General features: G+C 70.4%; 56 protein-coding genes. 22 read left to right on the forward strand and 34 right to left on the reverse strand.

All coding sequences use genetic code 11. The features are described 5' to 3' along the window. Positions 1-405 precede the first annotated feature (405 nt). A complete protein-coding gene (locus tag ACFOYY_RS28020; RefSeq protein ID WP_386193496.1) occupies positions 406-1,320 on the forward strand; it encodes a TIGR03620 family F420-dependent LLM class oxidoreductase in 915 nt (304 codons plus the stop codon). Between the two features lie 108 nt (positions 1,321-1,428). Here ACFOYY_RS28020 and ACFOYY_RS28025 read toward each other — a convergent pair whose 3' ends face one another. The 6 genes from ACFOYY_RS28025 to ACFOYY_RS28050 form a co-directional block, all read right to left on the reverse strand. Then, on the reverse strand, positions 1,429-2,310 hold the full coding sequence (locus tag ACFOYY_RS28025) for a glycosyltransferase family 2 protein (RefSeq protein ID WP_352009944.1): 882 nt from the start codon (positions 2,308-2,310) through the stop codon (positions 1,429-1,431). A 196-nt stretch (positions 2,311-2,506) separates the two neighbouring features. Next, positions 2,507-3,274, reverse strand: a complete 768-nt coding sequence (locus ACFOYY_RS28030; protein WP_352009945.1) for a CDP-alcohol phosphatidyltransferase family protein — start codon at positions 3,272-3,274, stop codon at positions 2,507-2,509. Next, entirely contained in the window at positions 3,252-4,292 is a 1,041-nt protein-coding gene (locus tag ACFOYY_RS28035; RefSeq protein ID WP_352010172.1) for an iron-containing alcohol dehydrogenase family protein, read from the reverse strand. Before ACFOYY_RS28035 ends, ACFOYY_RS28030 begins: the two co-directional genes overlap by 23 nt. 5 nt (positions 4,293-4,297) lie before the next feature. Then, on the reverse strand, positions 4,298-5,032 hold the full coding sequence (locus tag ACFOYY_RS28040) for a phosphocholine cytidylyltransferase family protein (protein ID WP_352009946.1): 735 nt from the start codon (positions 5,030-5,032) through the stop codon (positions 4,298-4,300). A gap of 103 nt (positions 5,033-5,135) precedes the next feature. Further along, positions 5,136-5,759: a DUF5941 domain-containing protein gene (locus ACFOYY_RS28045; RefSeq protein ID WP_386193501.1), complete on the reverse strand. Its 624-nt coding sequence runs from the start codon at positions 5,757-5,759 to the stop codon at positions 5,136-5,138. Between the two features lie 10 nt (positions 5,760-5,769). Further along, positions 5,770-7,407, reverse strand: coding sequence for a CDP-alcohol phosphatidyltransferase family protein (locus tag ACFOYY_RS28050; RefSeq protein ID WP_386193504.1), 1,638 nt, complete (start codon positions 7,405-7,407; stop codon positions 5,770-5,772). Positions 7,408-7,562: 155 nt separating this feature from the next. Between ACFOYY_RS28050 and ACFOYY_RS28055 the strand changes: the two genes are divergently transcribed. Then, a complete protein-coding gene (locus ACFOYY_RS28055; protein ID WP_386193506.1) occupies positions 7,563-8,912 on the forward strand; it encodes an SDR family oxidoreductase in 1,350 nt (449 codons plus the stop codon). A gap of 35 nt (positions 8,913-8,947) precedes the next feature. Here the strand turns inward: ACFOYY_RS28055 and ACFOYY_RS28060 are convergent, their stop codons facing one another. Continuing rightward, positions 8,948-9,973, reverse strand: coding sequence for a glycosyltransferase family 2 protein (locus ACFOYY_RS28060; protein ID WP_352010173.1), 1,026 nt, complete (start codon positions 9,971-9,973; stop codon positions 8,948-8,950). A 64-nt stretch (positions 9,974-10,037) separates the two neighbouring features. On the opposite strand from ACFOYY_RS28060, the gene ACFOYY_RS28065 reads away from it, so the two are divergent. The 6 genes from ACFOYY_RS28065 to ACFOYY_RS28090 all read left to right on the forward strand — a co-directional run bounded on the left by ACFOYY_RS28065 (position 10,038) and on the right by ACFOYY_RS28090 (position 15,836). Further along, positions 10,038-11,579: an LCP family glycopolymer transferase gene (locus ACFOYY_RS28065; RefSeq protein ID WP_386193510.1), complete on the forward strand. Its 1,542-nt coding sequence runs from the start codon at positions 10,038-10,040 to the stop codon at positions 11,577-11,579. Positions 11,580-11,624: 45 nt separating this feature from the next. Continuing rightward, positions 11,625-11,969 carry an STAS domain-containing protein gene (locus tag ACFOYY_RS28070; protein WP_352009951.1) on the forward strand — a complete coding sequence of 115 codons (345 nt, stop codon included), beginning with the start codon at positions 11,625-11,627 and terminating at the stop codon, positions 11,967-11,969. Between the two features lie 109 nt (positions 11,970-12,078). Next, positions 12,079-13,224, forward strand: coding sequence for an ATP-binding protein (locus tag ACFOYY_RS28075; RefSeq protein WP_352009952.1), 1,146 nt, complete (start codon positions 12,079-12,081; stop codon positions 13,222-13,224). Next, the gene (locus ACFOYY_RS28080) at positions 13,221-14,066 is read left to right on the forward strand and encodes a response regulator (protein ID WP_386193514.1); all 846 of its coding nucleotides are present in this window, start codon (positions 13,221-13,223) and stop codon (positions 14,064-14,066) included. The genes ACFOYY_RS28075 and ACFOYY_RS28080 overlap by 4 nt, the downstream gene beginning before the upstream one ends. A gap of 111 nt (positions 14,067-14,177) precedes the next feature. Beyond that, positions 14,178-14,753 carry a hypothetical protein gene (locus tag ACFOYY_RS28085; protein WP_386193517.1) on the forward strand — a complete coding sequence of 192 codons (576 nt, stop codon included), beginning with the start codon at positions 14,178-14,180 and terminating at the stop codon, positions 14,751-14,753. A gap of 168 nt (positions 14,754-14,921) precedes the next feature. After that, positions 14,922-15,836: a glycerophosphodiester phosphodiesterase gene (locus tag ACFOYY_RS28090; protein WP_386193520.1), complete on the forward strand. Its 915-nt coding sequence runs from the start codon at positions 14,922-14,924 to the stop codon at positions 15,834-15,836. Here the strand turns inward: ACFOYY_RS28090 and ACFOYY_RS28095 are convergent. Beyond that, positions 15,781-16,992 carry a multidrug effflux MFS transporter gene (locus tag ACFOYY_RS28095; protein ID WP_352009956.1) on the reverse strand — a complete coding sequence of 404 codons (1,212 nt, stop codon included), beginning with the start codon at positions 16,990-16,992 and terminating at the stop codon, positions 15,781-15,783. The genes ACFOYY_RS28090 and ACFOYY_RS28095 overlap by 56 nt on opposite strands. Positions 16,993-17,169: 177 nt before the next feature. Between ACFOYY_RS28095 and ACFOYY_RS28100 the strand changes: the two genes are divergently transcribed. Further along, the gene (locus ACFOYY_RS28100; protein WP_386193523.1) at positions 17,170-17,634 is read left to right on the forward strand and encodes a GlcG/HbpS family heme-binding protein; all 465 of its coding nucleotides are present in this window, start codon (positions 17,170-17,172) and stop codon (positions 17,632-17,634) included. 76 nt (positions 17,635-17,710) lie between these two features. Beyond that, positions 17,711-17,953, forward strand: a complete 243-nt coding sequence (locus ACFOYY_RS28105; protein WP_386193526.1) for a putative quinol monooxygenase — start codon at positions 17,711-17,713, stop codon at positions 17,951-17,953. A 43-nt stretch (positions 17,954-17,996) separates the two neighbouring features. Here the strand turns inward: ACFOYY_RS28105 and ACFOYY_RS28110 are convergent, their stop codons facing one another. Further along, positions 17,997-18,824, reverse strand: coding sequence for a hypothetical protein (locus ACFOYY_RS28110; protein WP_386193528.1), 828 nt, complete (start codon positions 18,822-18,824; stop codon positions 17,997-17,999). A gap of 437 nt (positions 18,825-19,261) precedes the next feature. On the opposite strand from ACFOYY_RS28110, the gene ACFOYY_RS28115 reads away from it, so the two are divergent. Then, the gene (locus tag ACFOYY_RS28115; protein ID WP_352009960.1) at positions 19,262-19,606 is read left to right on the forward strand and encodes a hypothetical protein; all 345 of its coding nucleotides are present in this window, start codon (positions 19,262-19,264) and stop codon (positions 19,604-19,606) included. A 140-nt stretch (positions 19,607-19,746) separates the two neighbouring features. Next, on the forward strand, positions 19,747-21,819 hold the full coding sequence (locus tag ACFOYY_RS28120) for a hypothetical protein (protein WP_386193532.1): 2,073 nt from the start codon (positions 19,747-19,749) through the stop codon (positions 21,817-21,819). Between the two features lie 152 nt (positions 21,820-21,971). Here the strand turns inward: ACFOYY_RS28120 and ACFOYY_RS28125 are convergent, their stop codons facing one another. The 4 genes from ACFOYY_RS28125 to ACFOYY_RS28140 all read right to left on the reverse strand — a co-directional run bounded on the left by ACFOYY_RS28125 (position 21,972) and on the right by ACFOYY_RS28140 (position 24,755). After that, entirely contained in the window at positions 21,972-22,268 is a 297-nt protein-coding gene (locus ACFOYY_RS28125; RefSeq protein ID WP_386193535.1) for a hypothetical protein, read from the reverse strand. Continuing rightward, positions 22,265-22,789 (reverse strand): hypothetical protein, encoded by a 525-nt coding sequence (locus ACFOYY_RS28130; protein WP_386193537.1) that lies wholly within the window; start codon positions 22,787-22,789, stop codon positions 22,265-22,267. Before ACFOYY_RS28130 ends, ACFOYY_RS28125 begins: the two co-directional genes overlap by 4 nt. Before the next feature lie 133 nt (positions 22,790-22,922). Continuing rightward, complete coding sequence (locus ACFOYY_RS28135; protein WP_386193540.1) at positions 22,923-23,282, reverse strand: 5-carboxymethyl-2-hydroxymuconate Delta-isomerase; 360 nt, start codon at positions 23,280-23,282, stop codon at positions 22,923-22,925. A gap of 309 nt (positions 23,283-23,591) precedes the next feature. Beyond that, entirely contained in the window at positions 23,592-24,755 is a 1,164-nt protein-coding gene (locus ACFOYY_RS28140; RefSeq protein WP_362772661.1) for an acyl-CoA dehydrogenase family protein, read from the reverse strand. A 152-nt stretch (positions 24,756-24,907) separates the two neighbouring features. Here ACFOYY_RS28140 and ACFOYY_RS28145 point away from each other — a divergent pair, with 152 nt between their 5' ends. Further along, a complete protein-coding gene (locus tag ACFOYY_RS28145; protein ID WP_352009966.1) occupies positions 24,908-26,227 on the forward strand; it encodes a UDP-glucose dehydrogenase family protein in 1,320 nt (439 codons plus the stop codon). Positions 26,228-26,274: 47 nt separating this feature from the next. On the opposite strand, the gene ACFOYY_RS28150 is transcribed toward ACFOYY_RS28145, so the two are convergent. The 4 genes from ACFOYY_RS28150 to ACFOYY_RS28165 all read right to left on the reverse strand — a co-directional run bounded on the left by ACFOYY_RS28150 (position 26,275) and on the right by ACFOYY_RS28165 (position 29,253). Continuing rightward, a complete protein-coding gene (locus ACFOYY_RS28150; protein WP_352009967.1) occupies positions 26,275-26,478 on the reverse strand; it encodes a DUF397 domain-containing protein in 204 nt (67 codons plus the stop codon). Next, positions 26,463-27,290, reverse strand: a complete 828-nt coding sequence (locus ACFOYY_RS28155; protein WP_352009968.1) for a helix-turn-helix domain-containing protein — start codon at positions 27,288-27,290, stop codon at positions 26,463-26,465. Before ACFOYY_RS28155 ends, ACFOYY_RS28150 begins: the two co-directional genes overlap by 16 nt. A gap of 167 nt (positions 27,291-27,457) precedes the next feature. Further along, complete coding sequence (locus ACFOYY_RS28160; RefSeq protein ID WP_386193544.1) at positions 27,458-28,954, reverse strand: alpha/beta fold hydrolase; 1,497 nt, start codon at positions 28,952-28,954, stop codon at positions 27,458-27,460. Between the two features lie 62 nt (positions 28,955-29,016). Continuing rightward, positions 29,017-29,253, reverse strand: coding sequence for a DUF397 domain-containing protein (locus tag ACFOYY_RS28165; RefSeq protein WP_352009970.1), 237 nt, complete (start codon positions 29,251-29,253; stop codon positions 29,017-29,019). Positions 29,254-29,486: 233 nt separating this feature from the next. Here ACFOYY_RS28165 and ACFOYY_RS28170 point away from each other — a divergent pair, with 233 nt between their 5' ends. Next, positions 29,487-30,305 carry an alpha/beta fold hydrolase gene (locus tag ACFOYY_RS28170; protein ID WP_386193547.1) on the forward strand — a complete coding sequence of 273 codons (819 nt, stop codon included), beginning with the start codon at positions 29,487-29,489 and terminating at the stop codon, positions 30,303-30,305. Between the two features lie 190 nt (positions 30,306-30,495). Then, positions 30,496-31,713, forward strand: coding sequence for an MFS transporter (locus ACFOYY_RS28175; RefSeq protein ID WP_386193549.1), 1,218 nt, complete (start codon positions 30,496-30,498; stop codon positions 31,711-31,713). 61 nt (positions 31,714-31,774) lie between these two features. On the opposite strand, the gene ACFOYY_RS28180 is transcribed toward ACFOYY_RS28175, so the two are convergent. The 3 genes from ACFOYY_RS28180 to ACFOYY_RS28190 all read right to left on the reverse strand — a co-directional run bounded on the left by ACFOYY_RS28180 (position 31,775) and on the right by ACFOYY_RS28190 (position 33,731). Further along, a complete protein-coding gene (locus ACFOYY_RS28180; protein ID WP_386193552.1) occupies positions 31,775-32,017 on the reverse strand; it encodes a hypothetical protein in 243 nt (80 codons plus the stop codon). 81 nt (positions 32,018-32,098) lie between these two features. After that, entirely contained in the window at positions 32,099-32,602 is a 504-nt protein-coding gene (gene purE / locus ACFOYY_RS28185) for a 5-(carboxyamino)imidazole ribonucleotide mutase (protein WP_352009974.1), read from the reverse strand. A gap of 43 nt (positions 32,603-32,645) precedes the next feature. After that, positions 32,646-33,731 (reverse strand): 5-(carboxyamino)imidazole ribonucleotide synthase, encoded by a 1,086-nt coding sequence (locus ACFOYY_RS28190; RefSeq protein WP_386194082.1) that lies wholly within the window; start codon positions 33,729-33,731, stop codon positions 32,646-32,648. Between the two features lie 381 nt (positions 33,732-34,112). Here ACFOYY_RS28190 and ACFOYY_RS28195 point away from each other — a divergent pair, with 381 nt between their 5' ends. Continuing rightward, the gene (locus ACFOYY_RS28195) at positions 34,113-34,592 is read left to right on the forward strand and encodes a GtrA family protein (RefSeq protein WP_352009975.1); all 480 of its coding nucleotides are present in this window, start codon (positions 34,113-34,115) and stop codon (positions 34,590-34,592) included. A 3-nt stretch (positions 34,593-34,595) separates the two neighbouring features. Here the strand turns inward: ACFOYY_RS28195 and ACFOYY_RS28200 are convergent, their stop codons facing one another. The 10 genes from ACFOYY_RS28200 to ngcE form a co-directional block, all read right to left on the reverse strand. Next, complete coding sequence (locus ACFOYY_RS28200; protein WP_352009976.1) at positions 34,596-35,873, reverse strand: ATP-binding protein; 1,278 nt, start codon at positions 35,871-35,873, stop codon at positions 34,596-34,598. Positions 35,874-35,876: 3 nt separating this feature from the next. Continuing rightward, positions 35,877-36,545, reverse strand: coding sequence for a response regulator transcription factor (locus tag ACFOYY_RS28205; RefSeq protein WP_012888073.1), 669 nt, complete (start codon positions 36,543-36,545; stop codon positions 35,877-35,879). A 259-nt stretch (positions 36,546-36,804) separates the two neighbouring features. Beyond that, complete coding sequence (gene bfr, locus ACFOYY_RS28210) at positions 36,805-37,287, reverse strand: bacterioferritin (RefSeq protein ID WP_362772684.1); 483 nt, start codon at positions 37,285-37,287, stop codon at positions 36,805-36,807. Positions 37,288-37,302: 15 nt separating this feature from the next. Next, the gene (locus ACFOYY_RS28215; RefSeq protein WP_362910264.1) at positions 37,303-37,482 is read right to left on the reverse strand and encodes a (2Fe-2S)-binding protein; all 180 of its coding nucleotides are present in this window, start codon (positions 37,480-37,482) and stop codon (positions 37,303-37,305) included. Between the two features lie 140 nt (positions 37,483-37,622). After that, on the reverse strand, positions 37,623-38,240 hold the full coding sequence (locus ACFOYY_RS28220; RefSeq protein WP_352009979.1) for an MBL fold metallo-hydrolase: 618 nt from the start codon (positions 38,238-38,240) through the stop codon (positions 37,623-37,625). After that, the gene (locus ACFOYY_RS28225) at positions 38,237-39,322 is read right to left on the reverse strand and encodes an S-(hydroxymethyl)mycothiol dehydrogenase (RefSeq protein WP_386193558.1); all 1,086 of its coding nucleotides are present in this window, start codon (positions 39,320-39,322) and stop codon (positions 38,237-38,239) included. Before ACFOYY_RS28225 ends, ACFOYY_RS28220 begins: the two co-directional genes overlap by 4 nt. Before the next feature lie 91 nt (positions 39,323-39,413). Then, positions 39,414-40,391, reverse strand: coding sequence for an adenylate/guanylate cyclase domain-containing protein (locus ACFOYY_RS28230; protein WP_386193561.1), 978 nt, complete (start codon positions 40,389-40,391; stop codon positions 39,414-39,416). 91 nt (positions 40,392-40,482) lie between these two features. Continuing rightward, positions 40,483-41,334 carry a carbohydrate ABC transporter permease gene (locus tag ACFOYY_RS28235; RefSeq protein WP_352009982.1) on the reverse strand — a complete coding sequence of 284 codons (852 nt, stop codon included), beginning with the start codon at positions 41,332-41,334 and terminating at the stop codon, positions 40,483-40,485. Next, positions 41,334-42,245 carry a carbohydrate ABC transporter permease gene (locus ACFOYY_RS28240; protein WP_352009983.1) on the reverse strand — a complete coding sequence of 304 codons (912 nt, stop codon included), beginning with the start codon at positions 42,243-42,245 and terminating at the stop codon, positions 41,334-41,336. The genes ACFOYY_RS28235 and ACFOYY_RS28240 overlap by 1 nt, the downstream gene beginning before the upstream one ends. Before the next feature lie 12 nt (positions 42,246-42,257). After that, positions 42,258-43,652: an N-acetylglucosamine/diacetylchitobiose ABC transporter substrate-binding protein gene (ngcE, locus tag ACFOYY_RS28245; RefSeq protein WP_386193565.1), complete on the reverse strand. Its 1,395-nt coding sequence runs from the start codon at positions 43,650-43,652 to the stop codon at positions 42,258-42,260. A gap of 65 nt (positions 43,653-43,717) precedes the next feature. Here ngcE and ACFOYY_RS28250 point away from each other — a divergent pair, with 65 nt between their 5' ends. From ACFOYY_RS28250 to ACFOYY_RS28275, 6 genes are all read left to right on the forward strand, one after another. Beyond that, positions 43,718-44,752 (forward strand): hypothetical protein, encoded by a 1,035-nt coding sequence (locus tag ACFOYY_RS28250; RefSeq protein ID WP_352009985.1) that lies wholly within the window; start codon positions 43,718-43,720, stop codon positions 44,750-44,752. Continuing rightward, positions 44,749-45,699 carry a BadF/BadG/BcrA/BcrD ATPase family protein gene (locus ACFOYY_RS28255; RefSeq protein ID WP_352009986.1) on the forward strand — a complete coding sequence of 317 codons (951 nt, stop codon included), beginning with the start codon at positions 44,749-44,751 and terminating at the stop codon, positions 45,697-45,699. The genes ACFOYY_RS28250 and ACFOYY_RS28255 overlap by 4 nt, the downstream gene beginning before the upstream one ends. Continuing rightward, positions 45,696-47,162 carry a glycoside hydrolase family 3 protein gene (locus ACFOYY_RS28260; protein WP_362772699.1) on the forward strand — a complete coding sequence of 489 codons (1,467 nt, stop codon included), beginning with the start codon at positions 45,696-45,698 and terminating at the stop codon, positions 47,160-47,162. Before ACFOYY_RS28255 ends, ACFOYY_RS28260 begins: the two co-directional genes overlap by 4 nt. A gap of 6 nt (positions 47,163-47,168) precedes the next feature. Continuing rightward, positions 47,169-48,410 (forward strand): ROK family transcriptional regulator, encoded by a 1,242-nt coding sequence (locus ACFOYY_RS28265; protein WP_352009988.1) that lies wholly within the window; start codon positions 47,169-47,171, stop codon positions 48,408-48,410. A gap of 332 nt (positions 48,411-48,742) precedes the next feature. After that, positions 48,743-50,407 (forward strand): carboxylesterase/lipase family protein, encoded by a 1,665-nt coding sequence (locus ACFOYY_RS28270; RefSeq protein ID WP_362772702.1) that lies wholly within the window; start codon positions 48,743-48,745, stop codon positions 50,405-50,407. Positions 50,408-50,662: 255 nt separating this feature from the next. Continuing rightward, complete coding sequence (locus ACFOYY_RS28275) at positions 50,663-52,321, forward strand: outer membrane protein assembly factor BamB family protein (protein ID WP_352009990.1); 1,659 nt, start codon at positions 50,663-50,665, stop codon at positions 52,319-52,321. 81 nt (positions 52,322-52,402) lie between these two features. Here ACFOYY_RS28275 and ACFOYY_RS28280 read toward each other — a convergent pair whose 3' ends face one another. From ACFOYY_RS28280 to ACFOYY_RS28295, 4 genes are all read right to left on the reverse strand, one after another. Beyond that, positions 52,403-53,038 carry a phosphoribosyltransferase gene (locus ACFOYY_RS28280; RefSeq protein WP_386193570.1) on the reverse strand — a complete coding sequence of 212 codons (636 nt, stop codon included), beginning with the start codon at positions 53,036-53,038 and terminating at the stop codon, positions 52,403-52,405. A gap of 100 nt (positions 53,039-53,138) precedes the next feature. Further along, entirely contained in the window at positions 53,139-54,059 is a 921-nt protein-coding gene (locus tag ACFOYY_RS28285; protein ID WP_352009992.1) for a DNA-processing protein DprA, read from the reverse strand. Between the two features lie 82 nt (positions 54,060-54,141). Next, complete coding sequence (locus ACFOYY_RS28290) at positions 54,142-54,660, reverse strand: PH domain-containing protein (protein ID WP_352009993.1); 519 nt, start codon at positions 54,658-54,660, stop codon at positions 54,142-54,144. Positions 54,661-54,693: 33 nt separating this feature from the next. Beyond that, positions 54,694-55,539: a biotin--[acetyl-CoA-carboxylase] ligase gene (locus ACFOYY_RS28295; protein ID WP_386193575.1), complete on the reverse strand. Its 846-nt coding sequence runs from the start codon at positions 55,537-55,539 to the stop codon at positions 54,694-54,696. Positions 55,540-55,608: the final 69 nt, after the last annotated feature.

Raw genomic sequence — 55,608 nt, forward strand, 5'->3', positions numbered from 1 at the left:
GGGCGAGTACACCCTCCGCCCGGCGCCCCCACTCGACGCGCCCCACCCGGCGCCTTCCGCCCGGTGCCTTCCGCCCGGTGCGCCCAGGCCGACGGCTCCCTCCGTCCGCCCCACCGCGACCCCCTCCGGTCGCCCCGGGTCCCGTCCATGGCGCAAGGTGCCCCCACCCGGCCTCCTCAGGACAAGGCCCCGGCAACCCGCCCTCGGGAGAGGCCGGGCAACCCGGCCGCTTGGAACAGGGCTTCCCTCTCCTCACGACACAGCAGCCGCCTTGTGGCAGGCCGCTCGACGACGTGCGTCGATTGCCAAACGGAGGCAACCTCCGTATTGTGGTGTACACAAAACGGAGGGCATCTCCGAATAGTGGGGAGTCCTCCCATACCCCGGAGGCAGGCGATCGTGACCGTGGAAGAGACACGTCTGAGGCTGGGCCGGTTCGGTGTCTGGCTGGCCCCGCCCACTCTGCTGAGGACCCCCGTCGGCGTGCAACGTGAGCAGTTCGCCCGCGTCGAACGGCTCGGCTACGGCTCACTGTGGAGCGGCGAACCCCCGGCGACCTCCCTCGGCACCGGACGTGAGGTGTTCACCCAGCACGCCGTGATGCTGGCCGCGACCGACCGGATCGTCGTCGGAACGGGGGTGGCGAACATCCGGATGCGCGAGCCCCTCGCCGCACACGGCGGCGCCGCCACCCTCGCCGAGGCCTACCCCGGGCGGTTCGTCCTCGGTCTCGGCGGGCACGGCGGTGACCGCCCGCTGGGAGAGCTACAGGCCTATCTAGAGGCGATGGCGACCGCGGCGACGACGCTGCTCCCGGAGATCGGCTATCCCCTCGTGCTGGCCGCCCTGGGGCCCCGGGCGCACCGGCTCGCCGCCGACCACGCCGACGGAGCGCACCCGTTCATGCAGCCGGTCGAGCACACCGCGATCGCGCGCGAGCGGCTGGGGCCCGGCAAACTGCTGATCCCTCACCAGGCGGTCATCCTCGACACCGACCCGGTCTCCGCCAGGGCGCGGATGCGCGCCCTGACCCCCGCCCGGTTCCGTGACGTCGAGACCCCCTACACCGTCAACTTCAGGCGCCTGGGCTACGGGGACGACGACCTCGCGGGTGAACGCAGTGACCGGCTCATCGACGCCATCCTGGGCTGGGGGGACGAGAAGACCGTCGCCGGCAGGCTCGGCGCCCACCTGGAGGCGGGCGCCGACCACGTCCTCGTGCATCCCCTGGCGGACGACCTGGTCTCCGCCGTCGACCAACTCGAACGCCTCGCCCCTTTCCTGACAGCCCCGCAGGATCCGCACGCCCGAGGCATATGACCGACCGGTCGCGCCCGTGCGGCCACCGGTTCGAAACCGGTGGAACCGCTCCTCGGCAAGGAGAAGACGATCTCGGTCAGCCGCACGCCGCCGCGCCCGGCTGACGGCTCAGACGATCGGGGGACGGCCCAGGCGGAGCATGCGCCAGGCGGTCTTCCAGCCCATCGGACGGCGCTCGCCCGCGGGCTCGCGCATCCCCTCGGTGAAGCCGGTGAACCAGGCGCGCAGCGCCGGACGGGAACGTTCTCTGAGCAGGGTGAGAACGATCCAGTTGAGGAGGTAGAAAGCCGCCAGCGGCCAGGGGAGGTTGCGCCGGGCCAGCCAGACGCGGTTCCTGGCGTTGAGGCGGTAGAAGTCCGCATGACGGGTCGGCGGGACCTGCGGGTGGTACATGACCGTCTGGGCGTCGTACTCGATCCGGTAGCCCTCGCCGAGCAGCCGCCAGGCCAGGTCGGTCTCCTCGTGGGCGTAGAAGAAACGCTCGGGGAGGCCGCCGACCTGGAGGAAGGCCGACCGGCGGATGGCGCAGGCGCCACCGAGGAAGGTGGTGACCGGTGAGGACCGCTCGGGGTCGCCCGCGCGCAGGCGCGGGACGTGACGGCGCTGACCGACACCGCCCTCGGGATCCATCACGCGGAAGGAGACGACCGCCAGGTCGGGCTCGGTCGAGAAGCGCTCACGAAGGTGGGAGATGACGTTGCTCTCGCCGTACCAGCCGTCGTCGTCCAGGAAGAGGACGACGTCGCCGGAGCACTCCTCGACGCCGCGGTTGCGACCGGCCGGGATGCCGGTGTTGTGGCTGAGCCGGACGGTCCTGATCGAGGCCGCCGATCCCGCGGGCACGGTGACCGGCAGCTCGGGCACGTCCGCGCCGTTGCCGACGATGACGATCTCGACATCGCCGTCGACCTGGTTGACGGCCGACTCGACGGCCCGGGCCAGCTCAGGGACCCGGTTACCCATGGTGAGGATGACGCACGAGATCTTCAACGCGTCATCGCCTTGACGCGTCGAGAGCACGTGCGGGGCATACTTTCATGATCACCGAGTCTGCTGGGTGGGGCGATTCTGGCTTCAGTACAACTTCCTGATTTACCGGGAAATAAGCGTATCGGAACCTCCGGCGAACACCCACCAAACAGTGGGACGTCCGCACCTACGACGCACCGAAACGCCATCCGGTTCCTCACGAAAGCCGCCTGGAGGCCAGAATGCTCACCAGGTGCAGAGCGGTCTGCAGCACGGCGACCACCACGCAGGCGACCATGAGCACCCGCGTCGCGGCCAGACCGCCGCTGAGGGCGTCCCACAGGGCCACGAGCACCACGATGAGGGACAGCTCGACCGCCTGGACGAGCCGGTGGAACTTCAGCGCCGCCGCGGCCCTGCGGGCCATGCCCAGGCCCCGCGAACGGAACTGCTCCGCCGAGCTCTCCGTCGCCGCGATCAGCCCGGAGCGGGCACGCGCCACGTCGACCAGGTCGGTCTCGGCCTTGATCAGGATGGCGCCGAGCGCGGCGGCGAAGCCCAGCACGGTGTACCAGTCGGGCAGGACCTCCGAGGCCCTGAAGCCAAGACCGATGAGCAGGGCGGCCTCGGCGAAGTAGTGCCCGACCCGGTCCAGGTAGACACCGGTGATCGAGGTACGGCCCGTCCACCGGGCCAGTTCCCCGTCGGAGCAGTCGAGCAGCAGGTAGAGCTGGATGAGCAGGGCCGCGCCCACCGCGGCCCAGAACCCCGGCACCGTGAGCACCACGCCCGCCAGCAGTCCGGAAAGGATCATCAGCCAGGTGGTCTGGTTGGGGGTGATCGGCGTCTTGGCGAGGAACCAGGTGACGTAGATCGACAGCTTGCGCATGTACAGCGAGCCCGCCCAGTGCTCGCCGCTGTTGCGACCCATGGTCGACTGCGGCTGGGCGACCGCGCGGAACTCAGCGACCGACGGCCCGGACATAGTCCCCCACCCGCTCGCGAATCTCCGGCTCGGACAGGCGCAGGTGCTCCAGGATCGTGTAACGTCCCGGACGCGTCGAGGGCGCCAGCATGACGGCCTCGGTGAACTGCTCCTCGGTCAGTCCGGCGTCGCCGGGGGTGACCGGAAGCTCGTGCCCGCGCAGGCACTCGACGACCTGGGTCAGTCTCCGCGAGTCCTCGCGGAGGAAGAAGCAGAAGGCGGCACCGATTCCGGCGAGTTCGCCGTGGTTCGAGGTGCCGGGGAAAAGCTGATCCACGGCATGCAGGATCTCATGGTCTCCGCCGCTCGAAGGACGGGATGACCCGGCGATGACCATCGCCATCCCCGACATGATGAGCGCCTCGGCCAGCACGGTGAGGAAGGCGTCGGACTCGATGGAGTCGTTCCTGCCGATCACCGCCTCGGCCGAGGTGCGGGCCATCGCGCAGGCCAGACCGTCGATCGGCTCGCCCCGCTCGGTGTTGCCGAGCTGCCAGTCCTCGATCGCCGACAGGTTGCTCACCACGTCGCCGACCCCGGAACGGACCAGGGAGTCGGGCGCGTCGTGCACGAAGTCGAGATCGACCACGATGGCCAGCGGCATGGGCACACCGAAGGAGCCCTTGCCGCCGTCGTGGGTCAGCGACGCGACCGGCGAGCAGATGCCGTCGTGCGACAGGTTGGTCGCCACCGCGACCATGGGGATCCCGGCGAGCGACGCGGCGTACTTGGTCGCGTCGATCGTCTTGCCTCCGCCGATGCCGACCACCGCCTCGTAGGCGCCCTTGCGCAGGTCGGCGCCGAGCGAGACCGCGGCGTCGACGGAGCCGTTCGCCACCCGGAAGACCTGGGCCTCACCGAGTGAGGGGGCGATGACCGAGGCGATCCGGTCGCCCTGCCCCACTCCGACGGCCACCGCGACCCGCCCCGAGGTCGCCACCCTGCTGTCGGCCAGCAGCGTGCCGAGCTGGGCGACCGCGCCCCGCCGTACCTCCATGGTCAGCGGGGCGGGCAGCATCCTGGCTAGTATCGGCACGCGATCTCCCGGGCCCTCGCGAGGTCGTCGTGGTTGTCCACCTCGACCCACGGGACGTCCCCGATCGGGGCTACGGCGATCTTCTCGCCGCGGGTGACCATCTCCTGATAGCCGTCCTCGTAGTACAGCTGCGGGTCGCGCTCGAAGGTGGCCCTGAGGGCGTCGGCGAGCCGCTCCGCGGCACCGGGACGGATCAGCGTCGCGCCGATGTACTCACCGGCCGCGGCGGCCGGGTCCATCAGCTTGGTGATCAGCTTGAGGTGACCGTCGTCGTCGAGGGTGACCTTCATCTCCTCGTCGGCGAGCTTCTTGACGTTGTCGACCGCGAGCAGGATGTCGCCGGTCACCGGCGCGGAAAGCAGCGTCTCCTCGACGGAGGCCGGGTGCACGGTGTCGCCGTTGACCAGGAGCACACCCTGGTCGAAATGGTCACGGGCGCACCACAGGGAGTAGGCGTTGTTCCACTCCTCGGCCTTGTCGTTGTGCACGAGGGTGAGCTTCACGCCGTGCCGCCGCTCCAGCTCGGCCTTGCGCTCGTGTACGGCCTGCGCCTGGTATCCGACGACGACCACGACGTCACGGAGGTCGGCCGCGGCGAGGTTCCGCAGCGAGATGTCCATGATCGTGGTATCACCGTCGACCGGCACGAGCGCCTTGGGCAGCGTGTCGGTGTACGGCCGCAGGCGTCGTCCGGCCCCGGCGGCCAGCACCATTCCCAGCAACGTGCACTCCTCATCCAAGTGAGCCCCTCGACGGGCACTCCTGGTCCCAAAGGTTAGTTGCCTTCAGGCCTTGATCGTGTAATCGGAGGTTTGCCGGGTGTTCTCAGTCAAGCGTCTCCAGGCCGGCCGAGCCCGCCTTCGAGCGGGGTACGGCCAGCCAGCAGGTAACGCTCTCCCACCCGAACAGACCCCACAGATACAGCGCAAGCAGGGCGAACACCAGCGTGACCTGCCCGGTCAGCCCGCCGAGCGCGACCAGCAGCATCCGGCCGTCCCAGCCGAGCCCGAAGGTCGCCAGCCACTGCGGCGGATAGACGCGTTGCCGCAGACGATAGACAAGATCATAGTGGTGGAAGGCCATCGCGCCGAGCAGGGTGAAGATCAACCAGGGCGGCACGTCGTGGGCGAACCCGACCGAGGCCACGAAGCCGTACTCGGTCAGGCGCAGGATCGGCGGCACCAGCCAGTCGAGGCGGCCGTCGTGCGGGTGCGAGCTGCCGGGGCCCGCCAGCAGCAGCGCGACGGCGGGGGCCAGGACGGCCAGCCCGTCGGTGCCCGCGACCCCGACCAGCAGCAGCACCCCGGTCACGAACGTGCCGACCAGCACGGGCGGCAGCGGCGGCAACTGCCCGACGACCAGCGCGCCCATCCCCCGCGACAGCACCCCGTCGTCGCGGTAGGCGACCACGTTGCCGCGCGGCACCGGCGTCATGTGAACGGTGACCATGGCTCCCCTCTCACCTGCTCATCGACCTGGCGACCCGGCCGGAAAGCGTGTAGAGCATGGCGACGCAGCCCCACCCCAGCAGCGCGAGGAACGTCACCCGCGCGTCGAAGAGCGCCGCGGTCACCGCGATCAACGCCATCCGCTCCCCGATCGGCAGCACGATGATCTTCTTCAGCCAGCGGGTGAGGGAGTCCTGCTCCAGGCGGTGCGAGAGCCGTACGACCGCGTTGCCCCGCCGTGCGGGCGGCTCCTGAGGCACCTGAGACGCCGGGGGCGCTGGAGGCACCGGCGGCTCGGCGGGCGTCGCGACCGGTCCGTACGGATCGCGCCCCCGCCGCCGGGGCCCCTCGGCGGCCACGGCCACGTCGCTCCTGGCGGCCGGCGAACCCGCGGCCCCCGCCCAGGCGTGGCCCGCCCGCTCGGCGTCCGCCCTGGCGCCCACGTAGGAGAAGTCGACCGTGTGCCGCAGCGTCTGCAGGATCAGCGCCCCCACGGTCAGCGGCCAGATGCCCTCCCCCTGGTAGCCGAGGGCGAGTCCCAGATAGACGACGTACTCCTTGACCCGGTCGAAGGTGGCGTCGAGCCAGGCGCCGAGCGGGGAGAACAGCCGGGTGTAGCGGGCGAGCTGGCCGTCGACGCAGTCGAGCACGAACGACAGGTAGACCAGCACGGCCCCGGTCACCAGCGCGGGACGGGTGCCCGCGGAGAACCAGACGGCGGCCAGTACGGCCAGGCCGACCGAGACACCGGTGACCGCGTTCGGCCGCAGGCCCAGCAGCGCCGCGACCCTGACCACGTGTCCGGACCACGAGCTGACGAAGAAGGTGGCGAAGAAGCCGTCGTCGCTCTTGATCGCCGCGTCCAGCCGGGCCTCGGACTCGTCCACCTCGCTCAGCCGCCGCAGGGCCGCGTTCGCCTCCTCCTGCGTCGTCACCCGGTCGCAGCGCAGCCGTCCGAGCCCGACGGCCCGCACCGCGACACCGGAGCGCAGCAGGCCGGACAGCAGCAGTTCGCCCGCCTCCGCGCCGTCCGTCGTGCCGAGGCCACCGGCCTCCGCCAGGTCGGCCAGCGTCTCCGCGGTCGCCGCCAGGGTCCGCACGTCGTCGGCGCCCACCTGGAAGGCACCGTGGAAGGCGCCGTTCGGGCCCTCCACGTCGTGGAGGGAGGTCCCCGCCGCGGAGACCAGCCCCCTGTCGATCCTGACCGGCGGGGTTCCGTCCCCCCTGGTGACCAGGGCGCCGGTGTCGCGTCCCGGGCGTTCGAGCAGCAGCGCCAGCGCCTCGGTGTGGGCCACCAGGTTCCCGGCGAGCACCGCGACCGGTCCCGTGGCCGTACGGGCGACGCCCGCGACCCTGCGCAGGTCGTCCGCCAGGCCGCCGGACCCCTCCGAGCCGATCATGTAGGCGCCGCCGGGCGCGCGGATGACGTCGCCTGAGCGGGTGACCACGTGCACGTCCCCGGTGGGCAGCCCGGAGAGCTGGGCGGTCAGCCGGTCGAGCAGAGTGCCGCCCTGCCCGCGCAGTCCCGCGGCGTCCGTCGTGGCGAGCACGACGGTGGCCGTCCGGGCGGCGGGAACGGGTGTGGAGCCGTCGGATGGAATGTCTGGGGGGAGGCCCTCCGCGGGGAGGGAGGCATCGGGATCGGGCAAGAAGAGCTCCTTCGTATCCGACGGCTTCGCCGTACGAATCGGGGAGTGCGCACTCAGGGTAGCGAGATCTTGACCGCATAGCACGGGACCGCGGGCCGGGATCGGACGGTCAACCGTTACGCTCGCCGTATCCAGACCGTTGGAGGAGTCAGACCTTGACCGTTCTTGAACCACGCCCGCACACCGTCGGGGTTCTCCTGGCCGGCGGGGTCGGCAGGCGGGTCGGGCTCGACACCCCCAAACAGCTCGTCGAGATCGCGGGCAGGTCGATCATCGAGCACACGCTGACCGTGTTCCAGGACGCCCCGGAGATCGACGAGATCCTCGTGCTGATGACGCCCGGCTTCACCGAGGACGTGGAGCGCGTCGTCGCGGCGGGGGGGTTCACGAAGGTCAGCCGGGTCCTTGAGGGCGGCGCCAGCCGTACCGAGACCACCTGGCGGGCGCTGCGGGCCCTTGAAGAGCACGAAGAGCGCGAGTGCGACGTGCTGCTGCACGACGCCGTACGGCCGCTGCTCGAACCGCGCGTCATCACCGAGTGCGTCGAGGCGCTGCGGACCCACCGGGCCGTCGAGGTCGCGATCCCCACCTCCGACACGATCGTGGTCGTCGGGCGGGGACCGGACGGGGAGGTCGTCCGTGAGGTCCCGGACCGGGCGGCGCTGCGGCGCGTGCAGACCCCGCAGTGCTTCCGCCTGCCGGTGATCCGCGAGGCCTACGAGCGGGCGTTCGCCGATCCCGGCTTCGCCGACCGGCCGCCGACCGACGACTGCGGCGTCGTGCTGCGCTACCTGCCCGACGTGCCGATCCACGTCGTGCCCGGCAGTGAGCGCAACATGAAGGTCACCCACCCGGTCGACGTGTTCATCGCCGAGCGGCTGTTCCAGCTCGCCGCCGAGCGGGTGCCGGAGCAGCCGCCCGCCGCGTACGGCGCGGCGCTGAACGGCGGAACCGTGGTGGTCTTCGGCGAAGGCGAGAGCGAAGGCGAAGGGGACGGGGTGGGCGCGGCGGTGGCCGAGCTGGCCGGACGGCACGGCGCCGCGGTGTTCTCCTTCCCCTGGACGCTGGTGAGCGACCCGCGCTCCGTCGAGGAGGCCCTGGCACGCGTGGCCAAGGAGAGCGGCGGGATCGACCACGTCGTCGGCGTGGTCGAGGCGCCGGCCGCCGGTGACCTGGGCAGGACCGGCGCCGCCCAGCTCGGTCCCGTCGTCGTCGCCGACGCCGCCCTGCCCCACCTGCGTGAGCGACGGGGTCACCTGCTGTTCCACTCCGCCGTGCCGTACCCCGGGGCGGGGCACGCCCTGCGGTCGGCCGCGCGGGCCTCGGTGGTCGCCCTGACCCGGGCGCTGGCCGTGGAGTGGGCGGCCGAGGGCGTGCGCGTCAGCTGCCTGGCCCCAGAACCGGCGGGACCCCTGACGGCACCGGCGCCCGAGCCGTCGCGTGCGGACCTCGCCCGCACGGTGGTCGACGTCCTCGTCTCCGGGGTGAGCCGTACGGCCCGCTGAGACTCCGGGGCGAGCCGTACGGCCCGCCGGGAACCTCAGCCCTTGGCGGGCTTGACCAGGCTGCGCGGGCTCGTCAGGAAGCCCCACCCCCACGACATGTGCATGGTCATGTAGACCAGCGGCAGTCTGAGCAGGGCGGAGGTCGGCAGTCCGCTCCCGGTGAGCGCGGACCCGGCGAGGATCGCCGCGAGGTAGCCACCGGGCAGCAGCAGGCCGGGCCAGAAGAACGGCGAGACGACCAGCCCCAGGATGATGGCCAGCACCGCGGCGGGCGGCGCCAGGTAGCGCAGGTTGATCGTGCCCTCGTGGGTGCGGGCGACCACCCTGCGCCAGCGGCCGTAGTGGAAGTACTGCTTGGCCAGCGCCTTGACGTTCGGCCTCGGCCGGTAGGACACGCGCATCCTGGGCTGGAACCACACCAGGCCGCCCGTCTCGCGGATGCGGTGGTTCATCTCCCAGTCCTGCGCCCGCTGGAAGTGCTCGTCGTAGCCGCCGACGCGTTCGAGCGCCTCCCTGCGGAACACCCCGAGATAGACCGTGTCCGCGGGCCCGGCGGTTCCGCCGGTGTGGAACCTGGCCCCGCCGACGCCGATCTTGGAGGTCATGGCGCGGGCGACCGCCTGTTCGAAGGGCGTGACGCCCTCGGCCGCCATGACACCGCCGACGTTGTCGGCCCCGGTCTCCTCAAGGGTCTCGACCGCGACCTTGAGGTAGTCCTCGGGCAGCATGGCGTGGCCGTCGACCCGGGCGACGATGGCGTTGCGCGAGGCGGCGATGGCGGCGTTGAGGGCGTTGGGCGTGCGGCCCGTCGGGTTGGGGACCACGACCACCCGGGGGTCCTCCGCGGCGATCGCGTCCGCGACCTCCTGGGTGCGGTCCTTCGAGGGCCCGATCGCGAGCACGACCTCGATCGGGCCGTCGTAACGCTGCGACAGGACCTGGCGCACCGCCTCCCGCAGATGGCGCTCCTCGTTCAGCACCGGGATGACGATGGAGATGGGCGGCCAGACACGTGTCTCGGGAGACGACGCCGGCGCGGGCGAGTCGGGGAACTGCTTCATGGCGTCGCTCACGCTACTGTACGGACGGGTACCTCATCGACCCAGCAAGCCTAGGGGGCCACGCATGCGCGAGTCGGGAGAAGAGGACTCGGGGGTGCGGGTGGGCGGCGACGCCTACGGCAAGGTCCGAGTCGCCCCCCGGCGTGAGCGCAGGCCCGCCCGGGGTGCCCGGTCACGGCGGCGCGGCCTCATCCTGGCCGGCGCGCTCTCCTGCCTGGTCCTCGGCGGTTCCGGGACGACCTGGGCGTTCACCAACTACGTGGGCAGCCAGATCAAGTCGGTCGACGCGGGGGTGCCCGGCTCGCAGGCCACCGGCGCGATGAACATCCTGGTCGTCGGCGTGGACAAGCGCGACAACCTCACCCGCAAGCAGCAGAACGAGCTCAAGCTCGGCCGGGAGAGCGGGCAGCGCACCGACACCATGATGGTCCTGCACCTGTCGGAGGACCACACCCGCGTCACCGTGGTGAGCCTGCCCCGTGACACCTGGACGACGATCCCCGGCCAGGGCATGCGCAAGATCAACGCGGCCTACCAGCTCGGCGGGCCCAAGCTGGCCGTACGGACGGTGCAGAACGTCACCGGGCTGACCATCAACCACTACGTCGAGGTCAACGTGCTGGGCTTCATCCAGGTCGTCGACTCCCTGGGCGGCGTGGACGTCTGCACCCCCGTGGCCATCGACGACCCGAAGACCGGGCTGCAGCTCCAGGCGGGCAACTACTCCCTCGACGGCGCCAAGGCCCTGTCCTACGCCCGGACCCGGGCCACCGCCCGCTCCGACCTGGACCGCATCGACCGGCAGCAGCAGGTCATCTCGGCCCTGCTGCAGCGGGCGCTGAGCGGCGGCACGCTGGCCAATCCCGTCAGGCTCAGCGCGTTCGTCAACAGCACCCTCGGCACGCTCAGTGTCGACGACGCGCTCCGCAGGGACCTGCTCGGCCTGGCCGAACAGCTCAAGAACGTCTCGACCGACGACGTCTCCTTCGCGACGGTCCCGCTCGCCGACGTCGACTACAAGACGCCGACCGGTGAGTCGGCCGTGCTGTGGGACAAGGAGGCCGCGGCCGAGATGTTCCGCAGGATCGCCGCGGACGACCCGCTCACCAAGCCCGCCAAGCCCACGAACAGCCCCTCGGCGACCCCCTCCGTGAAACCTTCCGTAACCCCTTCTGCGAAGCCGTCCGCGAAGCCGTCGGCGACCCCGCTGACCGTGCCGCCGTCGCGGATCGCCGTCAAGGTGCTCAACGGAACCCTGATCAGGGGCCTGGGCGCGCGCACCAGGAACGACCTGATCAAGGCCGGGTTCCGGGTGCCGCAGCCCGCCGGGGACACCCGCGAGCGTGACCACGACAAGACCCTCATCCGGTACGGCCCCGGCCGCGAGGACTCCGCGCGCACCCTGGCCGCCGCGCTGCCGGGGGCCGAGGTGCGCGTGGTCGACGACCTCGGCGACCGGATCGAGGTGGTCGTCGGCCAGAAGTACCCGGGAGCCAGGAAGGTCACCGTCACGGCCCCCTCGGCGACCCCGGCTCCGACCCCGAGCCCCTCGGCGAGCACGCTTCCCGAGGCGAAGACCGCGACCGAGAACATCTGCAGGAAGTGAGTCCGGCTCCTCCCGGGGCAGGGACCCGGTGAGGAGGTGATGGCCATGACGGTTCTTGAGGTCCGCAGATGGCGCAGGGGTCCCTGTGTCGTGGTCCACGCCGCGGGGGAACTGGACATGTCGGTCGCGCCGCGTCTCGACACGGAGATCGGCCGTGCCCTCGGCATGGTCGAACATCCCTGCCTGGTGCTCGATCTGACCGAGATCTCGTTCTGCGACTCGGTCGGCCTCGGTGTCCTGGTCGGCGCGCTCACCCGTGCCAGGGACGCCCAGGGCCGCCTCATCCTGGTCGTACGGCCCGGCATGGTCGCCCGCCTGCTGACCATGACCAATCTCGACAGGTACATCGAGACCCGGGGCAGCCTGCGGGAGGCTCTGTCCGTCGCCTGACCCCCGCGCGCCCGCGCGGGGGTCACGTACAACAGGGCGCGCGCCCGCGCGGGGGTAACGATCAGGGCACGCGGTAACCCGGCCGAGGGCCCAGGCACGTCGCCTAGACGTGGATTTGCTACGGCACGACGTCCAGGCCGCCACCGAACGGCGCATGGCCAGGATGATCGTCTACGCCAGGGCGGGCACCACGGCGTTCCTGCTCGTCCCGCTGGTCTCGTGGGACCGGCTCGCCCTTCCCTGGGCGGCGGCCTGCGTGGCGCTCCTGGCCGCCGTCGAGGCCGTGTGGTTCACGGCCAGGGCCTGGCACGGCACCCTGCACGACCCGCCGCTCGTCTGGGCCGACGTCCTGGTGAGCCTGGTCGTGATGACGATCGGCTCACGCGCCGCTCTCCCCCACGAACGCAACGTCGTCCTGACGGCCCTGCTGCCCTTCTGCCTTGCCACCTCGGCGGTGCTGGGCTTCGGGTTCGGCTGGAGCCGCAGGGCCGTGGCGGCGGTGGCCGTACTGGCCGTGGCGTGGACCGCCTCCATCTATCCCAACCTCACCCAGAAGCTGCTGTCCGACCTGCTGGGCTTCACGCTGTGGTTCCTGATCGCGGTACTGATCGGCAGGGAGCTGCGTGACCTGGCGGGCCAGACGGTGCTGGCGCAGCGACTGGCCGAGGAACGCCAGGAGCTCATCGCCGAGTACAAACGCCGCCAGGAGACGGCGCGCCAGCGCGAGTCGGCGCACCGGGCCATCCACGACGACCTGCTGCCGATCGTCGAACGGGTCGCGGGCAGCCCGTCCCTCGATCCGCCGACCGCCCGTGCCGCCCGCAGGGCCGCCCAGCGGGCCAGGCGGTTCATCACCGACGAGCACGCGACGGCGTTCGCCGACCTGATGGCCGAGGTGGCCGAGAGCGCCGCCGACCTGGGACTTGAGCTCACCCACGTGCTGCGCGTCCACCACGACCCTCCCCCCGAGGTCGGCGCGGCGCTCGCCTCCGCCGCCCGTGAGGCGCTGAACAACGTGGCCAGGCACGCGGGCAACCCGGACGGCGTGCACCTGTACGCCGAGGCGCACGACGACGGTGTGACCGTCGTCGTGCGCGACCGGGGCCGCGGCCTGCCCGAGAGCCCCGTACGGCGGGGCGGCGGGATGTCGCGCAGCTTCGCCGCCGTCGAACGGCACGGCGGGAGCTGGACGATCGAGTGCCCCCCTGGCGGCGGCGCCAAGGTCGTCCTGCGCTGGCCCGGGGACCGGGGGTGAGCCGGGCACGGGTCGGGATCGTCGACGACCATCCGATCGTGTCCTACCCGCTGGCCGACGCCCTGCGCCGCGCCGGGCACACGGTGCTCGAACCGGTGACCGCCGTGGAGTCCCTGCCTGAGGGCGGCCCGGGGGACGTCGCCGTCTGTGACCACTCGCTTCCCGAGGGCCGTTCGGGCGCGGAGGCCGTCGCCCACCTGACCTCAAGGGGCTGGCGGGTGCTGGCCACCTCCGGGGTCGCGGGCCGTGCCCAGGTGCTCGACGTGGTCGCCGCCGGGGCCTGGGGATACGTGGAGAAGCGCTTCACCACCCACGCGGAGTACGTCCACGCCGTCGGCCTGGTCAGCGCGGGCCGTCACCACGTCTCCCCGCTGCTGGCCGCCCTCCTGCTCGACGACGCGGCGGCCCGCCCGCTGGGCGCGGGCGACCTGTCGGCCAGGCAGCGTACGGCGTTGCGCGCGCTGGCCGAGGGCGACGGCCACGAGGAGGTCCTCGCCGCCTTGGGAAACCTCTCGGGAAACGTCTCGGGGCCCGTCTCGGAGACCGTCTCGGGGACCGGTGAGGCAGAGCTTGAGGCCGCGCTCGCGGGGGCGTTCGCCCTGACGGCCCGCCGCCGCAGGATCAACCGCCTCTCCCCCCGTGAGCTGGACGTGGTCGCCGTCGTCGGCTGCCGGGGCCTGGGTCTGAAGGAGACCGCCAGGGAGCTGGGGATCAGGCCGGGTACCGTCGCCGACCACCTGGAGGCGGCCAAACGGAAGTACCTGGCCTCCCACCCCGGGGAGAAGGATCTCTCCCCCCGTGCCGCGGCGCTGCGCTGGGCGATGGAGCTGCGCCTGTGCTGATCCTCCCGTCCCCCCTCCCCCGGTGGCATCCCCATGTTTGGGGATGGCGGCCCAAGGAGCGGCCATCCCAAAATCCCCTTGGGGGTCCGCCCTTTCCGTCAGGAGCACACCATGCGCACACGCGTCATCACGTCCACCCTCGCCGGTGCCGCACTGATCGCCGCGACACTCCCCACGACCGCCCACGCGGGCACGGCCACCGGCCGGTCGAGCACGGCCGTCAGTTACAGCGTCGTCATCTCGGGCACCGTCAGCGGCAGGAGTTTCCGGCGTTCGGCCACGCTCGTCCTGCGCAGCACCGTCACCCGGGTCACCACGAACGGGACCAACCCGGTCGACGTCTGCCTGAAGTCGGGCTTCCCCGCCGGAGTCCCGCAGGTCGGCGCCATCTGGTACGGCAGCAACTCGGCCTGTTTCGGCGGCACCGCGGCCCTCGACATGGCCTATGTCAGGACCAGCGGGAACACCGCGACCGTCTCCCCCGACAGCCGGATCAGCGCCTCGGGCTCGAACAACTTCACCGCGACCGGCACCCTCACCAGCTGCGTCTACTTCCCGACGGAGGGCGGCGCCTCCTACACCTTCCGCAACGACGGCACCGTCTCCGGACGGATCTCGATACGTGGCTTCGGGGGCTACCCCTGTGGCTACTCCACCTACACCGCGAACCTGTCCGGCCGCCGCTGAGACCGGCGATCTTCCCCTCCCCGAGGGGAAGATCCGCCCGGGTCCGGGTAAACCGCCGTCGCGTCTGCTCACCTGCCCGGCATCGCCGGGTTACTTGTTCCTCAACTCGTTGTCACAGGCCTCAGTCAGCTTGGAATCGTAGGTCATCCCTCCGACCCGAGGAGACCCATGTTCCGACGACTCGGCCTCTTCGTCACGACCGCACTCGTGGCGGCGCTGACGGCCACCCCCGCCGCCCCCGCCGCTGCCGCCGTACGGCCGGTGAGCGTCGTCGCCCATCGCGGGGCGTCGGCGTACGCGCCGGAGAACACCGTCACGGCCTTCGAACTGGCGCGTGAGCAGCGCGCCGACCTGTTCGAGCTCGACGTCCAGGAGAGCAGGGACCACGAACTCGTCGTGGTGCACGACACCACCCTGAACCGCACCACCGACGTCGAGCGGATCTTCCCCGGCCGGTCGCCGTGGCGGGTCGGGGACTTCACGCTGGCGGAGATCCGCAGGCTGGACGCGGGCTCGTGGTTCGCCGCGAAGTACCGGGACGAGCGGGTGCCCACCCTGGGTGAGGCGCTGCGCGCGATGGACGGCAGCGGCCTCGGCCTGTTGCTTGAGATCAAGGCGCCCAGCCTGTATCCGGGCGTCGAGGAGCGCGTCGCCGACGAGCTCCGCCGCCATCCGGCCTGGCTGGCCCCGGGACGGCTCGTCGTGCAGTCGTTCGACTGGGACTCGATGCGGACGTTCCACCGGATCATGCCCCAGGTCCCGATCGGCCTGCTCGGCACGCCCCCGGCCTCCCGGCTCGACGATCTGTCCAGGTTCGCCCGTCAGATCAATCCGACGTACGGCGATCTCACCCCCGGCTACGTCAGGAACGTCCACGACCACCGCATGGAGGTGTTCACCTGGACCGTCGACGACCGGGAGGCCATGCGCCGGGTGATCTCCCAGGGGGTCGACGGCGTCATCACCAACCGGCCCGACGTGCTGCGCGAGGTGGTCTCCCGCGCCCAGCGCCGGGCCGTACCCCAGCTCAGGCGGCGTGGGGCCGCGCCCGGAGCGTCGCGAACAGCACGGCCAGCGTCGTGACGGAGGTCACGCAGATCGCCAGCGTCATGGACAGCGCGCTTGCGCCCGCCAGGGAGACCAGCGGCGGCACCACGGCGCCGAGCAGGAACTGCAGCACGCCCAGCATCGCCGAGGCCGTCCCGGCCCGTTCGCCGTGCGGCGTCATGGCCAGCGCGTTGGCGTTCGGCGTGGACATGCCGACACTCGCGACCGCCAGGAACAGGCCGGGCAGCAGGCCGTAGAGGCCCCAGCCCGCCAGCACCCCGGCGAGGGCGGCCACCGCCCCGACCAGACCGACGACGAGTCCCGAGCCCAGCATCCGGCGGGCGCCGTACCGGCCGACCAGGAGACCGTTGACGTTGCCGCCGAGGACGATGCCGACGGAGTTGACCGCGAAGATCGCCGAGAAGGTCTGCGCGGTCACCCCGTAGCCCTCCTGCAGCACGAACGGGCTGAGCGTGATGTAGAGGAAGAGCGAGCAGCCCGCCAGCGCCAGCAGCATCGCGTAGCCGACGAAGACCCGGTCGCGCACGAGCACCGTGAACTGCCGTCCCGTCTCGCGCAGCCCGCCGGTGTGCCGCGCCTGCTTCTCCAGCGTCTCCGGCAGGGTGAGCCCGGCCAGGAACAGCAGCACACCGATGACGGCGAGCGCGACGAACATGCCCCGCCAGTCGGTGAAGCGGGCGAGCTGGCCACCGGCGAGCGGGGCGACCACCGGCGCCAGGCCGCCGACCAGCATGAGCAGCGAGAACACCTTCGCCGCCTCGTCGCCGTCGAACAGGTCGCGGACCATCGCCCTGGCGATGACCAGCCCGGCCGCCCCGGCCAGTCCCTGGACCAGGCGGAAGCCGATCAGCGACCAGATCCCGGGGGCGAGCGCGCACAGCACCGACGCCACCGCGTACGTCGCGACCCCCAGCAGGAGCGGGCGGCGGCGTCCGATCCGGTCGCTGATGGGACCGGCCAGGAGCTGGCCGAGCGCCAGCCCGACCATGCACATCGACATGGTCATCTGGGCCAGGGCGTCGGTGGTCCGCAGTGCCCTGCCGAGCTCGGGCAGGACCGGCAGGTAGAGGTCCATCGACAGCGGGCCGAAGGCCGAGAGGGCGCCGAGCGTGACCAGCACCCGTACCCGCCGGAGCCCGGACAGCGCGGCGGGCCGTGCGGCGACCGTCATCGCGTCCGCCCGTCCTGGTGCCGTCCGTCCTGGCCGGGGGTGCCGACGTTCATGGATCTCCTTCTCGCGGGGTTCCGGTCCGTGCGGGAGCCGGCGGGGCGCTCGGGTCAGAACCAGTATCACGACGCCGATTTCCCTGATTCCCACCGGGTCCGGTCGTATACGACTTTTGCTGTGATGTCCTACATAGTGGGACCGTACGACTCGACGCGGGAGGGACATGTCGTGGCACGGGAACTGAGACTGGACGAGGCACGCGCGATGGCCGAGGCCGCGCTGGCCCGCGCCGCCCAGGAGGACCTGCGGGTCAGCGTCGCGGTGGTCGACGCCCTCGGCCGGGACGTCCTCGTCGTCCGCGGTGACGGCGCCACCTGGTTCACCCCCGAGGTCGCCCGTTGCAAGGCCCGTACGGCCGCCGCCTTCCGCCGCGACAGCGCCGACCTGGCCGGGCTCAGGGAGAACTACCCCGAGGTGTTCGACCTGGCGGGCGACCAGTTGCCCTTCCGCCCGACCACCCTGGCCGGTGGTCTCCTCCTCGAACACGACGGCGATCCCGTCGGCGCCATAGGCGTGAGCGGCGCCACCCCCGCCCAGGATGTCCTGTGCGCCGAGGCAGGTGTGATCGCCTTCCCCACCCGCTGACGCGGGAGAGACCCGTGTTCGGATCGATGGTGCGTTTCACGTGCGAGGACCAGGCGGGCGCCGACGGTTCGACCGGTTGACCGCCCGGACCGTGGCGAAGGTCCGGGAGAGCGAACCCGACACGCTGATCTACACCACGCACACGGTCGAGGGGCGGCCGCTCCGGCGGATCTTCCACGAGCCGTACCGTGACCGCGCCGCCTTCGAGGCGCACCGCGAGCTTGAGCACGTCAAGCGTTTCACGGCCCGCTGTGACGACCTGTCGGTCTCCTTCGAGGTCGACTTCCTCAACCTGCGGGAGAGCGGGACGACGGCCTGAGCCGTTTCCCGGCGCCGAGGAGATCCGCCCACACCTCCCGGGTTCACCGGTGAGGTGATGAGCCCTCCGCCGCGACCGGCAGGGGCGTGGAGTCGGCCGACGGCCGAGGGTCGGCCAGGTCATGGGCGGAACGGATCAGCCAGACCATGCCCAGTGCGTCGACGACCGTCAGGGCGTCGCGGACGGCCTCCCCTCCCACGAGCAGCCCGGCCAGCGGCCAGAGAACGGGCAGCAGCAGGGAGGCGATGCCGTACCGGACGGTGGCCGTCCGCCAGCGGCCGTCCATCCACTGCGCCCGCAGCACCAGCACCGTCCAGACCAGGGTCGCCAGGGCGCAGATCAGGTTCAGCTGACCGGGCGTGTCCCTGCCGAGGAGGGCGAGCACCTCGGAGACGGCGACGCCCCCGTACGCCAGGACGCCCACGGCCCCCGTGCGGTCGGCGCCCTTCACGCCGCGTGTCAGCACCGGCCGGAACAGCAGCACGACCACCACCATCAGCAGGGAGTCGAGCACCGTCACCCACCAGGGCCACGACGGCACGGCGAAGTAGAGCAACCAGGTCGCCGCGGACGCGTACAACGCCGCCCTCAGCCGCCGTTCGTCCCGGTCCAGGGTGGGCGACGGCCCCGCCAGCGGCCCGCGAAGACACTGCCACAGCGCCCAGGCCCACAGCGCTCCGGCCAGGACCAGGACGATCACGTTCGGCCACGTCACCGCCGCGCCCGCGCCCGCCTCGGTGAACACCGTCAGCCACCACAGCACACCGAGATCACCGGTGACCCACGCGGCCCCGGCGGCGACCACCACCGCGACGAGGTAGACGCCCATGACGAGCAGGGCGGGAACACCGAAACGATGACGACGTAACATGCGGCTCTTCCCGGGGTCAAGATCGAAGGGGGTCAAGATCGAAGGCCCCACCCTAGCGAGTCGCCACCCCGAGACCGACCACGCGCTCTCCCCGACGGCCCCGCCCGTGCCCGTCACCGTGAAACGCCTCGGCCGATCAGCCGACCGGCGACCAGGGCCGGTATTCCACGGAACGGGAAACACCCTCCGGCCGGGTCCGCCGCCTTCTTCCACATCCCCTTTTATATGGAAATAAGCAGACAAATACACGACGACACAACCACTGCGCCATTCTGACCGGCCAGGACACAATTCAATGCCCACCCGATTCACAACACACACCGCCTTGACGAAGCGCGGCAAAAACATACTGTTATTACAGCCGCTCTCTTTAATTGACCACTCTCCAAATCAAGTTCGAGTGGTTCCAAAACCAGAACGGCGCTACGGGAGGCATTATGGTGAAGATCAGATGGGTCGCGGGGGCGGTGCTCACAGCCGGACTCGTGATTCCGACCGCCAACGCGGTCGCGGTCAGCTCCTACGGCGGCGGCGCCCACGCCTGGGCGCCCGCGCAGGGCAACCCGGGGAAGATCGCGGTCAAGGACAACAGCGACGACGGTGACCCGGTCAAGGCCGAGTACTACCGGCAGAGCAGCCCGGGGACCAAGCGGACCCTCTGGAACCACAGCGGCTACAGAAGAACCGTCTACTCCGGGAGCGGCTCGAAGATCATCAAGCTTCGCGCCATCGACGAGAACAACCACGCCCCCGACGACGTCGGGCCCTGGGTCTCCCCCTGACCCGAAGTCCATCACCTGGCCGGGCCGGCACCGTCGACCCGGCCTTCGTCCTGACACCCGGAACCGACGGCGGGAGGCAAGTGCGTTCCCATGGCGTACCGCGGAGCCGTACGAGCCCCGGAGACCTGGGGTCCGGTCCCGTGACGGGCCGGTGGGCGCTTCTGGCCGCCTCGTGCGTGCTGGCCGTGGTCATGTCGGCCATGGTTCTCGCGGTCGCGACGTACGAGGGGCGCGCGGCCAGGGACCGGGCGCGCGGCCCGGTCATCGCCGAGACGGCACGGGACGCCGTCGCCTGGTGGGCGTCGAGATTCGACGCGGTGGGGGGCCTGCAGCACAGCGTGGTGTTCGTGGAACCGCTGGACGCCTCGGCGCCGCCGCCTCCCGGGCTGACCCGGTGGCCCGCGCCGGGAGAGGCGATGCTCTCCCCGGAACTGCTGAGACGCGGGGCCACGGAGGAGGTCCGGACCCGCTACGGGCGCTTCGGCGGGCTCATCGGGCCGGAGGGGCTCCTGTCACCCTCGGAGCGGCTCGCCTACGTTCGCCCGCCCACTTCCCCGAACGCGGTGGAACGCGAATCATGGTTGCCGATCACCGGGTTCGGACGGCCCTTCCCGCTGGTCGAGACGCTGGACCAGCGTGACCTGTCCGAGGTGCTGCTCGCGCTCGGGACGTTCACGCTGGTGCCCGCCCTGGCGCTCATGACGGTCGCCGCCCGACGCGCCCCGCGAACCGGGAACCGTACCGGACCACGGTGGCGCCCGCGGACCCGATCGCGTCGGAGCGAGCGGGCCGGACCACGGTGGCGCCGGGCGTTGACGGGGCTCGGCGAGGAGGTTCCGCCGCTCGTGATCGGCAGCGTGGCGGGAGGTCTCGTGCTCGTCCTGGCCGCGTGCGTCGACCTGCCCGTGCCGGCCACCGGCTACGTGCTGAACTCCGCCGACGTCCGCGCCGCCTGGCCTCTCGGCTGCGCGGCGATCCTCACGAGCCTCACCACCGGGCTCGTCCTCGTGGCCGCCCCGCGCCGGACGGAGCAAAAGACCTCCAAGGTGGAGGCGGACCACGAGACGGCACAGAAAGGAGACCGAGAGGCGGAAAGGGGTCCCGGCGCCCCGCCGTACTCCGTTCCGAAACGGCGCCTCGTGGCATGTGCTCTCGCGGCCGGGACCGTCGCCCTCAGCCAGTACTTCCCTCCGGCCGGGAAACTGATCGCCTTCGCCGTGGGCACGGCCGGCATGTGGGCCCTGCTGCCCTCGGCGGCCACCGCGCTCACCGTGTCCGGGGGCCGCGAACTCGCCAGGCGCGGCGCGGACTCGGGGCGCCCCGGACTCCTCACCGGCGGACTGCGGCTCGCGGCGCGGCCCGCCCCGTTCGTGCGCCTGTTCACGGCGTTGGTCGTCCTGCTGGGGGTCCTGACCCTCATCCAGATCTGGGAGGGACGGATCGGAGACACGGCGAGAGCGGCCCTGACGACGGAGCGGCGCATCGGCGACACCCTCCTGGTCGTGCGTACGGCGGGGCACCCGGACTTGGAGAGGTTCTCCTGGGCCCTTCCCCGCACGTCGGCGCTCGCGGTGCTGACGATCGGTGAGGACGGCAGGCTCGCGACGCTCGTCGGGCCGTGCCGGACGCTCCGGATGCTGAAACTGCCGTGCGCCGGCGCGCTGGTCCCCGGGAACCACGAGGACGACAGGCTGAAGGAGCTCCGGAGCTGGTACGGCATCCGGACGCTGACCGGCCAGGTCGGCCGGGGCCGTACCGAACGGACCAGGAACCTGGTCGTGGTCGTCAGCGACACCAGGGGGCAGTACCCACGGGTCGCCCGCGCGGCCTACGCGACGCTGCCCGTGCTGGAGACCACGGCCCCGGGCGGTGGCTGGATCGACGGGGCGGTCCGGCGGACCGGGCTGGAGACGTGGCTGACACTGCTCGGCCTCGTGGGAGTGTTCGCGCTGCTCCAGGCCGCCTGGATCGGCTTCGCCGAAGACCGCGACGCCTCCGGGCCGGCCGCCTGGTGGCACCTGACGGTCCCCCTGCTCGCCATGACCGCCCTGGTGATCGTCATCACCGCCTGGCACGGCCTGTTCCTCGTCTCCATCACAGCAGGAGGCACCCTCCCCTGGCCCGTGCTGACCACGACGGCCGCGGCCTGCGCCCTCCTCGCGATCGCCCTGGGGCTCTTCCACCAGCGGAGCCGCGGCCCTGAATTCAGATGAGGTCGTCAAAGGCCGCCCTTCATGCGGCGATGGCCGGTTCGAAAGCCGCCTGCTTCAGGAAAGCGATCAGGCACCTGCTCCGAACCGTGAAAACCCCTCGGTCACAGTCACCCGGAACATGATCGTTCGATGATTTCTCCGGAGACCGGCGGTCATTCCTTCTTGGAATCCGTGGCGGTGGAATCGCCGTAAGGAAGCCCCTCGAACAGCGGCCAAAGCGGGCTGTTCTCGTCAATCTCGACGAGCTGGTCCTTGTCGATGACCTTAGCGTTCGACGTGTCGTCCTTCCCTGCCGGTGTGACCACCGATTGTCTCGCCTTCCCCGGATCGTCGCGGTCGGTCATATGGTCTCCGGTTGTGAGCAGCAATGCGGCGCCCAGAACGAACATCTGCCGGTAGCGCCATGTCCGTTTCTTCTCCTCCGACGTGTCACGGGCCTGGCCGGTCACAACCCGGTGTCCTCCCAGTACGGGGTGTGCGTTTCGATGTCCTCCGGCACGTGAATCCGCCCGTTCGACAGGACAAGTGGCGCGATCTCAACGCTCTCGTGGAAGCGCAGGTAACCGACGAAGAATCCGGCGCCACCGGCATGTGCGTCAACCGAACACCGGCCAAGCCAGTCCAGCAATGTCCGGAGCCGGTAGAAGTCGTCGGGATGGAGTTCCTGGCGTACCGTCAGCGCCCAGCCGTCCGATCGCTCTCGCGCGACCAACTCGGCGACGAGCGCGCCCCCCACCCGCCGGGCAGCGCCCCGCTGCGCGAACACGGGCTCCGCCTCCCCGTTCTCCCATTCGCAATCGGGGTCATCGGGATCACCGAGCGGATAGGTTTCCACGTATCTGTCGGAGCCGATCGGCAGCCGCTCAGGCCGTGGCCCCTCCCCCACATGCCACCGCAGCTCGGCGAGCTCGTCGTCGGTCACGTCAGCGCGAATGTCCGCCGAAAGCACGAGTTCGTAGACGTCTCCCATCGGCACACCGTACCGCCACAACACCCAGAAAGATCGTTCTGTGAGGAGTTCACAGCTGTGGTCACCGATCTTCAACAGGGTTCGGAGACTTCCAAAAAAAGCCCTCCACGATATGACCGGATTCCATCAGCGGTTATCGTGTCAGGACCTGTTTGTGGTAGCTCTCAATGTCCCGGACCTCGACGGTGACCTGGGTGTTCAGTCCCGTCCCGGGCCTGAGGTGGTCGCACAGCGTCGCAAGGGTCAGATCTCCCAGACGAGCTTTGACCTCCGGATCGCGCCCGGGCAGGATCGCCAGATCTACGTGGACCATCGCCTCGGTGGCGGCGCCGCCACCGATGACCGCTTCGGCGATCGAACGAAAGCGTGTTTTGAAATCCGGCAGGGCACTGCCGATCAACTCGGCCGCGGCCGGATGAAGTACCGACGCGAATCCGCGCCGGTCGAACGCCTCAGCGAGGGATGCGGAGTACTCGACAACGATCTGTGGCATGCCACTCATTGTTGAAGCCGCCCGCACCATGACCAAGCCGGTTTCCCGGTCCGAAGACCGCATGTCGAAGAATGAAGGTTCGGTACCGGCCGGACAGAGTCTCGTGCACCCACACCCCGGAACATCTGGAGAGGCCGGATTCCTCGGACCCCCCGGGACGACCGTTCCGGTGACCTTGTCCATCGTGACGACCCCCGCTCCGTGAGACACGGGGCGCTCCCCGTTCCGTCCCCGCACCGCGTCTCACGGAACGGGGACGGAACAGAGCCTCATGGAGGCCACGAAGACCGGCGGACGGTTCTCAGCGACCTACTTCAGCAGTTGCCTGGCCATGACCAGGCGCTGGATCTGGTTGGTGCCCTCGTAGATCTGGGTGATCTTGGCGTCGCGCATCATGCGCTCCACCGGGTAGTCGCTGGTGTAGCCGTACCCGCCGAGGAGCTGGACCGCGTCGGTGGTGATCTCCATGGCCGCGTCGGAGGCGGCGCACTTGGCGGCGCTGGAGATGAAGGTGAGGTCCTTCTGCGGCTTGCCGTGCATGGCCAGTTCGGACTTGGCGGCGGCGGCGTAGGTGAGCTGCCTGGCCGCCTCCAGCTTCATCGCCATGTCAGCGATCATGAACTGGAGTCCCTGGAAGTCGGCGACGGGCCTGCCGAACTGCTTGCGCTCCTTGACGTAGCCGATCGCGTAGTCCAGCGCCCCCTGGGCGATGCCGAGCGCCTGGGCGGCGATCGTGACGCGGGTGTGGTCCAGGGTGGCCAGCGCGGTCTTGAAGCCGGTGCCCGGGGCGCCGATCATGCGGGAGGCCGGGATGCGGACGTCCTCAAGGATGACCTGACGGGTCGGGGAGGCCCGGATGCCGAGCTTGCGCTCCTTGGCCCCGAAGCTGACGCCCTCGTCCGACTTCTCCACGACGAAGGCGGAGATGCCCTTGGCGCCCACGCCCGGCTCGGTCACGGCCATCACCGTGTAGTACTCGGAGACCCCGGCGTTGGTGATCCACATCTTCGCGCCGTTGAGCACGTAGTGGTCGCCGTCGGCCACGGCTCGGGTCTTCATCGCCGCGGCGTCGCTGCCCGCCTCCGCCTCGGACAGGGCGTAGGAGAACATCGCCTCGCCCCGCGCGACCGGCGGCAGGTAACGCTGCTTGAGTTCCTCGGAGGCCGACAGCAGCAGCGGGACGGTGCCCAGCTTGTTGACCGCGGGGATCAGCGAGGACGAGGCGCACGCCCGCGCCACCTCCTCGATGACGACGACGGCCGCGAGCGCGTCCGCCCCGGCACCGCCGTACTCCTCCGGGACGTGTACGGCGTGCAGGTCGGCCGCGACGAGTGCCTTGTAGACGTCCCAGGGGAACTCTCCTGTCTCGTCGGCTTCGGCGGCCCGCGGAGCGATCTTCTCGTCGGCCAGGGCACGGACGGTCTCCCGGAGCATCTGGTGCTCTTCGGGCAGCTCGTAGAGAGGGAAGCTCATGGAGAAATACTAGGACGTCCAACAAAATATGGACCGCTCCAGGGTGGTAGATCAGTGCAGCTGGATGTTTGTGCAGGTGGCGTGAGAGTACAGACAAGTGGATGCCGCTACTCTGACGGCACAGAATCGGGCAGAAACCGAAAGGAACACCAGTGGCCTACCGCCTGACGATGGTGGGAACCGGATACCTGGGTGCGACGACGTCGGCATGCATGGCGGAGCTGGGCTTCGAAGTCCTCGGCGTCGACGTGGATGCGGAGAAGATCGCCCGCCTGCAGGCCGGGGACCTGCCTATCTACGAACCCGGCCTTCAGGAGATCCTCCGGCGCAATCTCGCCAACGGACGGCTGCGCTTCACCACCTCCTACGAGGAGGCCGCGGCCTTCGGGGATGTGCACTTCCTGTGCCTGGGCACCCCGCAGAAGCCCGGAGAGTATGGCGCGGACGTCTCCCATCTGGACGCCGCGGTCGAGTCGCTGGCACCGTTCCTGGAACGTGAGTGCCTGGTGGTCGGCAAGTCGACGGTCCCGGTCGGCACCGCGCAACGCCTGTCAGAGAAGCTCGCACGGCTCGCCCCCATCGGCTCCGGCGCCGAGCTGGCCTGGAACCCGGAGTTCCTGCGCGAGGGCTTCGCCGTGAAGGACACGCTGTATCCCGACCGGATCGTGCTCGGCGTCGCCTCGGAGAAGGCCGAGAAGGTCATGCGCGAGGTCTACGCCGCCATGCTCGAACGCCAGACCCCCCTGGTGATCACCGACTACCCCACCGCCGAGCTGGTCAAGGTCGCCGCCAACGCCTTCCTCGCGACCAAGATCTCCTTCGTCAACGCGATGGCCGAGGTCTGCGAGGCCGCCCACGCCGACGTCAAGCAGCTGTCGCTGGCACTGTCCTTCGACGACCGCATCGGCGGCAAGTTCCTCAACCCCGGCCTGGGCTTCGGCGGCGGCTGCCTGCCCAAGGACATCCGCGCCTTCATGGCCCGCGCCGGAGAGCTCGGCGCCGACCAGGCGCTGACCTTCCTGCGCGAGGTCGACGCGATCAACATGCGCCGCCGCGCCCGTATGGTCGACCTGGCCCGCGAGCTGACCGGCGGCTCCTTCCACGGGTGTACGGTGACCGTCCTCGGCGCCGCGTTCAAGCCGAACTCCGACGACATCCGCGACTCGCCCGCCCTCGACGTCGCCGTCACGATCAGCCGGCAGGGCGGCCAGGTCACCGTCTACGACCCGGCGGCCCAGGAGAACGCCCGCCGGGCACATCCCCAGCTCGCCTACGGCGAATCCGCCCTCGACGCCGCCCGCGACGCCCATGTCGTGCTGCTGCTGACCGAGTGGCAGGAGTTCATCGACCTCGACCCCGAGGCCCTGGGCTCCGTGGTCGCCAGGCGCAAGATCGTCGACGGCCGTAACGCCCTTGACGCCGAGGTCTGGCGCGAGGCCGGCTGGCACTACCGCGCCCTGGGGCGCCCCTGACACACGCGACGGCCCCCTGCGCGTGAGAGCGTCAGGGGGCCGGTTGATCAGACGTCGAACGAACCCTGCCTGACCTCACCGAGGAACGCCCGCCACGCCGTACGGGTGAGGATCAGCTTCGGCCCGTCGGGGTCCTTGGAGTCACGTAGCGCGAACAGCGGGCCGACCGCGGCCATCTCGACGCACTCTCCGCCGTTGTCGCTGCTCAACGACGCCTTACGCCACACGGCCCCGCTCAGGTCTGCTTCCATGTCTCCATCACCTTCGTCATGAGATCGATGCTCGCCCCCGGGGACATGGCCTCGGTGCGAAGCTCCTCGTAGCGTCTGCTGACCTCCGCCACGTCACGCGGATGATCCGTTACCCGCCCTTCGATCGCGCATTCCACATAGGCGGTGTCCGTGGTGCCCTCGATTCCGGCGATGACGAACGCCCCGCTCAGACCGGCCGTGACGCTGGCGTCCCCCGGCATCACCTGGATGGAGATGTGACGGTTCTCCATCGCCGCGATGACGGCCGCGATCTGACCGCGCATGATCTCGGGGCTGCCGACCCGCCGGTAGAGCATGCTCTCGTCCAGCACCGCCCACAACAGGGGTGGATTGGCGCCGTGCAGCAGGCTCTGCCGTTCGATCCTGGCGGCGACCAGCTCCTCGATCCGCTCCTCCGGCATCGTCCGCCTGCCTTTCAGCAGGGCGCGGGCGTAGTCGGGGGTCTGCAGCAGGCCGGGGAAGACCAGCGGCTGCCAGTTCTTGAGAACGTGCGCCCTGCGTTCGATCCCCACCCATGGACGAAACCAGACGGGATAGGCGGCCTGGCTGAGAATCGGCCAGATCCGCATGAGCGTCCCCTCGGTGTTGAGCATCCGGTCACAGCGCTCGATGAAGTCACGCGACGGATTGCGCTTGGCGGTCTCGACCATCCCGACCAGGGAGACGGAGGAGGAGATCGCCTCTGCGAGCTGCTCCTGGGTCCATCCGGCCTGGTCGCGCAGGCGGCGAAGCTCTGCTGCGAAGAACGCCAGCGGGCCTGACCCGCTGTCGAGCTCACGCGACGATGGCATCCGAACTCCTGTCTTACGTCTCACACCGGTATCGCAGCATGACCGGTCATCAGGGGACACGATCATGCCTTCAGTGACAACTGCATCACGCACGGTAATGTGACACCGTCTCGTTTGGAAGCGCATCCCCAAAACACGTCAAGATCAGCAAAGCGAGACCCCGGCGATCACCCAGAGACCTTGACCGGGGGGATGGCCGCCAGGCACGAGGTGTCCGGCGTCCGGCCGTCACGGAGAAACGCGGTCACAACGCCCGCGACACACCCGCTGGGTTCGAACTCCGACACATGGCCGACGTTGGGCACGGACACGAAGACCCCCCGGGGAAACTGCGCGGCGGCCTTGCGCCCGTTGGCCTCGGCGGTGATGCCGTCCAGGTCGCCGTTGAGCACCAGCACCGGCACGTCGGGGAGGCTCCCGGTCGAGACGTACGGCCTGCCGGTGCCCTTGGCGGGCCAGCGCAGGCAGTAGTCCCCGGCGTCGGCCTGCGCCCTGGCGAATCCCAGGGGGCTGAACGCGCCGAACTCGCCGGGCCTGGCCCGTCCGACCGCGCGTTCGAAGTGGCGGCGCCGTTCGGCGAGCGAGGCCCCGACCGGCCACGGGCGGGGGTAGTCGTTGCACGAGACGGTGGCCGCGATGCCCATGTCCATGCCCTCGTAGGCCGCCAGGTCTCCCGCCATGATCTCCCCCATCAGGGCGACCAGCTCACGGTCGTCCCCCCGGGCCGCGCCGCGCAACGCCCTGGGCAGCCTGCCGACGACCGGGACCTCCGAGGGCACCGCCCCGACGGCGACGCTGGCCGAGGAGTAGACCAGCTGCGCGAACCTGTCCTCGGTGAGCGCGACCCACCTGTTCCGTCCGCCGACGGTGAGAGGCACCCGCGCGGGTACGGCCCGCAGCCTGGCGGCCACCCTGCCCAGGTCCCGTACGGCCCACTCCCCGTCGCAGGCCCCGCTCCGTTCGCAGATCCGCCGCAGTGTCAGGGAGACGGCCTGGGCGCTCTCCCTGCCCAGCGGGTCGAGGCCGATGGGGTAGGCGGCGGAGAACACCGCCGACTGGACCCGCTCCGGATGCCGCTGGGCGTAGACGGGCAGCAGGTAGGTGCCGTAGGAGAGTCCGTACAGCATGACCTTGGGGATGCCCAGGGCGGCCCTGACGGCGTCGAGGTCGTCGGCGGTCGCGGCCGAGGTGTAGCCGGCGGCGCGCGGGCCGAGGTTGTCCGCGCAGCGGCCGACCAGCCGTAACAGGCCCTCCCGTGGTTCGGTCACCACGGCACCCGCGGGAACGCCGCAGGTCAGGGGGCCCGACCGGCCCACTCCCCGGGGATCGACGAGCAGCAGGTCGTGGTCGGTGAGCAGGCCCCCGAGCAGGGCGGTGAACGTCTCGTGCTGGGCGATCGCCTGTCCTCCCGGACCACCGGGATTGACGAGGATCGTCCCCTTGGCGGGGCCGGCCGTCTCCCGCCGGAGGATTCGTGCGTATCCGACGGTGACGGCGCCCAGGTCCGGCCTTCCCTGGACGAGGGGCCGGGGAAGCGTTCCGCACTCGACCCGGTGGCCGGGAACCTCAGGACACCAGGTGGTCTCCTGGGCGGGGGCGGACACACCGGACAGGGCGCCGGGCAGGGCGAGGGACAGGGCGAGAGCGATCGAAGTCAAGGTCACGATCGGGATTGTTGATCCTCACCCGGCCCGCCACCAGACCCAAACTTCGACCCCGGCGTCGATCAGTTGTCGAACTCGCCGAGTTTCACGCCGCCCACGAAGGCCTCCCACTCCGAGCGGGTGAAGAAGAGCTTCGGGCCTTCGGGGTTCTTCGAGTCGCGCAGCACGTACAGCGAGCCGAGGCCCGCCTTGTGGCCGGAGTCGACCGGGTCGATCACGGCCACCTCGACGCAGTCCTCGGTGGGGTCGTCACCCGTGACCGCCCTGCGCCAGACGGCCTTGCTCAGGTCAACGTCCATCTCTCATCACCTTCGCTGTCGGGTCGGCGCCGCGCCGGGCACCTTCATACGGAGATCCAGGATGACCGGTGACGTTCTCCCCCGTGCCGGATTCCCGCACACAGTATCCGCGGCGACGACCGGCGACGGACAGGACCGTACGCGATTACCTAACGGATGACTGATTAATCCCTTGATTGACTTCAATAACGTTCTGATCAGCGAAACAACCGAAAGATCCTGAGGAGATTGCCATGCCGTACTTCGAGACCGCCGACGGCACCCGTCTCGCCTACGAGGACTACGGCACCGGCAAGCCGATCGTGTTCGTGGCCAGCTGGGCGCTGGGCGCCGACATGTGGGAGTACCAGGTGCCGTTCTTCGTCGAGCAGGGCTACCGGTGCGTCCTCCTCGACAGGCGTGGGCACGGCCGCTCCGACCGTCCCTCGGGGGGATACGACATCGACACCAGGGCCGACGACCTCGCCACCCTGGTCGAGCACCTCGACCTGCGGGAGATCACCCTGGTCGGGCACTCCGCCGGTGGCGGCGAGGTGGCGCGTTACCTGGTCAGGCACGGTGAGGAGCGGGTCTCGCGGGTCGCGTTCGTCTCGGCGGTGCTGCCGTTCCTGAAGCGGACGGACGACAACCCGCAGGGCGCGCCCGAGATGCTCTGCGAGGCGGTGATCGCCCGGTTCAGGAAGAACCGGCCCAAGTGGTTCGCCCAGCGGGCGCAGGGGTTCTACGCCACCCACCTGGGCAACGACGCCTCGCCCGCGCTGGTCGACCTCACGCTGCGGCGGTGCCTGGACACCGCGCCGTGGGCGACGATCGAGGTGTGGCGTTCGACCTTCCACGCCGACCACCGCGAGGGCCTGCGCGCGATCACCGTCCCCACGCTGGTGGTGCACGGCACGGCCGACCAGTCCGCGATCGTGGAGATGACCGGCAGGCGCACCGCGCAGCTGGTGCCGGGCTGCGTCTACAAGGAGTACCCCACCGGCGGTCACGGCCTGTTCGCCACCCACAGCGAGCAGCTGAACAACGACATCCTTGACCTGGTCAAGGGCTGACGGGGCGTTCCGCCGGACGGCCGAGGGGAAAAACGGGAGGACGGACACGGGCAGAACGTCCGTATACTCCTGGCATGATCCGACGACATTGATGAACGACCAGAGGTCGAAACGAGAGCGGATGCCGTGGGCCACCTGGCGCCTCAGAGCACCTGGAGCCCCGTCCCATCTCGTCTCGTGGAAAGACCTCATGATCGCACTTTCTCCGCGTGCGTCGGGCGCCCGCGTGAAGCGGCTGACCCGTCCCCTCTACCTCTACGCGGCCCTTGAGGACTTCGTCCTCCTCTATCCGGTCTACGCTCTGCTGTTCGCCGACCACGGCCTGTCGGTGCCCGAGATCTCCTCCTTGTTCGTCATCGGCGCCGTCTGCGGCATGCTGCTGGAGGTCCCCTCGGGCGCGTGGGCCGACGCCGTCTCCCGTCGTCTGCTGCTGTCGGTGGGGCCGCTGCTGTCCGCGGTGGGTTACGCCCTGTGGTTCCTGGTTCCGGCCTACTGGTCGTTCGCGCTCGGGTTCGTGCTCTGGAGCGCGGGTTCCTCGCTCCGCTCCGGCTCGATGGAGGCGCTCGTCTACGAGGAGCTCGACCATCTGGGTGAGGCCGGGCGCTATGCCACGGTGATGGGCAGGGTCCGTGCCATCGGGCTCGTCGCCGTCGCGGCGGCCACCGCGGCGGCGACCCCGGTGCTGAGCGTCGGCGGGTATTTCGCCCTCGGTGTGGCCAGTGTGCTGACCTGCGTGTTGTGCGCCCTGACCGGTATGGCGCTGCCCGAGCACCGGGCGGCCTCGGCGCGGCACGAGGACGCGAGCGGGTATGTGGCCGTGCTGCGGGCGGGCCTGGGCGAGGTGCGGGACAACCGGCCGGTCCGGGTCGCCCTGCTGCTCGTCGCGGTGGTGACGGCGGTCTGGGGTGGTCTTGAGGAGTACGTCCCGCTGCTCGCGGCGGCGACCGGCGTCTCCGAGGCGACCGTGCCGTTGCTCGTGCTGATCGTCTGGGGTGGCGTCGCGGTCGGCGGCCTGCTGGCCGGGGTCGCGAACAGGATGCCGGTCAGGGCCTTCTCCGCGGTGCTCGCCCTGGCCTCGCTCGTCATGGCGGCCGGGGCGCTGACGGAGCGGCCCGCCGGGCTGGTCGCGGTCGGCGCGGGCTTCTGCGTCTTCCAGCTGGCGAGCGTGATCGCCGACGCCAGGCTCCAGCGGCGGATCACCGGGCCGAGCCGGGCCACGGTGACCTCGTTCGCGGGCATCGGCATGGACGCGGGCACGGTGGTGGTCTACGGCGTCTACGCCGCTCTTTCGCCGTTCGCCGCGCATGGCGTGATCTTCGCGCTGTTCGCCGCGCCGTACCTCTGCGTCGCCGCCGCCCTCGCGTACGGCTCCGCCCCTGCCCCGCCCGCCTCGACGGGCTCCCGCTAGGCCGTCTCCCGCCCGCCCGCGCCGCCCCGCGTCGTGCGTGGAGTGCCTGCCCGGTGACCGGTCACCACGCCGGCCGAAGCCCAGGGTCGCGGTGACCGGGCACGTGGCGGCCCGCCGGGCGTTCGACCAGCCCGTCGGGGGCGCGCCGCTGGAGGATCCGGCTGTTGCCCGCTTCTCCCGGCGTGGGGGCCGGGAGTGCCGCCTGCCCTGAGGTGAGGGGGCGGCGGGTGCCGGCTCCCATGCCGCCGAGGACCGCCAGGATCAGGACCGTCACCCCGAGGGTGGTCCGTATCACGTTTCTCATGGTTCCTCCCTCCTCATCCCGCCGAAGGTCCTCTCCTGCCCCGAAGGGCGGGAGATATCCACACGGATGAGGAGGGAGGGATCAGCCGCCGAGGGAGGCGGCCTCGGCGCGCAGCTTGGCGCCCTTGGCGTGGGCCTGGTCCCGCAGCGACTCCTGGAAGCCCTCCATCCGGACCCGCAGCGCCTCATCCGAGGCCGCCAGAATCCGTACGGCCAGCAGCCCCGCGTTGCGTGCGCCGCCGACGGCGACGGTCGCGACCGGGACCCCGGCGGGCATCTGGACGATCGAGAGCAGGGAGTCCATGCCGTCGAGATACTTCAGTGGCACCGGGACACCGATCACCGGCAGCGGGGTCACCGAGGCGAGCATGCCGGGCAGGTGGGCGGCGCCCCCGGCCCCCGCGATGATCACCTTCAGGCCGCGCCCCGCCGCCTGCTTGCCGTAGGCGATCATCTCCTCGGGCATGCGGTGCGCCGAGACCACGTCGGCCTCGAAGGGGACGTCGAACTCGGCCAGCGCCTCGGCGGCCAGCCGCATCACCGGCCAGTCGGAGTCGCTGCCCATGACGATACCGACGGCGGTCATGCTCTCTCCTCGCCTCGCGGCCCGCGGCCGCGCTTACGGACGTTCACGTGTAGCGGCCCTCGGACAGGTAGACCGCGGCGTGCTGGGCGCGCGCCCTGACCTCGTCCAGGTCGGTGCCGAGGGCGGTGACGTGGCCGATCTTGCGGCCGGGCCGTACGTCCTTGCCGTAGAAGTGGATCTTGACTCCCGGGTCGTGCGCCATGACGTGCTCGTAGCGGGAGAACAGGTCCGGGTCGTCGCCGCCCAGGAGGTTGGCCATCACCACGACGGGGGCCGCCAGCGAGGGCGAGCCGAGCGGCAGGTCGAGCACCGCGCGCAGGTGCTGCTCGAACTGGGAGGTGCGAGCGCCGTCGATGGTCCAGTGGCCGCTGTTGTGCGGGCGCATGGCCAGCTCGTTGACGACCAGCCCGGTGGCGGTCTCGAACATCTCGACGGCCAGCAGCCCGGTCACGCCCAGCTCATGGGCGATCTTCAGGGCGATCCGCTGCGCCTGCGCGGCCCGCTCGGGGTCGAGCCCCGGGGCGGGGGCGAGCACCTCGACGCAGATGCCGTCACGCTGGACGGTCTCCACGACGGGGTAGCTGACACCCTGTCCGTGCGGCGACCTGGCGACCAGGACGGCCAGCTCGCGCTCGAACGGCACGAACGTCTCGGCCATCAGCGGCACCCCGCCGGCCAGCACCTCGGCGGCCTCCTCCGCCGACCGGCAGACCCACACGCCCCGCCCGTCGTAGCCACCGCGCACCGCCTTGAGCACGACCGGCCAGCCGTGCTCGGTGGCGAACTCCGTCACGTCCTCGACGGAGGCGATCCGCCGCCACGGCGGGCAGGGAGCGCCGATCGCGGTCAGCCGCTCACGCATCACCGCCTTGTCCTGGGCGTGCACCAGCGCCTCGGCACCGGGGTGTACGGCGAAGCCGTCCTCGGTCAGCGCCCGGACGTGCTCGGTCGGCACGTGCTCATGGTCGAAGGTGATCGCGTCGCACCCCTTGGCGAAGTCACGCAGGACCGCCAGGTCGCGGTAGTCGCCGAGCCTGGTGTCGGCGATCACCCTGGCCGCGCTCTCGTCGAGGGAGTTGGCCAGCACCCGCAGCTCGATCCCGAGGGCGATGGCCGCCTGCTGGGTCATCCGGGCCAGTTGACCTGCTCCGATGACGCCGACGACGGGACCGATGGGACTGACCGGGGAAGGGCTGCTCACGTCGGTCGAGTTTACCGGCCCTCCGCACGGGAACCGGCAGGGGCATCGGCCCCGCGCCACCGGGTACGGCGTGGGGCCGGTCATGTTTTGCCCTGAGTGCCAGGTGTGACATCCCGGGCCGGAATAACGCCATACGCCTAGATTTATCGCCATAAATCCGATATTTCTTGAAACACCGTAACTGACTGCTTGCGGAACATCTGGTCAGCCGAAACACGGGACGAGCGGGTGCGCCGGTAACCTGACAGAACAACGTCCGAGGTCCTCCCAGCGACGGCCTCAGCCATCCGAAGGGACCGTGTGGGAGACGTGCTGTTTCTGCGACGCGCCTACGAGCAGCTCGTCGGCCTGATCCACGAGCTGTCCAAGTTCGGGGTCATCGGAGCCATCGCCTTCGTCATCGACACCGGCGGGCTGAACTTCATGCAGTACGTCCTGCACCAGGGGCCGCTGACCTCCAAGGTCGCCGCCACGACCGTGGCCGCCACCTTCGCCTACCTCGGCAACCGTTACTGGACCTTCAGGCACCGCGAGCAGAGCGGCCTGGCCAGGGAGTACTTCCTGTTCTTCCTGCTCAACGGGATCGGGCTGCTGATCGGGCTGCTGTGCATCGGCTTCACCCAGTACACCCTCAAACTGACCGACCCGCTGAGCTTCAACATCTCCAATCTGGTCGGTGTCGGCCTGGGGACGCTCTTCAGGTTCTGGTCCTACAAGAAGTGGGTCTTCCTGGCCGCGACCGAGGACATCCCCAGGGAGCTCCCGAACGAGAACACCCGGGTCCTCTAGGGCTCACGCGGGGCCGCTGACCACCCGGTTTCTCGTGGTGTCGTCCACCTGGCGCAGGAACAGCGCGAAGGCCGCCGGGCGAGGACGGATGAGTTCGAGACGGCCGCCGTCCGCGGCGGCCAGCGCCCGCGCCAGGGTCAGCCCGAGTCCGGTGCCCCCACCTCCGCTGACGTTCCTTTCGAAGATCCGTCCGGCGAGTTCGTCGGAGACCCCCTGCCCCTCGTCCGCGACCTCGATCACGATCGACCTGTCCTTGTCACTGGTGGTGACCGTCACGGTGCCGCCGCCGTGTTCGAGGGAGTTCTCCAGCAGCGTGGAGATCACCTGGCTGACGCCTCCGCTGGTGCCGAGCGCCTGCAGGCCGCGCGTCCCGGACAGCTTCAGCTTGCGTCCCACCCTGCGGAAGGCCGGGCCCCACTCGATGAACTGCTGGTCGAGCACGTCGTCCAGAGTGACGGCGTCCGCCTGCGCCTGCCGCTGCCTTCTCGCCGCCGCCAGTAGTTCGTCGATCACCGCCGTGAGCCGCTCCGCCTGCACGATGGCCGCCTCGCCCTCCTCCTTGACGATTCCCGGCTCGTGCGCGGCCGCCACGATCTCCTCAAGTCGCATGGTCAGACCTGTGAGAGGGGTGCGGAGCTGGTGCGAGGCGTCGGTCGCGAACTCCCGTTCCCTGGCCAGCAGGTCCGAGATCCGGGTGGCGCTGCGGTCCAGCACCTCGGCGACCCGGTCGAGCTCCTGGATGCCGTAGCGGTGCTTGCTGGGTCTCGCGTCGCCGGAGCCCAGCCGCTCGGCGATCATGGCCAGGTCGCTGAGCGGCAGTGTCAGCCGACGTGACTGCACGACCGCGAGCCCTACCGCGACCGCGAGGGCCGCGGCGGCCAGCGCCAGGATGAGCAGGAGCCATGCCCTGACCTCCCGCTCCACCTGCGTCTTGTCCCGGCTGACCGCGACGTACACGCCGTTCTCCGACTGGGCGTCCTGGGTCATCTTGCGACTGTCGGGGGGCTCGGTCCCCACCATCGTCACCTGGGGGGGAGTCCCTTTCGCATAGACTTGGATATATCGGTCGGGGTATTTGCGCTTGAGCTGCTCCGGATCGACGGGCTGGTCCTGAATCCGGGCATACTCCACCTCCCCCAGCAGGCTTTTGGCCTGGGAGGAAAGCTCCTGGGTCGCCTCTTCCTCGATCAGCCGGTTCACCGCGACGCCCAGGGGGATGCCCAGCAGCAACACCCCGATGACGGCGACAAGCAGGGTTGAGGAGAGCAGGCGGCGGCGCATTCCCTACTCGCGTTCGAAGCGGAAGCCAACCCCTCGCACGGTCGTGATGTATCGCGGCTTGGCGGCGTCGTCCCCCAGTTTGCGGCGCAGCCATGAGATGTGCATGTCCAGGGTCTTGGTCGAGCCCCACCAGTTGGTGTCCCACACCTCGCGCATGATCTGCTCGCGGGTGACCACCTTCCCGGCGTCGCGGACCAGGACGCGCAACAGGTCGAACTCCTTGGTCGTCAGGTGGAGCTCCTTGTCGCCCATCCACGCGCGACGGGAGTCGGCGTCGATGCGCACCCCCTGGACGACGGGCGTCTCAGAGGTGCCGCGCCGCAGCAGCGCGCGAACCCTGGCCAGGAGTTCGGCGAGCCGGAACGGCTTGGTGACGTAGTCGTCGGCCCCGGCGTCGAGCCCGACCACGGTGTCGACCTCGTCGACACGGGCGGTGAGGATGAGCACGGGCGTGCCGTGCCCCTCTGCACGTATGCGTCTTGCGACTTCCAGGCCGTCCATCTCAGGAAGGCCCAGGTCAAGAACAATCAAGTCGATGCCACCCGACAGCGCCCGTTCCAGGGCCTGCGGGCCGTCGGGACTCACCTCGACTTGGTAGCCCTCCCGACGCAGCGCGCGCGCCAGTGGCTCGGAGATCGAGGTATCGTCCTCGGCGAGAAGTACACAGGTCATGTTGCGATCGTAGGACCTTAAGGGATCGTTTCCCGGGCACAGCGCGCGGTTTGACTCGTCATTGACCTATCCATTGACCTGGGCAAACACTGATAAATCCCGGATAGTCGTCCCGCAACGGCTGGAGCCTTCGCGGTAGCGCTCCCGCATCAGAACCGCCTGGAAAGGGCAGCCCCGCCGGCCGTTCCCTCAAATGTTTCCGACAAAACAGAACACGCCCTCCGAAAGGAATTCGGCGGGCGTGTTCGGACGATCAACCTCAGGAGGCCGACGGTGGCTCGGCGTAGCGAGCCAGGTAGAGCTGCTCGCCCAGGCTGCTGATCAGCCCCAGCTCCGTCTCCAGATAGTCGATGTGGTGTTCCTCGTCCTCAAGGATCTCCTCGAAGAGGCGAGCGGAGGTGGCGTCGCCCTTTTCCCGCATGAAAATGATCGCGGGCTTCAACCGGTTGACGACCTCAAGCTCGATGTTGAGGTCGGATCTCAGCTGCTCCTCGACGGTCTGGCCGATGTGCAGCGTACCTAGCCGCTGATAGTTGGGCAGGCCTTCGAGAAAGAGGATTCGATCCGTCAGTTTCTCCGCGTGGCGCATCTCGTCGATGGACTCTTCGCGGGTGTACTTCGCGAGTCTGGTGTATCCCCAGTTCTCCTGCATCTTCGCGTGCAGGAAGTACTGGTTGATCGCGGTCAGCTCTGCCGTGAGCTGTTCGTTCAGCAACTCTATGATCTTCTTGTCGCCCTGCATGGCGGGCTCCTCGGGCTAAGCGGTCGGCAACAAGTCTTCAGACCGCTTCAGGATCGCACAGATCTTCCGCACACAGGAGGCGCAGTCACCACCCGCACCGGTCCGGTCACGAACCTGGCGCGCGCTGCTGGCTCCCGACGCTATGCAGTCATGCACCTCGTTTTCGGTGACGGCGCGGCAGACGCAGACATACACGGCGGGAAAAGGCCTTTCTCAGGTGCACTACAAACTAGGTAAGGCATACCTAACATAACGCATTCAGTAAGGCTTTCCTATGTGATGTAGACCACACGAAGAACATTTCCCCGCCGCGCGTGTCCCGGCGCGTCAGACGATCAGTGCCCCCTCGCGATCCACTCCTGGAGATGCGGGGCCTCCGCGCCGATCGTGGTCGACTCGCCGTGGCCGGTCTCGACCACCGTCTCACCCGGCAGGGTGAGCAGCCTCTCCCCGATCGACCCGATGATCGTCTCGAAGGAGGAGAAGGACCTGCCCGTCGCCCCGGGGCCGCCGTTGAACAGCGTGTCGCCGGTGAAGACCACGCCCAGTTCGGGCGCGTGCAGGCACACCGCGCCCGGCGTGTGGCCGGGGGTGTGCAGCACGGTCAGCTCGACGCCGCCCGCGGTGATCACCTGCCCGTCCCCGAGCGGCGTGTACGGCAGGTCCGGGTAGACCATCTCCCACAGGACCTGGTCCGCCGGGTGGAGCATGATCGGCGCGCCGACCCGGGCGGCCAGGTCGGCCGCCGCGTCGATGTGGTCGTTGTGCGCGTGCGTGCAGACGATCGCCCTGACCTCCCGGTCGCCGATCCGCCCGGCGATGGCCGCCGCGTCGTGCGCGGCGTCGACCACCACGACCTCGCGCTCGGAACCGACCAGCCAGACGTTGTTGTCCACCTCCCACGTCCCGCCGTCCAGCGAGAACGTCCCCGAGGTGACGACCCGGTCGATCACAGGACCACCACCGAGCGCAGCACCTCGCCGCGGTGCATCTTGGCGAAGGCCTCCTCGACGTCACCGAGGCCGATCGTCTCGGAGACGAAGCCGTCCAGGTTCAGCCGTCCCTGGAGGTAGAGGTCGATGAGCATGGGGAAGTCACGGCTGGGCAGGCAGTCGCCGTACCAGGAGGACTTCAGCGCCCCGCCCCTGCCGAAGACGTCGAGCAGCGGCAGCTCGATCGTCATCTCCGGGGTCGGGACGCCCACGAGGACCACGGTCCCTGCCAGGTCGCGGGCGTAGAAGGCCTGCCGGTAGGTCTCGGGACGGCCGACCGCCTCGATCACCACGTCCGCGCCGTTGCCGCCGGTGAGCTCCTTGATCGCCTCGACCGGGTCGCTCTCGCGGGAGTTGACGGTGTGGGTCGCGCCGAACTCCTTGGCCCAGGCGAGCTTGCGGTCGTCGATGTCCACCGCGATGATCTTCGTCGCGCCCGCCAGGTGGGCACCGTGCACGGCGGCGCCGCCGACCCCGCCGACGCCGATGACGGCCACGCTGTCGCCCCTGGTCACGCCGCCGGTGTTGATCGCGGCGCCGATGCCCGCCATCACGCCGCAGCCGAGCAGCCCGGCGGCCGTCGCCGGGGCCGCCGGGTCGACCTTGGTGCACTGCCCGGCGGCGACCAGGGTCTTCTCGGCGAAGGCGCCGATGCCCAGGGCCGGGCTGAGCGGCGTGCCGTCCTCAAGGGTCATCGGCTGGGTGGCGTTGTGGGTGCTGAAGCAGTACCACGGACGGCCCCGGCGACAGGCGCGGCACTGCCCGCAGACCGCCCGCCAATTCAGGATCACGTAGTCGCCGGGCGCGACGTCGGTGACACCCTCACCGACCGCCTCGACCACCCCGGCGGCCTCGTGGCCGAGCAGGAACGGGAACTCGTCGTTGATCCCGCCCTCGCGGTAGTGCAGGTCGGTGTGGCACACCCCGCACGCCTGGACGTTCACCACCGCCTCACCCGGACCCGGGTCCGGCACGTGGACGGTCTCCAGGGAGACGGGCTCCCCCTTGCCTCGCGCGACCACGCCCTGCACGGTGTACGGCATGTCTGCACCTCGTCCTTGATCGTCTGGCATCGTGGCGGTGCCTCACCGGGCACCCCGGTGTCCATGCTTACCAGGCCGGACCGGGCTCCCGTCAGGCCCTTCTGAGCACGTACGGCTGGACCATGCCGAGCCCGCGCGCGGGACGGCGGCGCATGCGCTGGACCGTGACCCCCTCCGCCCCCTCGACGGCCTCGGCCAGCTCGCCGTCGGCGATGATCGTGCCGGGACGGGCGATGGCCGTCAGCCGCGCGGCCAGGTTGACCGTGGTCCCGAAGACGTCGCCCATCATCGGCACCACGGGGCCGTAGGCGAGCCCGACGCGTACCTCGGGGCCGTAGTCGCGGATCGCCTCGACCAGGCCGAGCGCGATCCCCGCGGCCGTCCGCGGCTCCGCGGCGGTGAACAGCACCTCGTCCCCGAGCGTCTTGACCAGCCGCCCGCCGTACGTGGCGACCACGTCGGCGGCGCGCGACTCGAACCCCTCGACCAGGTCGGCCAGGCCGTTCTCGTCCAGTTCGCGGGAGAGCTGGGTGAAGGAGACCAGGTCGGCGAAACCGACCGCGAGGGTCAGCCGGTTCAGCACGATCTCCTCGCTGAGGTCGGTCGTGGCGAGCAGGCGGGTCCCGGCCGCGGCGAGCTGGGCCCGCCAGACGTGGACCAGCACCTGCTCGAAGTCGGGCAACAGCCTGCGGGAGGCCTCCAGGACCGCGGCGAGGTCGGCGTCGCTCGGCCGTCCCTGCCCGTCGAGCACGGCGCCGACCATGATCTCGGCCTGCCACTGCGCCAGCCTGGCGGTCGTCTGGCCGATCGCCCTGGTCATCCTGATGACGGCCCGCTCGTCCAGCGGGCCGTCCTCCAGCATCGCCCTGACCCGGCCGAGCGCGGCCACGTCGGCGTCGGTGAAGGCGACCGCGTCGTCGGCCAGCGTGGCGAAGCCGAGCGCCCGCCAGATCCGTTCGGTGAGTTCCTGCGGCAGCCGCGCCAGCTCGGCGACCTCGACCCGGGTGTAGCGGGGCGAGGTGCCGACGAACAGGCGCTCGATCTGCTCGGCCGTCGGACGTTGCGCCACGTTCCTCTTCGCCGTCCCCTCCGTCGTGCTCAGGCTTCCGCCCAGGAGGTTACGCCACCGCCCGCACTCTCCGGGTCAGACCGGCGAGCTCCTATTTGAGGGCACCGGCCGTCATCCCCGCCTGGACCCTGCCCTGCAGGAGGGCGTAGACGATCAGGATCGGCGCCATGGCGATCGTGAGGCCCGCGAAGAGGCCCGAGCGGTCACCGGCGTAGCCCTGTTCGACCGCCAGGTTGGCCAGTCCCTGCGACAGCACGAACTTGCTGTCGTCGCTGACGAGGACGAGCGGGATGAGGTACTGGTTCCACTGGCCGATGAAGTTGAAGATCCCGACGCTGATGAGTCCCGGTTTGGCCATCGGCAGCATGACCCTGAAGAAGGTCGCGATCTCCCCGCAGCCGTCGAGTGTGGCGGCCTCGGCGATCTCCCCCGGCAGCGTGCGGAAGAAGGCCACCAGGAAGAACATGGAGAAGGGCAGCGAGTAGGCCGTGTAGACCAGGATGAGGCCGGGCAGCGAGTCGCCGAGCCCCAGGTTCTGGACCACGAAGAACAGCGGGACGAGCGCCATGAAGACCGGGAAGGTCATCCCGGCGACGAAGAAGTAGTAGAGCACTCCCTTGAGACGGAACTCGAAGCGGGCGAACACGTAGGCGGCCATGGCCGACAGCAGGAGCGTCAGCGTGACGCCGCCGCCGACCACGATGACGGTGTTGCCGAAGTACGTCCCGATGGAGGCGCTGTCCCAGGCCCGGGCGAAGTTCTCCCAGCGCAGGGCCGCGGGCAGCGACCACGGGTCGGCGACGATCTCGGGATCCGACTTGAGGGAGCTGACGACGGCCCACAGCAGCGGCGCGGTCGAGATCACGGCCCACAGGACCAGGAACACCTGGGCGACGGCGATCGTGGGGCCGGACGACCTTCGCGGGCCCGTGGCGGTGGCCATCAGAACTCGATCCTCTCTCTACGGGTCGCCCGGAGCGTGAAGGCGGACAGGGCGAGGGTGACGGCGAAGAGCACGACGCCCATCGCGGAGGCGTAGCCGAAACGGCCGTAGGAGAACGCGTTCTGGTAGAGGTAGAACGAGGCGACCTGGGTCGAGTCGTTCGGCCCGCCGGCGGTCATGATCTGCACCACGGCGAAGGCGTCCAGTGCGGCGATTCCCAGATAGACCGTCGCCGTCCGGACGTTCTCCCAGATCAGCGGGATCGTGATGCGGAAGAAGATCTGGGTTCTCGACGCGCCGTCGAGCACCGCCGCCTCAAGCAGCGAGGCCGGGATGGCCTTGATGCCCGCGGTGAAGAGCACGACGTAGAAGCCGACGCCGTTCCAGACCAGTACGGCGAGCACGGCCCAGAAGGCGAGCCGTTCGTCACCGAGCCACGACGGCTGGACCTGTTCGAGGCCGACGGCGCGCAGCGCGCCGTTGAGCAGGCCGTTGATGGGGTTGTAGATGTTCGTCCACAGCACACCGATGATCGCGATCGACAGGATGTACGGGAAGAAGTAGACGACCCGGTAGAACCCGGCGCCCCACACGCCCCGGATCTCTCCGCTGCGGGGCCCGCCCGCGGCGTTGAGCATGAAGGCGAGGAACAGCGCCAGTCCTATGGTGACCACGGGCAGGGTCACCAGCAGGATCAGGTTGTTGAGCAGTGCCTTCCAGAACACCGGGTCACCGGACAGTTCGGCGAAGTTGGCCAGGCCGACGAGGTCCACCTCGGCTGACAGGCCCCGCCAGTCGGTGAGGGCGATGTAGAACGCCTGCACGTATGGCGAGGCCACGAACACCGTGTACAGGACGACGGGCGCGGCGAGGAAGCCGACGATGACACGGCTCTGGTGCCGGTTGCGCATGGGGTGCTCGTCCTAGCCGCGGGCCGCGTCGGTGAGGCGCTGAGCCTCCTTGGCGAGCTGGTCCGCCTTCACGTCACCGTTCATGAAGCGTCCCATCACCTTGGCGATGTCGCCCCACAGCCGGCTGTCACGGGTGTCGAGGGTGACGCCGAAGACGTTGTCGCCCGCCTCGGCCAGCGCGGCGTCGATCGACACGAGACCGTGCTTGGCGTCCTTGGGCAGCTTCGCCCTGCGGTTGGAGGACAGGGTGCCCGCCTGGGCGATGAAGTTCGCGGCGCTCTCGTCGGAGAGCATCGCCCGCAGGAACTCCAGGCCGCCCGCGGTGTTCTTCGCCGAGCGCGGGACGATGTACGGCTCGCCCGCCTTGGCGCACAGGGCCCCGAAGGGCCGGTCGTCGTTCGCGGTGATCGACGGGACGCGGCAGATCGACATGTCGAAGCCCGCCGGGACGCTGTCGCCCATCTCCTTCTCCAGCCAGGAGCCGCCCGGGACGAAACCGGCCTTGCCCAGCAGGAACTGCATCTGCGCGTCGGTGTGGTTCAGCCCGGAGCTTCCCTTGAGCACCCAGCCGTTGGCGGGGATCGCCTCGAAGGCCTTCAGGGCGGCGACGGCCCGCTCGTCGGTCCAGGCGTCCTTCTCAAGGTTGTTGATCTTGTCGATGACCTCCTTGCCGGCCACCTTGTAGATCATCGAGGCCAGCCACCAGAACATGTAGTACGGGAACTGGCCGGGGTAGGTCCACGGGGCGATGCCCGCGGTGGCCATCTTGTCGCACAACGTGAGGTACTCGTCCCACGTCTGGGGGTAGGTCCACTCCTTCTCCTTGAACAGCGCGGAGCTGTACCACGCGCCGTAGGCGCCGTAGGAGTAGTTCAGGACCGTGAACTGGCCGCCGTGCGTGCCCACCTCGACCACACCGGGGCGCAGGGTGTCGCGCACCTTGGCCGCTGGATCGCTCCACGAGGGGGCGTCCAGCAGCGGAAGGAGGGGCAGCAGTGCCTCGTCCTTGACGAGCGCGCCGTAGTCGATGGCGTTGGAGCCGGAGTTGTTCACCACGTCCGGCGGGTTTCCGGCGACGAAGCGCGGCTGGAGGGACTGCTGGATCTGCTGGGTCGCCGTCTGGGTGATCTTGGCCTTGGGATGCTTGCCCTGGTACAGCTCGACGGGCAGCTTGATGTAGGTCTGGCCGTAGCCGCCGTCGAAGACGACGACCTCGATGGGCGCGCCCTGGGCCACCCCGAACGGGTTGCCCGCGGCCGCGGCCCCGGTCGGAGTGGCGGCCGGGGCGGCGCTCTGCCGGGTGCCGCCGGTGGCACAGCCGGCCAGCGCGCCCGCGACAGGGGAGAGGGCGAGGAGCGCCAGAACCGAGCGACGGGTCGGCTGGAGCGGAGACGGACGGTCGTTCATGAGATGTACCTCCACAGGATCCTGAGCTTTTGACGATCCTGAGTAAGGTAAGCTACCTTACTAACATGGCTACAGCAACCGGCAATCCTCAGAGCCCGCCATGGAACACCTTCGACCAGGCCTTCGACAGCCAGCCCGAGGCGCTGACGCGGCTCGCCACGACGCTGCCGGACCTGCTCCGCCGCCACACCGCGCCACAGACGCGGCGCCTGGTCGTGTTCGGGATCGGGGCGAGCCGTGCCGCGGCCCACGTGCTGACGGCGGGGCTCACCGCGCGGGGGGTCTCGTGCGAGTTGCTGACCGGGGCCGACTTCACCGCCGAGCACGTGCGGCCGGAGACGACGTACCTGGGGATCTCCCAGTCGGGGCGCAGCGTCGAGATCGTGCGGGCGCTGTCGGTGGCTCCCGCCGAGTCGCGCATGAGCGTCGTCAACCGGGTGCCCTCGCCGGTGGCCGACCTGACGCCACGGCACCTGTGGCTGGGCGACGTCGCGGACTCCCGGGTCTCGACCGTCGGCTACACCGCCACCGCCCTGGCCCTGGCCCTGCTGGCCGAGCACCTCACCGGCGGTGTCGACGAGGAGCGCTGGCGCTCCTTCGGCGGACGGCTGGCCACGGTGACGCGGTGGCGCGGGGCCGCGAGCCGGATGGCGGCCGACCTGCTGGCCGCGGGCCACGTCGACCTGGTCTCCTCAGGGGCGGGGCTGGCCGCGGCCGAGGGGGGTTCGCTGCTGTTCCGTGAGGGCCTCACGATCCCCGCCTCCGCCTTCGACACCCGGTCCTACCTGCACGGCTTCATGGACAGCGCCAAGCCGGGCACCGTCCACCTGATCGTGAACCGCGGGTCGGAGGCACTGCTCGCCCGGCAGCTGGCCGACCACGGTTCCACCGTCCACCTCATCGGAGCCGACCCGATCGAGTACGGCGGAGGCGGCCCCCTGCACCAGATCCACCTGCCGGGGCTGTCCGACGCCGAGCTGTCCATCGCGGCGAGCGTGATCTTCCAGATGGTCGTCCAGGAGGCCTGCGCGACCACCGGCCGCCACCCCGAGGACCCGGTGTTCACCCGCCTCGACACGAAGGTCGTGACGGCCGCGTGAGCACGGTCGACCGGCCGCGTCGCGGCGTCGCGGGCCTCGACATCGGCGGCTCGTACCTGAGGGTCCGCGTCGAGGACGCAGTCACCGGCGAACCGCTCGTCACGGAGACCAGGTCGAACACGGGCTGGAACGACCTGTCGCCCGTGGAGCGGGCCCGGCTGGTCCACGGCGCGCTGCGCCGGGTCACCCCCGGGGGTTACATCCTGGCCGCGGTCGGCGTCGGGGCGCGCGGATGTGACTCCGAGGCGCTGACCAGGGAGCTTGAGGCCGCGGTCGCCGCCGAGTTCGGTCCCGGCGTGGCCGTGCGGGTCTGCAACGACGCCCTGCTGGTCGGCCTGGCCGGGGGGTGGGAGCACGCGCTCTCGGTGATCGCCGGAACCGGCGCGGTGGTCGGCGGGCTGACCGCCGACGGGGTCACGGTGCTCACCGACGGCTGGGGCTGGCTGCTCGGCGACCACGGGAGCGCGCCGCGCATCGTGGTCGACGCGCTCCGGCTCTACACCGCGGGCCTGGACCGTGAGGAGAGCGACCCGGTGTTCGGCCGGTTCGTGGCCGGGGCGCTCGGCGTCACCGAGGACCGCAGGCTCCCCGGGGCCGTGCGACGCGCCCGGGAGACCCTCGGAGATCTCGCGCCGGGCGTCTTCGAGTGCGCCGAGGCCGGTTCGCCCTGCGCCCGGCAGGCCATAACCGACAACGCCTGGCGGCTCGCGGGCAACGTCGTGACGGCGCTGCGCCTCGGTGTCCGGGCCGACGCCGTCGTCGGCGCCGGTGCGATCATGGTCAAGCAGCCCTCCTTCCGGGCCGCGTTCGCCTCCGGGCTGGTCGCCCAGGAGGTGACGCTGCCGCTGTCGGTTCTCGACACGGAGCCGGTCTTCGGGGCCGTCCGGCTCGCCAAACTGGCCCTGCGCAACGCTGCTTCATGCAACGATGAGGAACAACTGACATGACATCCCATCTGCGTCATCTCGCCCTTGGCACCGTACTGCCCGCGTTCGAGGGGACCACGGCCCCGCAGTGGCTGCTCGACCTGCTGCGGGAGGGACTGGGCGGCGTCATCCTGTTCGGCCGCAACATCGTCTCCCCGCCCCAGGTCGCGGCGCTGGTACGGCAGATCCTGGACGCGCGCCCCGACGCCGTCGTGGGGATCGACGAGGAGGGCGGCGACGTCACCCGGATCCACCACGACAGCGGCAGCCCCTACCCCGGCAACCGCGTGCTGAGCGAGAACGACGACCTCGACGCTACCAGGGCGGTCGGCAGGGGCATCGGCGCCGAGCTGCGCGACCTCGGCGTCAACTTCAACCTCGCGCCCATCGGCGACTACGTGACCAGCCCGACCAGCCCGATCACCACCCGCTCGTACGGCCGTACGCCGCAGGCCAACGCCGAACACGCCGCGGCCTGGATCGAGGGCCTGCAGAGCGCGGGCGTGGCGGCCTGCCTGAAGCACTATCCGGGGCTCGGCGGATCCCTGCTCGACTCGCACCTCTCGCTCGGCCGGGTCACCGCCGAACGCGCCGACTTCGAGTCGGAGCACCTGCGGACCTTCGTACGGGCCGCGGGCGCGAACGTGGCGAGCATGATGACCGCCCATGTCGTGATTGACTGTCTCGACCCCGGTGTCCCCACCACCCTGAGCGAGACTGTGATCGGCGACCTGCTCCGCGACGAGATCGGCTACGACGGCGTCGTCATCTCCGACGCGCTGGAGATGCGCGGCGTCCTCGACCACGCCTCGTCGCTGCCCGCCGCCGCGGTCGGCGCGCTGCGCGCCGGTGTCGACGCGCTGTGCCTGGGCGCCGAGCAGTACGAGGAGGCGACCCGGGCCGTCGTCGAGGCGATCGTCGCCGCGGCGGAGTCCGGCGCGCTGCCCGTCGAGCGGCTGGAGGAGGCCAACCGGCGGATCCAGGCGATGGCCCGCGCCTACCCCGGCACGCCGGACGCGCCGGGCGCGACCGACACGACGGCCGAGCGTTCCATCGCCCTTGAGGCCGCGTGGGGGGCGACCGTCCGCGAGGGTGACGTCTCGATCGCCGGGGGCGCCGTGCACGTCCTGACCTTCGACGACCGGACCTCCATCGCGGCGGGACCCGTCCCGTGGGGCATCGGGCCTGAGCTGCGCGCGGCCGGCGTCCCGTTCCACGACCTGGTCCTGAGCCCGCCGATCCACGGCCTTCCCGACCTGTCCGGTGTCGCGCCGTCCGACGTGGTGGTCGCGGTGGTCCGGGACCTGCCGCTGCACCCCCGCAGCGCGGAGGTCTTCGAGAGGCTGCGGGCCCCGCGCCTGGTCGTCGTCGACATGGGATACCCGGGGACGGAGTACCCCCACGCCACCGGCGTGATCCGAACCTTCGGCGCGTCCAGGGCGAGCTCGGCCGCCGCCGTACGCGCCCTGACCGAGACGGTGTGACCTCGATTGCATGACGACGTCCGTCCCCTGGAACTGCCCCCCACCCAGCGGCACGTCCTGAGTCACACGCTGGGGCACGGGTCGACCACCCGGCCCCGGCTGCTCGCGGCGACGGGCCTGTCGAAGCCGAGCGTCAACGACGCCGTCAGCTCGCTCGAAGGCGCCGGATACGTACGCCGCAACGGCAGGCACGTCCCGGCGACGGGCAAGCCCGCCGTGGTGTTCGAGGCGGCCGAGGAGGTCGGCTGGGCGCTCGGCGTCGACCTGGGCAGCTCCCACATCGAGCTGATGGCCGTCGACCTCGCCGGGACGGACCGCGCGCACGTCTCCGTCACCGAGCCCGGCGGCCCCGGGACCGCGCGGCGGCGGGAGCCGTCCGCCTCGGTCGTGGAACGGGCGGTCGAGCAGCTCACCGAGTGGTGCGCCCGGCCCGACCGGCTGCGGCGGCTGCGCGCGGTGACGATCGCCGTCCCGCAGATCGTCGACGCGGGCCGCCGCCAGGTCTCGGCCGCCGACGCCGACCGGGAGCGGGGGGCCGTCGCGGCCCTGCTCCGCGCGCTCGCGGACCACTACGACGGCCCGGTCCGGCTGGAGAACAACGTCAACTGCTCGGCGGTGGCCGAGATGCGGCTCGGGGTCGGCGCCGAGGTGCCGAGCCTGGCCTACCTGCAGCTCGGCGTCGGCGTCGGCGCCGGGATCATCAACGAGGGCCACCTCGTCCGGGGCGCCCACGGCGCGGCGGGCGAACTCTCCCGGCTGCCGTTCCCCTGGGCCGACGGCGCCGAACAGGCCTCCCGGTACGCGATGGAGGACCGTCTCGCGGCCTCCCGCCTGGTCGACGCCTACCGGTCGAGCACCCCCGGCGCCCAGGACTCCTCCGTCGGCGACGTGGTGCGGGCGATCCTGGCCGACGTCGCGACCGGCCCCGCCGAGGTGCGGGCCGTCCTCGACGAGTACGTGCGGGACGTGGCCAGGGCGTGTGTCGCGCTGGCGGCCGTCGTCGATCCCGACATCGTGGTGATCGGCGGCGAGATCGGCGACGTCCCCGAGGTCGTCGAGGCGGTCCAGGCCGCTGCCCGGCCGCTGCACGAGTTCCTGGTGGTCTCCGGCAGCGTCATCGGAGAGCTGGCCACCGTCTTCGGCGCGGTCGTCCTCAGCCTTGAGGCCGCACACGCCCGGCTTCTCGGCGAGCACGCGGTGCACGCCGCAGCCGCCGTCGACCGCCTGGGCCCGCGCTCAGACGTCTGACCTGCGGCATCACCCGCCGGGGTGCCCGTGACCCCGTGACCGTCGTCGCCGACCGTGTTCCCCCGCACCACCGACGGTTACCACCGTTGTCATGAAACGGTCAGGATTCCCCTGACCGCTGGTCGATGTGATTCGACCGCTCACCGACGCGGCGGGACCGGTGAGCGCTCCGGGAACGCCGTTCGTCCACCCCGGCACAGCATGCCTGTTCCGTACCATCGGCCCGTCCTATGGTCAGGGTGCCCTCTCGTGTTCATTTGCCCGGCAGATCGAAGTCGGCCCCACCGGCCGATCCCCCCAGCTCTGTTGTCGGTCCCAAAAGGAAACCCAACATGAAGACGAAGAAACGGCACTTCACGTTCACCGTGGGCGTGTCACTCGTCGCGGCTGCCCTGACCCTCACCTCCTCGGTCCCCACCGCTCTGGCCTCCGCCGCGCCGAGCGCTCCGGCGGGCGCGCCGACCGCCGCGGCCCCGCAGACGGCGGCCCCCGACTGTGCCCCCGACACCACCGTGCAGACCGACCAGGGTCCGGTGTGCGGCCTGGTCACCAACGGCGTCAAGTCCTGGCTCAGCGTCCCCTACGCCGCGCCGCCCGTGGGCGAACTGCGCTGGGCGCCGCCCGAGCGGCACGCCCCGTGGACGGAGACCCTGCAGGCCACCCAGCGTTCCACGCCCTGCCCGCAGCCCGCGTTCCTCACCCCCGAGACCTTCAACGAGGACTGCCTGAAGCTGAACGTCGCCGCTCCCGCCGACGCGGGCGGCACGCCGCTGGCCGTGATGGTCGAGTTCCACGGCGGCGGGTTCCGGCTCGGCTCCTCCTCCGACGGGACCTACCTGGCCGGCGCGGGCCGTGTCGTCCACGTCAGCGTGGACTACCGGCTCGGCATCCTCGGCTTCCTGGCGCACAAGGCGCTGGGCGCCCGCTCGGGCAACTGGGCGCTGCGCGACCAGCAGGAGGCGCTGCGCTGGGTCCAGCGCAACATCTCCCGGTTCGGCGGCGACCCGCGCAACGTGACCATCTACGGCGCCTCCGCCGGAGGGTCCAGCGTGTGCGCCCACACCACCTCGCCGCTGTCGCGGGGGCTGTTCCAGAAGGGCATCTCGCAGAGCGGCGAGTACAACTCGCTGCGCGGCCACGAGGCCATGTGGCAGACCCAGGACTGCAAGGCCGACCTGCCGACCGAGGCGGAGGCGCAGCAGACGGGCGACCGGTTCGCCGCCGCCGTCGGCTGCGGGGACGCCGCGGACGTGGCCGCCTGCCTGCGCGCGGTGCCCGCCAAGACCCTGCTGGAGAAGGCCGGCGACGGCCTCGGCCCCGACAAGGGCACACTGGCCCCGATCGTGGACGGCACGGTGCTGCCCCTGTCACCCGCCGAGGCGTTCGCCACCGGCCGGATAAACCGGGTCTCCCTCATGCACGGCGTCGACCGCGACGAGACCCAGCTCCCCGGGGCCAACACCCCGGCGGACTACGAGAGGCTGGTCAAGGAGCAGTACGACACCCTCGCCCCCGAGGTGTTCAAGCGCTACCCGCTGAAGCGCTTCCCCGAGCCCGCGGCGTTCATCGCCTACCGCACCATCGTGGCCGACTCCAACTCCGTCTGCCCCGCCCTGCTGAACGACGAGCGGCTGTCCCGGCACATCCCGGTCTTCGGCTTCCAGGTGGACAACGCCGACGCCCCGCCGCTGTTCTTCCTCGACGCGACCAAGCCGAACGGGTCGTACCACATCAACGAGGTGCCGTTCCTGATCTTCCCCAGGACCGACCTGAGCGGCAACCAGCAGACCTTCGGCAGGCAGCTGGTCTCCCAGTGGACCGGGTTCGCCAAGACCGGCAACCCGACGGTGGACGGCACGCCGTACTGGTCCAGGTACACCCGCTCGCACCCGACGGTCATGTCGCTCGTGCCGGCCGGTGACAGCCAGCTGACCGAGGAGATCGCCAAGCAGCACCACTGCGGCTTCTGGCAGAAGTACGCGGCCTTCACGCGCTGAGCGGCACGCCACAGCCGGTGACCGGACGATCCGACGCACACCTTCCCGTGTACGGCCCGGCTCACCGGCTGTTCGCCCTGCCTCCGCGTGCCGGTTGACCGTCCTCCACCATCGTGCCCGCCCGTCGTAACCGGCCCAAAGGACCGCCCCGGGTCCCGTGGGCCGCACCGAAAGAGGCCGGCCCACGCGACAACCGGCCTCCCCGTTCCCGGTACGGCGCGCCCCGCCGCCGGGACCACACATGGAGAGAAGATCATGGGAACACGTTCCATCCGCAGTGGAAGAGTGCTCAGATCGACCGCGGTCGTCGCCGCGTCGTGCCTGACCCTGCTGCTGAACACGCCTCTCACGGCGAACGCCGCACCCCCCGACGACACCGCGCAGACCACCGAGGCACTCGGCGGGGGCGGGCACTCCCTCCCCGGCGACTGGGCGTCCTGGCAGAAGGACCTGAGCGGTTCGCGCTCCAACCCCTTCGAGCGCAGGCTCACCCCGGCCAACGTGGGGCAGCTCAAGCTGAAGTGGGCCTTCGCCTTCCCCAAGAACGCGGGCACACCGCACAGTCAGCCCGCCGTCGTCGGCGACACGATCTACTTCGGCGCTCCGGACGGCCACTTCTACGCCCGGGACGCGCGCACCGGCGCCGCGAAGTGGGACTTCGACCTGAGCACCGTCGGTCCCGCGAGCTTCCGCGCCGTGGTGCAGGACGGGGCCGCCGTCTCCGGGGGCAAGGTCTACTTCGGTGACGGCCGGGGCTACTTCTACGCCCTTGAGCAGCGCACCGGCAAACTGGCCTGGGCCCGGCAGATCGACACCGAGGTCTCCTCCGGCGTGACCAGCTCGCCGATCGTCTTCGGCGGACGCGTCTACGTCGGTGTCTCCAGCGGCCAGAACATCATGGGCAAGACCTTCCCCTGCTGCACCTTCCGCGGCCACATCGACGCGCTGAACGCCGAGACCGGCGAGCAGGTCTGGCGCTACTACACGGTGCCCGAGCCCAAGCAGAACGGCACCTGGCCCAACGGCGTGCCGAGGTACGAGCCGTCCGGGGCAGGTGTGTGGAGCACCCCGGCCATCGACCCGGTCACCCGCACCCTGTACGTCGGGACCGGGCAGAACTACACCGGAAGCGCCGGAAACTACGACTCGGTCCTGGCGCTGGACCTCACGACCGGCAAGGCCCGCTGGACCAGGAAGATGACCGACGTCGACACCTGGCGGATCGAGTGCTCGGCCCGTACCCCCGAGGACAAGCAGTACTGCCCGAACCTCGACCAGGGAACCGCGCTCGACTTCGACCTGGGCGCCGCGCCCAACCTGTTCACGGCCGGTGGCAGGCACCTGGTCGGCATCGGGCAGAAGGCCGGGGTCTACCACGTGCTCGACGCCAGGACCGGAAAGATCGTCTGGCAGCGTCAGCTCTCCGAGCCGATGCCCAGCGGCGGCCTGTCCGGCATCCAGTGGGGCACCAGCTTCGACGGCCGGCGCCTGTACGTCTCGACCTACATGGGCAGGCCGGGCACCCTGTTCGCAATCAACCCGGCCGACGGCCACATCATCTGGAAGACCCCCAACCCGGCGGACGGCTGCACCACCGGTGGTGCCGCGCAGTACCCGAACGTCTGCCAGCTCGGCCACGGCCCCGCGGTGACCACCACCCCGGGTCTGGTGTGGCTGGGCAGCATGGACGGCAAGATGCGGGCCTACTCCTCACGCACCGGTGAGGTGTTGTGGACCCACGACACGATCACCGAGGTCCAGGGCGTCAACGGCCTGCCCGGACGCGGTGGCGCCGTCTCCGGAGCGGGCGGCGCGGTCGTCTCGCACGGGATGGTCTACGTCAACTCCGGTTACATGTTCACCCCGTACCCCAACCCCGACCACGGTTCGGTCCTGCTGGCCTTCGGCCTGTGACCCCGATCTCCCTCAAGGGAGTGGGCTCTCCCTGAGGGAAGGGCCGGGGGCCGCACCTCCCCCGGCCCGCCTTTCCCCAGCTCATCCTGGATGGACGGCGCACCGATCCATCCTGAAGGGCCTGTCCTTCGTCTCGCGGAGGATGGGCCTCCAGCCGTCCCAGCCGGGGTTCACATGACGGCCGAGAACCACGGCGGCCACCCTTTCCGCGCCCGCCCGTTTGAGCGCGGACGCCACAGACTGAACGCGTGCGCCTGTGGTCCAGGTGTCATCGAGCAGGAGGACACGGGCGCCCCCGACGTCTCCGCCGGAAACCCGGAACCAGTCGGCGCGGAACTCCCGCACCTCCGAGGGGATGTCCGGATTCACCGACAACTCGACCCACGGCAGTCCAAGCCGGTTTCCGACAAGTGACCGCAGCGGATGATCACCCGGCCGGTTCCTGGTGCTGGGAACGACCGCCGCATGACTCCAGGCGGAGACGCGGGCGGCCTGGGCCACACAGCCGAGGTGGTCCCTGACGAAGAGCAGGAACAGACTGAGCAGGTCGGTCTGGATCTCTCCCGAGGGGAACCTCGCCTTGTAGACGGCGAGGTTGTGGGCGTGCTGGGTCCGTTTCTCCGCGTAGGAGATGGGGACCACGACATCGGCGACCCCCGCCCCCGCCGATCTCAGGTGCCGTTCACAGGGGTGGCAGCGGGACCAGCCTGGGTTCACCGGTCCTCGGCACACGTAACAGACGGAGGGTGAGGGGTCGAGGGGATTGCGGAGGTAGAAGGCCTGTTGGGCGACTCGGGCGCGAACGAACTGCCATGGATCAGTTGGTTGCGACAAGGTGGGCGGTCTCCGGAAGCGCTTCGGGGCCGGTGTGCAGGTCCGAGATCACTTGCTCCACCACCGAGAGTAGCTCGCCGAGGCCGGAAACCACATGCACTCCGGGCCTCTGGGAGTATTCCCGCGCCCAGTCGTGCTCCAGAAGCCGGTCGGGCATCACGACGGGGCGGCCGTGTTCAAGAGCCAGCCGCGCCTGGATACGGGCGCCGCTCTTCCAGGGAGCCTCCACCACGACCGTGGCGGCCGCGTAACCGCTCATCACCGCGTTACGCATGGGGAAGCTCTGCTTGCTGGGCGGGGCGTCGGGCCAGAACTGGCTGAGCACCGCCCCTTCGACGGCGATCCGCCGCTGAAGCGCCTGGTTCTCATTCGGGTAGAAACGGTTGACGCCCGTTCCGATGACGGCCACGGTCCGGCCGCCCGCTTCGAGCGCCGCCGTGTGCGCGGCCGTGTCGATGCCTCTGGCGAGGCCGCTGACCACGGTCACCTTGTTCAGGGCCAGCTCCCTGGCCACCACCGACGCGATCCGAAGGCCCTGTTCGCTCGCCTGCCGGGTGCCCACCACGGCGATCGCGCGCCGGTCCTCGGCGGGAACGCCCCGGGAGAACAGCAGCGGAGGCATCTGGTGAATCCCGCGGAGCTGGCTCGGATAGTCATGGTCGAAGCAGGCGTGGACTCCGATGCCCGCGGACTCCCACCCGGCCAGCGAGGTCGCGGCCTGTGCGAGGGCGGACGTCACGGGGTCGGCCTCGGGAAACAACGTTTCCTGAAGGCGGAGCCCCCGCTCCAGCACGGTCACCGCGCTGCCGACCTCAAGCACGTCCAGCGCGATGTCCTGCCATTTGGCGCCAGGGCGCTGCAACAGCGCCACGAGCGCGGCGCGTTCACGCAGTTCCTGGAGCATGCTCCCGATGCTACCGAGCGACAAGGGCCCGCCCCAAGAACTTGCCTCACCGGAACCGTTCTGTCCCGCCCGGCCCTGCGACTCAGACAGGGCGGGGTTCGCGGGGTTCCTCGTCGTCGGCTTCGTCCACGGCGCGGAACAGGTCGGCGCGTACGTCCTGGATGTTCGGGATGTCGCGCAGCGTGACGTGTCCCTGCTCCCCCGCCGACTCGACGTTGAGCGTGCCGCAGCCGAACAGCCGTTCGAGCAGGGTCTGGTCGGCGCTGACCGTGTTGACCTTGGTCATCGGGATGTCCTCGGTCGACTTGTTCAGCACCCCTCTGCTGATGGCCAGCCGGTGCGAGGTCAGCACGTAGGTGGTGTTCTTCCACTGCAGGTACGGCACGAACGACCACACCGTCAGCAGCCCCACCGCGATCACCGCGACGGCGATGCGCGCGTAGCCGTCGTAGGCGAAGACCGGCATGAAGAAGATCCCGGCGCCGGACCCCAGAACGATGAGGACCAGCGCGAGGAACGGCGTGACGAGGCGCTTCCAATGGGGGTGGAACGTGCGGATGCGCAGTTCCCCCTCCGCCAGGTGGTGATCAGCGAGACCCATGGGGCAAATCGTGGCACGTCCCGACCCCGTTAGTCACGGGAGGTGCGGACGCACGTGCACGACGTCTCCCGCGCTCAGCGTGTGCGTGCTCCCCTGCGACTCGACGAGCAGATGTCCCGCCCCGTCGACGCCGACGGCGCGCCCGGTGAGCACCCGCTCGCCCGGCAGCTCGACCCGGACGTCGCGGCCGACCGTCGCGCTGAGCCCCAGATAGGCCGCCCGCAGCCCGCACGCGTCGGCGTCGCCGTCCGCCCGCGACCACTCGTGGTAGTGGGTCTCGATCTCCCGCAGCACCGCCCTGATCAGCGGGTCGCGGTCGACGCAGGCGGCCTCCTCGATCGCCAGCGAGGTCGCGGTCTCGACGGGCAGTTCCTCCGCGCGGATGCTCACGTTGAGCCCGACGCCCACGACCACCGCGCCGTCCACCCGCTCGGCGAGCACCCCGGCGAGCTTGCGCTCCCCGACCAGCAGGTCGTTCGGCCACTTCAGGCGGGCCTCGACCTCGGCGATCCTGCGGACGGCCGAGGCCGCGGCCAGGCCGACGAGCAGCGGCAGCCAGCCCTGCCGCGACGGCGACGGCTCGGGGCGCAGGAGCACCGAGAAGGCCAGCCCGGACCGGGGCGGCGCGCTCCAGACGCGGCCGAGCCTGCCGCGGCCCGCGGACTGCGCCTCCGCGACGACGACGGTTCCCTGTGGGGCGCCGTCGCGTGCGGCCTGGGCGAGGTCGGCGTTCGTCGAGCCGGTCCTGCCGACGACGGTGATGTCCGACCACAGACCGCCGGGACGGACCAGGGCGCGGGTGAGCGCCGTCTGGGACAGCGGCGGGCGGTCGAGATCGGAGAAGGGCGAGTCGAGCACCCGTCCATCTTCCCTCCCCATGCGACCATCCGTTACCGAAGCAGGGCGATGAGCAGGCAACACCGGGGCGGTGACGACGACGCACGCCTG

Source organism: Streptosporangium jomthongense, assembly GCF_042650425.1.
Taxonomy (GTDB): Bacteria; Actinomycetota; Actinomycetes; order Streptosporangiales; family Streptosporangiaceae; genus Streptosporangium.

Coding starts and splice junctions, on each gene's coding strand:
- ACFOYY_RS28140 (WP_362772661.1), bottom strand. CDS start 24,755: ATGAGCTTCCCTCTCTACGAGCTGCCCGAAGAGCACCAGATGCTCCGG.
- ACFOYY_RS28130 (WP_386193537.1), bottom strand. CDS start 22,789: ATGGGAGACGTCTACGAACTCGTGCTTTCGGCGGACATTCGCGCTGAC.
- ACFOYY_RS28240 (WP_352009983.1), bottom strand. CDS start 42,245: ATGCGCAACCGGCACCAGAGCCGTGTCATCGTCGGCTTCCTCGCCGCG.
- ACFOYY_RS28175 (WP_386193549.1), top strand. CDS start 30,496: ATGATCGCACTTTCTCCGCGTGCGTCGGGCGCCCGCGTGAAGCGGCTG.
- ACFOYY_RS28165 (WP_352009970.1), bottom strand. CDS start 29,253: ATGGACGTTGACCTGAGCAAGGCCGTCTGGCGCAGGGCGGTCACGGGT.
- ACFOYY_RS28065 (WP_386193510.1), top strand. CDS start 10,038: ATGCGCGAGTCGGGAGAAGAGGACTCGGGGGTGCGGGTGGGCGGCGAC.
- ACFOYY_RS28275 (WP_352009990.1), top strand. CDS start 50,663: ATGGGAACACGTTCCATCCGCAGTGGAAGAGTGCTCAGATCGACCGCG.
- ACFOYY_RS28225 (WP_386193558.1), bottom strand. CDS start 39,322: ATGCCGTACACCGTGCAGGGCGTGGTCGCGCGAGGCAAGGGGGAGCCC.
- bfr (WP_362772684.1), bottom strand. CDS start 37,287: ATGCAGGGCGACAAGAAGATCATAGAGTTGCTGAACGAACAGCTCACG.
- ACFOYY_RS28170 (WP_386193547.1), top strand. CDS start 29,487: ATGCCGTACTTCGAGACCGCCGACGGCACCCGTCTCGCCTACGAGGAC.
- ACFOYY_RS28295 (WP_386193575.1), bottom strand. CDS start 55,539: ATGGGGAGGGAAGATGGACGGGTGCTCGACTCGCCCTTCTCCGATCTC.
- ACFOYY_RS28150 (WP_352009967.1), bottom strand. CDS start 26,478: ATGGAAGCAGACCTGAGCGGGGCCGTGTGGCGTAAGGCGTCGTTGAGC.
- ACFOYY_RS28135 (WP_386193540.1), bottom strand. CDS start 23,282: ATGCCACAGATCGTTGTCGAGTACTCCGCATCCCTCGCTGAGGCGTTC.
- ACFOYY_RS28205 (WP_012888073.1), bottom strand. CDS start 36,545: ATGACCTGTGTACTTCTCGCCGAGGACGATACCTCGATCTCCGAGCCA.
- ACFOYY_RS28190 (WP_386194082.1), bottom strand. CDS start 33,731: ATGACCCAGCAGGCGGCCATCGCCCTCGGGATCGAGCTGCGGGTGCTG.
- ACFOYY_RS28110 (WP_386193528.1), bottom strand. CDS start 18,824: ATGTTACGTCGTCATCGTTTCGGTGTTCCCGCCCTGCTCGTCATGGGC.
- ACFOYY_RS28200 (WP_352009976.1), bottom strand. CDS start 35,873: ATGCGCCGCCGCCTGCTCTCCTCAACCCTGCTTGTCGCCGTCATCGGG.
- ACFOYY_RS28250 (WP_352009985.1), top strand. CDS start 43,718: ATGGCTACAGCAACCGGCAATCCTCAGAGCCCGCCATGGAACACCTTC.
- ACFOYY_RS28095 (WP_352009956.1), bottom strand. CDS start 16,992: ATGACGGTCGCCGCACGGCCCGCCGCGCTGTCCGGGCTCCGGCGGGTA.
- ACFOYY_RS28115 (WP_352009960.1), top strand. CDS start 19,262: ATGGTGAAGATCAGATGGGTCGCGGGGGCGGTGCTCACAGCCGGACTC.
- ACFOYY_RS28085 (WP_386193517.1), top strand. CDS start 14,178: ATGCGCACACGCGTCATCACGTCCACCCTCGCCGGTGCCGCACTGATC.
- ACFOYY_RS28180 (WP_386193552.1), bottom strand. CDS start 32,017: ATGAGAAACGTGATACGGACCACCCTCGGGGTGACGGTCCTGATCCTG.
- ACFOYY_RS28045 (WP_386193501.1), bottom strand. CDS start 5,759: ATGGTCACCGTTCACATGACGCCGGTGCCGCGCGGCAACGTGGTCGCC.
- ACFOYY_RS28030 (WP_352009945.1), bottom strand. CDS start 3,274: ATGTCCGGGCCGTCGGTCGCTGAGTTCCGCGCGGTCGCCCAGCCGCAG.
- ACFOYY_RS28285 (WP_352009992.1), bottom strand. CDS start 54,059: ATGCTCCAGGAACTGCGTGAACGCGCCGCGCTCGTGGCGCTGTTGCAG.
- ACFOYY_RS28090 (WP_386193520.1), top strand. CDS start 14,922: ATGTTCCGACGACTCGGCCTCTTCGTCACGACCGCACTCGTGGCGGCG.
- ACFOYY_RS28035 (WP_352010172.1), bottom strand. CDS start 4,292: ATGCTGCCCGCCCCGCTGACCATGGAGGTACGGCGGGGCGCGGTCGCC.
- ACFOYY_RS28155 (WP_352009968.1), bottom strand. CDS start 27,290: ATGCCATCGTCGCGTGAGCTCGACAGCGGGTCAGGCCCGCTGGCGTTC.
- ngcE (WP_386193565.1), bottom strand. CDS start 43,652: ATGAACGACCGTCCGTCTCCGCTCCAGCCGACCCGTCGCTCGGTTCTG.
- ACFOYY_RS28235 (WP_352009982.1), bottom strand. CDS start 41,334: ATGGCCACCGCCACGGGCCCGCGAAGGTCGTCCGGCCCCACGATCGCC.
- ACFOYY_RS28270 (WP_362772702.1), top strand. CDS start 48,743: ATGAAGACGAAGAAACGGCACTTCACGTTCACCGTGGGCGTGTCACTC.
- ACFOYY_RS28070 (WP_352009951.1), top strand. CDS start 11,625: ATGACGGTTCTTGAGGTCCGCAGATGGCGCAGGGGTCCCTGTGTCGTG.
- ACFOYY_RS28060 (WP_352010173.1), bottom strand. CDS start 9,973: ATGAAGCAGTTCCCCGACTCGCCCGCGCCGGCGTCGTCTCCCGAGACA.
- purE (WP_352009974.1), bottom strand. CDS start 32,602: ATGACCGCCGTCGGTATCGTCATGGGCAGCGACTCCGACTGGCCGGTG.
- ACFOYY_RS28290 (WP_352009993.1), bottom strand. CDS start 54,660: ATGGGTCTCGCTGATCACCACCTGGCGGAGGGGGAACTGCGCATCCGC.
- ACFOYY_RS28260 (WP_362772699.1), top strand. CDS start 45,696: ATGACATCCCATCTGCGTCATCTCGCCCTTGGCACCGTACTGCCCGCG.
- ACFOYY_RS28100 (WP_386193523.1), top strand. CDS start 17,170: ATGTCCTACATAGTGGGACCGTACGACTCGACGCGGGAGGGACATGTC.